The organism is Lysinibacillus sp. JNUCC-52, from assembly GCF_015999545.1.
GTDB lineage: Bacteria > Bacillota > Bacilli > Bacillales_A > Planococcaceae > Lysinibacillus.
Map to the genome: position 1 here is coordinate 1,494,297 of NZ_CP065546.1, position 57,671 is coordinate 1,551,967.

The 57,671-nt window shown below is 37.7% G+C and carries 50 protein-coding genes and 1 riboswitch (2 of these 51 cut by a window edge); of the genes, 5 read left to right on the top strand and 45 right to left on the bottom strand.

Going from position 1 to position 57,671, the window contains the following annotated elements; all coding sequences use genetic code 11:
• Positions 1 to 43 carry the 3' end of a CotD family spore coat protein gene (locus JNUCC52_RS07810; RefSeq protein ID WP_337981871.1) on the top strand. It extends 290 nt beyond the left edge of the window, so 43 of the gene's 333 nt are visible here — the last part of the coding sequence; its start codon lies off the left edge, out of view; the stop codon is at positions 41 to 43.
• A gap of 52 nt (positions 44 to 95) precedes the next feature.
• Here the strand turns inward: JNUCC52_RS07810 and JNUCC52_RS07815 are convergent, their stop codons facing one another.
• The 4 genes from JNUCC52_RS07815 to fabF form a co-directional block, all read right to left on the bottom strand.
• Positions 96 to 1,658, bottom strand: coding sequence for a sensor domain-containing diguanylate cyclase (locus tag JNUCC52_RS07815; RefSeq protein ID WP_337981872.1), 1,563 nt, complete (start codon positions 1,656 to 1,658; stop codon positions 96 to 98).
• Positions 1,659 to 2,273: 615 nt separating this feature from the next.
• Positions 2,274 to 2,813: a PadR family transcriptional regulator gene (locus JNUCC52_RS07820; protein ID WP_173478150.1), complete on the bottom strand. Its 540-nt coding sequence runs from the start codon at positions 2,811 to 2,813 to the stop codon at positions 2,274 to 2,276.
• 92 nt (positions 2,814 to 2,905) lie between these two features.
• Entirely contained in the window at positions 2,906 to 4,054 is a 1,149-nt protein-coding gene (locus JNUCC52_RS07825; protein WP_337981873.1) for a YhgE/Pip domain-containing protein, read from the bottom strand.
• A 408-nt stretch (positions 4,055 to 4,462) separates the two neighbouring features.
• Complete coding sequence (gene fabF, locus JNUCC52_RS07830) at positions 4,463 to 5,698, bottom strand: beta-ketoacyl-ACP synthase II (RefSeq protein ID WP_337981874.1); 1,236 nt, start codon at positions 5,696 to 5,698, stop codon at positions 4,463 to 4,465.
• Positions 5,699 to 5,817: 119 nt separating this feature from the next.
• Here fabF and JNUCC52_RS07835 point away from each other — a divergent pair, with 119 nt between their 5' ends.
• Together JNUCC52_RS07835 and JNUCC52_RS07840 are read left to right on the top strand one after the other, a co-directional pair.
• Complete coding sequence (locus JNUCC52_RS07835) at positions 5,818 to 6,669, top strand: helix-turn-helix transcriptional regulator (RefSeq protein WP_337981875.1); 852 nt, start codon at positions 5,818 to 5,820, stop codon at positions 6,667 to 6,669.
• A gap of 566 nt (positions 6,670 to 7,235) precedes the next feature.
• On the top strand, positions 7,236 to 7,439 hold the full coding sequence (locus tag JNUCC52_RS07840) for a hypothetical protein (protein WP_337981876.1): 204 nt from the start codon (positions 7,236 to 7,238) through the stop codon (positions 7,437 to 7,439).
• Positions 7,440 to 7,589: 150 nt separating this feature from the next.
• Here JNUCC52_RS07840 and JNUCC52_RS07845 read toward each other — a convergent pair whose 3' ends face one another.
• Both JNUCC52_RS07845 and JNUCC52_RS07850 read right to left on the bottom strand, forming a co-directional pair.
• The gene (locus JNUCC52_RS07845) at positions 7,590 to 8,063 is read right to left on the bottom strand and encodes an ASCH domain-containing protein (RefSeq protein WP_173478146.1); all 474 of its coding nucleotides are present in this window, start codon (positions 8,061 to 8,063) and stop codon (positions 7,590 to 7,592) included.
• A gap of 244 nt (positions 8,064 to 8,307) precedes the next feature.
• Positions 8,308 to 9,192 carry a LysR family transcriptional regulator gene (locus JNUCC52_RS07850; RefSeq protein WP_173478145.1) on the bottom strand — a complete coding sequence of 295 codons (885 nt, stop codon included), beginning with the start codon at positions 9,190 to 9,192 and terminating at the stop codon, positions 8,308 to 8,310.
• A 139-nt stretch (positions 9,193 to 9,331) separates the two neighbouring features.
• On the opposite strand from JNUCC52_RS07850, the gene JNUCC52_RS07855 reads away from it, so the two are divergent.
• Positions 9,332 to 9,871, top strand: a complete 540-nt coding sequence (locus tag JNUCC52_RS07855) for a flavodoxin family protein (RefSeq protein WP_173478144.1) — start codon at positions 9,332 to 9,334, stop codon at positions 9,869 to 9,871.
• Between the two features lie 442 nt (positions 9,872 to 10,313).
• Here JNUCC52_RS07855 and JNUCC52_RS07860 read toward each other — a convergent pair whose 3' ends face one another.
• The 7 genes from JNUCC52_RS07860 to JNUCC52_RS07890 all read right to left on the bottom strand — a co-directional run bounded on the left by JNUCC52_RS07860 (position 10,314) and on the right by JNUCC52_RS07890 (position 20,099).
• Complete coding sequence (locus JNUCC52_RS07860; protein ID WP_228134413.1) at positions 10,314 to 10,868, bottom strand: CPCC family cysteine-rich protein; 555 nt, start codon at positions 10,866 to 10,868, stop codon at positions 10,314 to 10,316.
• Between the two features lie 310 nt (positions 10,869 to 11,178).
• A complete protein-coding gene (locus JNUCC52_RS07865) occupies positions 11,179 to 11,511 on the bottom strand; it encodes a hypothetical protein (RefSeq protein ID WP_173478143.1) in 333 nt (110 codons plus the stop codon).
• Positions 11,512 to 11,770: 259 nt separating this feature from the next.
• Positions 11,771 to 12,292 (bottom strand): GNAT family N-acetyltransferase, encoded by a 522-nt coding sequence (locus JNUCC52_RS07870; RefSeq protein ID WP_337981877.1) that lies wholly within the window; start codon positions 12,290 to 12,292, stop codon positions 11,771 to 11,773.
• Positions 12,293 to 12,916: 624 nt separating this feature from the next.
• On the bottom strand, positions 12,917 to 15,988 hold the full coding sequence (locus tag JNUCC52_RS07875) for an S-layer homology domain-containing protein (protein ID WP_337981878.1): 3,072 nt from the start codon (positions 15,986 to 15,988) through the stop codon (positions 12,917 to 12,919).
• A 540-nt stretch (positions 15,989 to 16,528) separates the two neighbouring features.
• Positions 16,529 to 17,863: a type I glutamate--ammonia ligase gene (gene glnA / locus JNUCC52_RS07880; protein WP_228134411.1), complete on the bottom strand. Its 1,335-nt coding sequence runs from the start codon at positions 17,861 to 17,863 to the stop codon at positions 16,529 to 16,531.
• A gap of 81 nt (positions 17,864 to 17,944) precedes the next feature.
• Positions 17,945 to 18,319 carry a MerR family transcriptional regulator gene (locus JNUCC52_RS07885; RefSeq protein WP_228134410.1) on the bottom strand — a complete coding sequence of 125 codons (375 nt, stop codon included), beginning with the start codon at positions 18,317 to 18,319 and terminating at the stop codon, positions 17,945 to 17,947.
• Positions 18,320 to 18,848: 529 nt separating this feature from the next.
• Positions 18,849 to 20,099 carry a methionine gamma-lyase family protein gene (locus JNUCC52_RS07890; RefSeq protein ID WP_337981879.1) on the bottom strand — a complete coding sequence of 417 codons (1,251 nt, stop codon included), beginning with the start codon at positions 20,097 to 20,099 and terminating at the stop codon, positions 18,849 to 18,851.
• A gap of 147 nt (positions 20,100 to 20,246) precedes the next feature.
• Between JNUCC52_RS07890 and JNUCC52_RS07895 the strand changes: the two genes are divergently transcribed.
• Entirely contained in the window at positions 20,247 to 20,852 is a 606-nt protein-coding gene (locus JNUCC52_RS07895) for a trimeric intracellular cation channel family protein (protein ID WP_228134408.1), read from the top strand.
• Positions 20,853 to 21,313: 461 nt separating this feature from the next.
• Here the strand turns inward: JNUCC52_RS07895 and cobT are convergent, their stop codons facing one another.
• The 32 genes from cobT to JNUCC52_RS08055 all read right to left on the bottom strand — a co-directional run.
• Positions 21,314 to 22,372 (bottom strand): nicotinate-nucleotide--dimethylbenzimidazole phosphoribosyltransferase, encoded by a 1,059-nt coding sequence (gene cobT, locus JNUCC52_RS07900; protein ID WP_337982202.1) that lies wholly within the window; start codon positions 22,370 to 22,372, stop codon positions 21,314 to 21,316.
• Positions 22,373 to 22,477: 105 nt separating this feature from the next.
• Positions 22,478 to 22,654, bottom strand: a riboswitch (cobalamin riboswitch).
• Between the two features lie 143 nt (positions 22,655 to 22,797).
• Complete coding sequence (locus tag JNUCC52_RS07905) at positions 22,798 to 23,100, bottom strand: rhodanese-like domain-containing protein (protein ID WP_228134407.1); 303 nt, start codon at positions 23,098 to 23,100, stop codon at positions 22,798 to 22,800.
• 95 nt (positions 23,101 to 23,195) lie between these two features.
• Positions 23,196 to 23,426, bottom strand: coding sequence for an RNA chaperone Hfq (hfq, locus tag JNUCC52_RS07910; protein ID WP_228134406.1), 231 nt, complete (start codon positions 23,424 to 23,426; stop codon positions 23,196 to 23,198).
• 98 nt (positions 23,427 to 23,524) lie between these two features.
• Positions 23,525 to 24,418: a tRNA (adenosine(37)-N6)-dimethylallyltransferase MiaA gene (gene miaA, locus JNUCC52_RS07915; protein WP_337981880.1), complete on the bottom strand. Its 894-nt coding sequence runs from the start codon at positions 24,416 to 24,418 to the stop codon at positions 23,525 to 23,527.
• Entirely contained in the window at positions 24,405 to 25,325 is a 921-nt protein-coding gene (locus JNUCC52_RS07920; protein ID WP_337981881.1) for an alpha/beta fold hydrolase, read from the bottom strand. Before JNUCC52_RS07920 ends, miaA begins: the two co-directional genes overlap by 14 nt.
• A 1-nt stretch (position 25,326) precedes the next feature.
• The gene (locus JNUCC52_RS07925; RefSeq protein WP_337981882.1) at positions 25,327 to 26,973 is read right to left on the bottom strand and encodes a glycerol-3-phosphate dehydrogenase/oxidase; all 1,647 of its coding nucleotides are present in this window, start codon (positions 26,971 to 26,973) and stop codon (positions 25,327 to 25,329) included.
• A gap of 18 nt (positions 26,974 to 26,991) precedes the next feature.
• Positions 26,992 to 28,485: a glycerol kinase GlpK gene (glpK, locus tag JNUCC52_RS07930; RefSeq protein ID WP_228134403.1), complete on the bottom strand. Its 1,494-nt coding sequence runs from the start codon at positions 28,483 to 28,485 to the stop codon at positions 26,992 to 26,994.
• Positions 28,486 to 28,570: 85 nt separating this feature from the next.
• Positions 28,571 to 30,463, bottom strand: coding sequence for a DNA mismatch repair endonuclease MutL (gene mutL / locus JNUCC52_RS07935; RefSeq protein WP_228134402.1), 1,893 nt, complete (start codon positions 30,461 to 30,463; stop codon positions 28,571 to 28,573).
• A gap of 14 nt (positions 30,464 to 30,477) precedes the next feature.
• Positions 30,478 to 33,045: a DNA mismatch repair protein MutS gene (gene mutS, locus JNUCC52_RS07940; RefSeq protein ID WP_337981883.1), complete on the bottom strand. Its 2,568-nt coding sequence runs from the start codon at positions 33,043 to 33,045 to the stop codon at positions 30,478 to 30,480.
• A gap of 328 nt (positions 33,046 to 33,373) precedes the next feature.
• Positions 33,374 to 34,000, bottom strand: a complete 627-nt coding sequence (gene cotE / locus JNUCC52_RS07945) for an outer spore coat protein CotE (protein ID WP_337981884.1) — start codon at positions 33,998 to 34,000, stop codon at positions 33,374 to 33,376.
• A 183-nt stretch (positions 34,001 to 34,183) separates the two neighbouring features.
• Positions 34,184 to 34,621: a YlbF/YmcA family competence regulator gene (locus JNUCC52_RS07950; protein WP_228134399.1), complete on the bottom strand. Its 438-nt coding sequence runs from the start codon at positions 34,619 to 34,621 to the stop codon at positions 34,184 to 34,186.
• Entirely contained in the window at positions 34,622 to 36,166 is a 1,545-nt protein-coding gene (gene miaB / locus JNUCC52_RS07955; RefSeq protein WP_228134398.1) for a tRNA (N6-isopentenyl adenosine(37)-C2)-methylthiotransferase MiaB, read from the bottom strand. It lies immediately after the preceding gene.
• Between the two features lie 450 nt (positions 36,167 to 36,616).
• Positions 36,617 to 37,630, bottom strand: coding sequence for a histidinol phosphate phosphatase domain-containing protein (locus tag JNUCC52_RS07960; RefSeq protein WP_337981885.1), 1,014 nt, complete (start codon positions 37,628 to 37,630; stop codon positions 36,617 to 36,619).
• The gene (locus tag JNUCC52_RS07965; RefSeq protein WP_337981886.1) at positions 37,627 to 38,412 is read right to left on the bottom strand and encodes a DeoR/GlpR family DNA-binding transcription regulator; all 786 of its coding nucleotides are present in this window, start codon (positions 38,410 to 38,412) and stop codon (positions 37,627 to 37,629) included. Before JNUCC52_RS07965 ends, JNUCC52_RS07960 begins: the two co-directional genes overlap by 4 nt.
• Positions 38,409 to 39,410 (bottom strand): ABC transporter ATP-binding protein, encoded by a 1,002-nt coding sequence (locus JNUCC52_RS07970; RefSeq protein WP_337981887.1) that lies wholly within the window; start codon positions 39,408 to 39,410, stop codon positions 38,409 to 38,411. The genes JNUCC52_RS07965 and JNUCC52_RS07970 overlap by 4 nt, the downstream gene beginning before the upstream one ends.
• Positions 39,407 to 40,192, bottom strand: coding sequence for an ABC transporter permease (locus JNUCC52_RS07975; protein ID WP_337981888.1), 786 nt, complete (start codon positions 40,190 to 40,192; stop codon positions 39,407 to 39,409). Before JNUCC52_RS07975 ends, JNUCC52_RS07970 begins: the two co-directional genes overlap by 4 nt.
• A complete protein-coding gene (locus JNUCC52_RS07980) occupies positions 40,192 to 41,034 on the bottom strand; it encodes an ABC transporter permease (protein ID WP_228134393.1) in 843 nt (280 codons plus the stop codon). Before JNUCC52_RS07980 ends, JNUCC52_RS07975 begins: the two co-directional genes overlap by 1 nt.
• A 53-nt stretch (positions 41,035 to 41,087) precedes the next feature.
• Entirely contained in the window at positions 41,088 to 41,927 is an 840-nt protein-coding gene (locus JNUCC52_RS07985; protein WP_228134392.1) for an alkaline phosphatase family protein, read from the bottom strand.
• The gene (locus tag JNUCC52_RS07990) at positions 41,917 to 43,005 is read right to left on the bottom strand and encodes an ABC transporter substrate-binding protein (protein ID WP_337981889.1); all 1,089 of its coding nucleotides are present in this window, start codon (positions 43,003 to 43,005) and stop codon (positions 41,917 to 41,919) included. The genes JNUCC52_RS07985 and JNUCC52_RS07990 overlap by 11 nt, the downstream gene beginning before the upstream one ends.
• 255 nt (positions 43,006 to 43,260) lie before the next feature.
• Positions 43,261 to 43,635 (bottom strand): 2-oxoglutarate ferredoxin oxidoreductase subunit beta, encoded by a 375-nt coding sequence (locus tag JNUCC52_RS07995; protein WP_228134390.1) that lies wholly within the window; start codon positions 43,633 to 43,635, stop codon positions 43,261 to 43,263.
• Between the two features lie 365 nt (positions 43,636 to 44,000).
• The gene (locus JNUCC52_RS08000; protein WP_228134389.1) at positions 44,001 to 44,867 is read right to left on the bottom strand and encodes a 2-oxoacid:ferredoxin oxidoreductase subunit beta; all 867 of its coding nucleotides are present in this window, start codon (positions 44,865 to 44,867) and stop codon (positions 44,001 to 44,003) included.
• Positions 44,867 to 46,606 carry a 2-oxoacid:acceptor oxidoreductase subunit alpha gene (locus JNUCC52_RS08005; protein WP_228134388.1) on the bottom strand — a complete coding sequence of 580 codons (1,740 nt, stop codon included), beginning with the start codon at positions 46,604 to 46,606 and terminating at the stop codon, positions 44,867 to 44,869. The genes JNUCC52_RS08000 and JNUCC52_RS08005 overlap by 1 nt, the downstream gene beginning before the upstream one ends.
• Before the next feature lie 816 nt (positions 46,607 to 47,422).
• Positions 47,423 to 47,689: a stage V sporulation protein S gene (locus tag JNUCC52_RS08010; protein WP_010858535.1), complete on the bottom strand. Its 267-nt coding sequence runs from the start codon at positions 47,687 to 47,689 to the stop codon at positions 47,423 to 47,425.
• 267 nt (positions 47,690 to 47,956) lie between these two features.
• The gene (locus JNUCC52_RS08015; protein ID WP_173477681.1) at positions 47,957 to 48,754 is read right to left on the bottom strand and encodes a TIGR00282 family metallophosphoesterase; all 798 of its coding nucleotides are present in this window, start codon (positions 48,752 to 48,754) and stop codon (positions 47,957 to 47,959) included.
• 141 nt (positions 48,755 to 48,895) lie between these two features.
• Complete coding sequence (locus JNUCC52_RS08020; protein WP_173477682.1) at positions 48,896 to 50,014, bottom strand: acyltransferase family protein; 1,119 nt, start codon at positions 50,012 to 50,014, stop codon at positions 48,896 to 48,898.
• Between the two features lie 89 nt (positions 50,015 to 50,103).
• Positions 50,104 to 51,612 carry a lipopolysaccharide biosynthesis protein gene (locus JNUCC52_RS08025; RefSeq protein ID WP_337981890.1) on the bottom strand — a complete coding sequence of 503 codons (1,509 nt, stop codon included), beginning with the start codon at positions 51,610 to 51,612 and terminating at the stop codon, positions 50,104 to 50,106.
• Positions 51,609 to 52,646 carry a glycosyltransferase family 2 protein gene (locus JNUCC52_RS08030; RefSeq protein WP_337981891.1) on the bottom strand — a complete coding sequence of 346 codons (1,038 nt, stop codon included), beginning with the start codon at positions 52,644 to 52,646 and terminating at the stop codon, positions 51,609 to 51,611. Before JNUCC52_RS08030 ends, JNUCC52_RS08025 begins: the two co-directional genes overlap by 4 nt.
• Positions 52,647 to 52,650: 4 nt before the next feature.
• Positions 52,651 to 53,997, bottom strand: a complete 1,347-nt coding sequence (locus JNUCC52_RS08035) for a hypothetical protein (protein WP_337981892.1) — start codon at positions 53,995 to 53,997, stop codon at positions 52,651 to 52,653.
• A complete protein-coding gene (locus JNUCC52_RS08040; protein ID WP_337981893.1) occupies positions 53,994 to 55,175 on the bottom strand; it encodes a glycosyltransferase in 1,182 nt (393 codons plus the stop codon). Before JNUCC52_RS08040 ends, JNUCC52_RS08035 begins: the two co-directional genes overlap by 4 nt.
• Before the next feature lie 61 nt (positions 55,176 to 55,236).
• The gene (locus JNUCC52_RS08045) at positions 55,237 to 56,355 is read right to left on the bottom strand and encodes a glycosyltransferase family 4 protein (RefSeq protein WP_337981894.1); all 1,119 of its coding nucleotides are present in this window, start codon (positions 56,353 to 56,355) and stop codon (positions 55,237 to 55,239) included.
• 79 nt (positions 56,356 to 56,434) lie between these two features.
• Positions 56,435 to 57,190 (bottom strand): tyrosine-protein phosphatase, encoded by a 756-nt coding sequence (locus tag JNUCC52_RS08050; RefSeq protein ID WP_337982203.1) that lies wholly within the window; start codon positions 57,188 to 57,190, stop codon positions 56,435 to 56,437.
• A gap of 39 nt (positions 57,191 to 57,229) precedes the next feature.
• Positions 57,230 to 57,671: the 3' portion of a CpsD/CapB family tyrosine-protein kinase gene (locus tag JNUCC52_RS08055; RefSeq protein ID WP_337982204.1), read on the bottom strand. Its footprint extends 221 nt past the window's final position; the window shows 442 of its 663 coding nt (coding positions 222-663); its start codon lies beyond the right edge, outside the window; the stop codon is at positions 57,230 to 57,232.

A 57,671-nucleotide genomic window follows, 5' to 3' on the forward strand; every position in this document is an offset into this window, starting at 1 on the left:
TATGGGTCACCATAAACATATGGGCATGGGTATGGGGTATTAATTTTTTGTGCGATGAGACACTTTTTGTCTCATCGCTTTTCTCATACATTACTCTATTCTTTTCCCGCAATCTTCACTTGGTTTCGACCCGCTTGCTTAGCAAGATACAGTGCTCTATCTGCAGCTTCAATTAATGCTTCTGTTGTACTAGCCATTTTTGGATACTCCGCAACCCCAGCTGATAATGTGACTGGACGACCACATGGACTAACTGAGTTTGCTAATTGTTGTCTTAAATTTTCTGCTACAATAGCCGCTTCTTCAACAGTTGTATTAGGCAATAAGATAATAAATTCTTCACCACCATACCGACAACAAATATCGTGTTCACGGGCAACAGCTTTCATATTTTTTGCTAAAAATTGCAGTACTTTATCTCCTACTGCATGACCATACGTATCATTAACGCTCTTGAAGTGATCCAAATCAAGTAAAATAATCGAATGCATCATATGTTTTTTATGCCATTCAGATAACATAGCATCCATTGTTCGTCGGTTTGTTACACCAGTTAATGGATCTGTTGTTGATTGGTCTTTAAAATAGGAAACTTGCCCTTGTAAAAAGGACAAACTACGGATTAGTGCACTCTTTAAATAATACGCTTCAAAGTACCAACTGCGTACGGATTTTAACCCTTCTACATTTCTTGAATCTAAACTTTCTTCTGTTAATGTTGCTAATTGTTGCAATGGACGAGCAATCCTCGCCGCTGTCCATAGTAAAATGATGATAGATAAAAGCATAAGTGGGATAGCCTTAATTGCAACACTTTGTACACGATCGAATGAAGGCTCTAACGCTACATCTAACGGTCTTTGAGAAACGACTCCCCAACCTGCTAGTGGCACTGCACTATAGCCTGCCAGCATCTCTACCCCTTTTGTATTCGTAATTAGCTTCGCGCCATTTTTTCCAGAAACTACTTCTTGTACAGCTTTATTTTTTATTACAACATCATTAACGCGAGATGGGTCTTGATGGTAGATAATACGTCCGTCCGAATCCACCACAAAAACATATGAACCGTCGTGATAATAATGCTCTCCTAACAGCAAATTAAATACATTTTTTTCCTTCAAATAAATTGTGCCAGCTACCATTCCTAAGTATTCATTTTTCGCTGAAAATATAGGATATGAAATAAAGATAATTAGTCTTCCAGTAATACCTTCATACGGTTTGGATACAAGGGGTATTTTTTTAGATAATGCCTCTTTCCCACCTTCAGAGGTTAAATACTTTCCTTTAACATCAACAGAAGGCGGTGATACTGACAATACTAAACCTTCCACGTTGGACACAATAACTGAATTAAACATATTATTTTGCATTTTTAATCGGTCCGTTTCCCGATCTAAGGCAGCCTCATCATCCATTATTGATTCTATATTGCTCGCACTATAACCTAAAATTTGAAAGGCTTCTTCTAAGTATGCAGTTGCGGTAGTAGCCAATTTTTGTGCATATACACGATTGGTTTCAAGCGAATTTTCCTTTATCGAATCAACATTCATGCCATAGCCACTCCATAAGCTACCGATACTTGTCAGGAAAAATGCTGCCATAGCTAAACCCATTATTAAATGCTTTAGCCTTAATTGTGTTGATTTCATTGTTTTTTATTACTCCTATTTATGTATTTTGCCCATCTTATAACTTAAGTTTAAAGACTCACTTTCCACTATCTATTAAAACACAAATTTCATTTGATTTTACAAATTTCTTGTATATATTAAAAGTATTTGTAAAAGATGTGTTGTTAAAGACCTATACTTTATTTGTAAAACTAAACTTTTAATCTTTTTTCTGGTTTAAATATATAACTATAAACTTAATATTTTATAATTTTTAATATATTTCTCTAATTTAATGTATATATTTACGATTATTGATATCGCTTTTACAATTAAATACGTTATTTGGAACTCAACTATTCTATTATATAGCAACGGGAATTTATGTACGAGATGATTATTCCATTACATTGGAATGAAGGACGGGCGACTCCTGCTCAGAACAGCACAAAACGTAAGACGCGGGCATTCCGCGCGTTAGCGAGGGTTGCGGCTGACGTAGTGCCCGCGGAAAGCGACCGCCCGTAGCGGAAATCAACGGCAGTAGTCTTCACTTATATTAATTTTAAATAAAAAAGGACTATAGACAAACTCCAAAATCTTCGAGTTTGTCTATAGCCTGAGACTATTTATAAATTGCAAATAGTCTTTTTCTTATATTTCTTCTTTTCGAACATGCTCAATTAATCTTTCTAAATACTGGATAGAACCTTGTATTCTAAAATTCGCATAGTCACTAACAAAATCCGCCAGTACTTCTACGCCTGGTTTAACCAAATGTTTTCTTTCTGATTTAAAAAGCAAATCCCATTTAGAATGCATTCCGTTTAACTTTTTTTCTAAAATATGAACGATTTTATCACGATCAACATATTTCATATTTGCTAAACCGATTACCATATCACCTATTGTATTAGCACTTTCAAGGGATTTATAAATCTTTTTTGGTAAGGCTTCGCGCCCTTTTTCCGTGATGGAAAATACATGCTTATCTGGTCGATTATCTTCTTTAATAACTTCTTTCGTCTCAATTAAACCTTGCTTCGCTAATGATTCAATATGATAATATAGCTTACTTTCCGTCAAACCATTTATCGAATCGAGGGATTGTAATTCTGAGATCTGTTTTTTTAAATTATAAGGATAATTATCTCCGTCCATAAGCTTGCTAAGAATGAAAATTTGAATTGCCATTGTTTCAGCTCCTTAGGCAAATATTAGTTCTATTTTATCAAAACTAACGATTTACTTCATCAGAATTTTAAGCCTTTGATAAATTCTTCAAACTACTTCTCTACTGCAACTGGTAGTGGTTTATGAAGTACCCAAACAATAAGAACATTAATGACCATTGCTACAAAGCCCACTGTTGTTAATCCTAAAACGAACGGAGCCGCACTCACACTACCAAAAATACTGTTAAAGTATGCTTGAACAGAATAATACATTGGTGAAATATGACTCATCCATTTATACGGTAAATACATCATATCACGATTGATTGTTGCACCATTCGCGATTGTTTGGATTAATAGAATTGGAATATTTAAAATCATACCTGCTTCACCAATTAATAAAACGAAAACTGCAGTGAAGTTAAAGCATGCCCAATAGTTTAGAATTTGTTGACCCCAAATTTGGAAGAATGAATCTACTCCAGATAAATCATTGATGGCAAATGACATGACTGTCGATACTAAACCAGCTAACATACCGATAATAATCGCTGTGAATTGCATGTAGATAAATAAACGTGTTTTCGTTGCTTTCCCACGACTCGCTTTAAATGCACCTACTAATTGCATCGCACCAATCATAGCCCCAACATAAATTGCCATTGTTAAGAACATTGGCAGCATATTGTTGTGCATACCATCAGGCACATCATTCTTTATAACAATATTTCCTGCATAACTATTTTCAATTTGTGCCGCTAATTCAGCTGCTTGCTCTTTCGGAACATGTAAGTTCATTAAAATTCCTTGAGCTGTTTGTTGTGAAAATTGAGCGCTTAGTTGTGCATTAATTTGCATGACGATTTGTTGCATAGAAGATGACACTGCCGTTGCACTAGCTTCATTGATTGAGAAATCAATGCTTGATGATACATCTCCTTTTTGTAAATCCACTGAAAACGTCTCTGGAATGTGAACAACTAATGCTAAGTCGTTTTTTTCTAAATCTTTTATTGCTTCTTTATTTGAGATGTCTGTTTGAATATCCTCGAATGGTAGCTGATCTGTTAAACTATCCGCTATTTGAGCGCCATATTCCCCTTTATCATCATTAATAATGGCAATCGGTAATTGATCAATATTGCCCGGTATTGCTGTATACCCTGGTAAAAAGATACCCAACATACAGACGGCATATAAGATCCCCATAAAAATAGAGCCTTTTGCACCCTTCGTTTTCATAAACTCTTTAAACTTCATTAAATTAGTACTCCCCTTCTACAAACCTTTTTCCAAATTTATAATCTAAACAAAATAGTTTAATTTAAGTAGTTTAATTAAACCGTGAGTGTAATTCTACAAAAATACGATTTACTTTGCAATCAATACATATAGCCTACTAATATTAATTTTTATAATTTGTCCAAAGTGTGAAATAGAATCTCTTTGATAACGTTTACAAGTTCAGACCTAGAAAATTAGGTATTATTTGTAACAAATCAACATGAATTGGGCAAGTTACATTTTGTTTTTCAATCTGAAAGAATGTCCTGTAAATTTGCACAATAAAAAGCGTTGGCCATATAGCTCCAACGCTTTTTGTTTATTAGATTTATTCGATTCCTATCTCATTTTTAAAAAATAATTTTATTAATGCGTTATATACATTCACTCATATTGTTTTAAAACGATCGCTGCGTTATGACCGCCAAAGCCAAATGAGTTCGATAATCCTGTAGTAATATTCACATGACGAGCAACAGCTGGTACATAATCCAGATCGCATAATGGATCGGGATGCTCTAAGTTGATAGTAGGAGGAATGATTCCTTCCTTTAAGCTCATTGCTAATGCAATTGCCTCCGCTCCACCAGCCGCCCCCAGCATATGACCAAGCATTGATTTATTTGCTGTTATTGGGATTTGATAAGCATGTTTGCCAAATAACTGCTTAATAGCCATCGTTTCAGAGATGTCCCCTACTTTTGTACTTGTCGCATGTGCACTAATAACATCAATTTCTTCAGGTGATATATTGGCATTTTTTAATGCTGACTTCATTGCGTGATAGGCACCTTTACCTTCTGGATGTGTTGCGACGATATGATGTGCGTCTGAACTAGCACCATAGCCAATGACCTCTGCATAAATTTTTGCCCCTCGTTGTAACGCATGGGATAAAGACTCTAAAATTAAAATGCCTGCCCCTTCTGACATAACAAACCCATCTCGGCTATCATCAAATGGCCGACTAGCCAAAGCGGGTTCATCATTTCTCGTAGATAACGCTGTAGCATTCCCAAAGCTAGCTATCGATAAGTCTGTTATCGCAGCCTCTGTTCCCCCTGCAAACATAACATCAACTTCACCGTAACGAATTAATCTAAAGGCTTCTCCGATAGCTGTATTTCCAATAGCACAAGCTGAAACAGGTGACATGGATGGGCCCATTGCTTTCCACTTAATACTAATTTGTGCTGCTGCAGCATTAGCCATCATGGCAGGTACTAACGTTGGGCTAACTCTTCTGGGTCCTTTCTGTCTAAGCGCATCAATATTTTCAATGAAAGTTTCAATTCCACCAATACCTGAGCCGACGTATACGCCTAATCTTTCAGCATCTATTTGATTGAGGTCTAAATTGGCATCTTGCCATGCCTGTTCTGCCGCAACTAAGGCAAATTGAGCAAAACGATCTAAACTTCTTGCTTCTTTCTTACCTAACGCTTCCTCTGCATTGAAGTCTTTGATGAATCCCGCAATTTTTGTCTTTTGGTTTGTAGTATCAAATGTATCAATCGTTGAAATGCCAGATTGTCCATTCATTAAATTGTTCCAAAATGTTTGAACGTCGTTTCCTAGAGGCGAAACTACTCCCATTCCAGTAATCACTACTCTCTCCATTTTTCATTCCCCCAAATCAATATGATAGTTGTATTTTACATCGTTTATATCCTATTACAAGACACTGTTTATCCTGGTATAATAACTACTAGGTAAAATGAAATGAAGGGGTTTTTAATTTGAATGATAAAAATAGGCTTGAAGCGTTGTCGTCATTTTTAAAATCGAAACGTGCCCAAATAAAGCCCGAGTCTATTGGCTTGCCAGCTGGAACGCGTAGAAGGACACCAGGATTACGTAGAGAAGAAGTTGCCCAATTAGCAGGTGTAAGTACCACTTGGTATACATGGCTAGAGCAAGGAAGAGATATTAAAGTATCTGCCAGTGTGCTTGATTGTATTGCTACTGCTTTGCAATTAAGTAATGATGAAACAGACTACTTATACAACCTTGCATTAGATGTAAAATCTGAAATGACAACGATAAAAAAAGAATCATCAGAGCTTAGCCCTGCTTTAAAACGAATATTAGCTGAATTAACATATTGTCCAACCATTATTACGGATCGCCATTGTCATATTGTCGGTTGGAATGCTGCTGCTGCACATGTTTTTTTAGATTTTGAACAGGTGCCGTATAATGAAAGAAATTTGATTCGTTTAGTGTTCACTAGAAAAGAATTTAAAGCGTTAGCCGTCAATTGGGAGCATTTCGCAAAAGGTTTCCTTGCTATTTTCCGTACCTACTATGGTCACTATTTAGGGGATGAATGGTACAACCAATTTATTGAGGAAATGAGTCAATCCCATCAAGAATTCCGAGATTTGTGGCAAGAAAGTCAGGTGAGTAAGGCGCCAGAAATGATAATCGAGTTCAGACATGCCAAAGCAGGCAAAATGTTGTTTAATCTAACTTCACTTCAAGTTCAAGGAGATATGGATTTACGGTGCAGTATTTATACACCTGTAGAAGAAACAGAAACAGAGGATAAGTTAAGGCGGTTAATGAAGAAGATATCCGCTGAAAAATAAAACGTAAAGAGCTAATACAAATCTACCTTGCCACTTACTACGTATATCGCCAGTATTTTACTAATTTAGAGAAACAATTATTTTTCCTATATAATAAATAAGAGTTATTTTTTATAAGGTGGGTAATGTATTGAAGAAAAAATTAGTACTATTCATTACGTCAATAGTCTTACTTTCTATAATATTTTTTCCAAGAGGCTACTATAGGTAATGACAAATACAGCTGCAGAAGTACTTATTTCTAAATCTTTAGATTCTAGCGAAAGAATAAGTACACTTTGCGAGTCTGAAGATGTTTTTCTACAAGCATTTCATTAAAAATGGACTTCAAAATATATCCTCAAATAGTTCGAAAAAGACTTTATACTTAGGCTGCTGGCTGCAAAAGGCAGTCCTTTGATCACACAAAAATCCATTTTGTCTTTTATTAATTCTAAAAGAATGATGAATCATTTAAAATAATTAAGAACTGCACTGAATATTCGACGTAATTTAATGCTTCAGTTACTTTCACAACATATGCCTGTTGGCGTATCATGGGTTATTCCTGATGGGGGATTAAATCTATGGCTAAACTGCCTGCTTGGATGGACAGCAATTCTCTTCTATTAGAAGCAAAAAAACAGCAGGTAACCTTTTTGCCAGGTTCAGCCTGTTACTCTGTAGAGCAAGAAAATCATCATTTACGAGTTAGTTACTCTTATATGAATGAGGAATTAATTACTCAAAGAATTACAATATTAGGTGTAGGTAAAGTAAATGGGCGATAAAAAAAGCAGGATTAATCGTTAATAAATTGTTTCAATCAATACTCAAAGGAAAAGCCCAGAAATATTGTTTTCATAGCATTTTTGGGCTTAAAATTTCTTTCCAAACTTTGATGGGAACGTTTAGGTTTAGTTATGTATATGTTATAAATATTATAATCTATCTTTATAAATATCCATTACCTCAAACGTTTGACAAACTAGCAATAAGTCTGGAGTAAACGTAAGTCCATACTGGTTTAATTCCCAAGTGAAAAATTTAACATGTTCTCTATACCAAAAATCATAGCTTAAATCCCCTTCGCCCTCAGACCTTGCGAAATCACTTGTTACTTCATTCATTTTAATAACATCAATCTTTGTATATTTTATAATGGCTAATGGATTTTTGTCTCCATCCAATACAATATCGTACTGACCAACTTTTTGAATTTCTTCTCCTTCAAGCTCATAGACACAATGTGCAGCACATGTTCCAGTTTTGATCCCTTTAACAACTAAACTTCCTAAATCATCTCCCATTTCTTTGGAACCATCTCCAAACATCCATGCATCTGGAATACTCATGTTGCACTCATTTTCTCTAGTGTACATATGCCAATATTCCTCTATCTTATTAACTGACATTCACTTACCCCCTAATATGTTTTGAATATAATTATAACATATCTTAATTTTCACATATTTCACTTTTAATTCATGCTTATAAAACATTTCTTTCTCCGTTAGTTGAAACAGATAAATGCCCCCAAAGCATCGTTTGGGGAAATTTCTTTGCTTATCGTTGGTGAATCCGTAGCTAGACCTCTTTAATGAAAAAACATGCGCTGATTCTTGTTACAGAATCGCGACCGATTGTTGAAGACTTACTTTATACTGACTGAAACATCTTACGAGTTAAGCTTATAAATTCAGCTAAAGGTGGTGTTATCCATTTATCTTTATGCCAAGCAATTTGAGTATAAAGTGGAGGTACGGAAGATTTCCACGGCAATTCCTTCATTCGCCCCTCTTCAATATCTTTTTTAACTACCATTTCAGGCAGTAGTGCCACTCCTAATCCTGCAACTACACACTGTTTAATGGCCTCTATACTAGCAAATTCAATTTTATCTAATGAATAAATTCCAAGTAAATTTAGAGATTCTTCAAACATATTTCGATAAGAACATCCAGCTTCTGTAAGCAAAAGAGTTTCATGTTTCAGATCATCTATTGAAAAGTCTGATTTAGATTGGTTTGGTGAGGCAACTAATTTTAACTCTTCTTTGATAAGTCGCTCTACCTTTAACGATCCGTCAGGTTTGCTTTCATCCATAATAAAGGCAATATCTAATAAACCTTCCATTAGCTGCTTTCTCGCCATTTCATCAGAATGTGCAGGTTTAAATACTAGCTTTACTTTTGGGAAGGCAGTCTTGAACTCTTTAAGGATTAGTGGTAATCGATAAGTACACTGACTCTCCTGCGCCCCTATTGTTAACGTACCAGATAATTCTTCCTCTCCTTTTGCAGCTGTAATTGCTTCTTGGCTTAAATTAATCATTTTTTCTGCATAGCTTTTAAATTGATGTCCAGCTTCTGTTAAAATCAGTCGTTTACCTAAACGCTCAAATAAAGGTTTCCCAATCTCATCTTCAAGGGATTTGATTTGTGCAGTAACACTTGATTGAGCAAAATTCAATATTTTTGCTGTTTGGGTAAAATTCAGATTTTCAGCAGCATGTTTAAATGTAATCAACTGTTTAATTTCCATTTATATCAACCTCTTTTAAATCGGTTTTTCCGATTTATTTAATCGAAATAATCGTCTGTATCGATTTATCAACTTATTATAAGATATTAATATCAGAAGAACAATAATAGAAGATTTCGAGGAAAAGGAGTTAATTCACATGACAATAGCAGTTATTTACGGTGGAAACCGCCAAAACGGAAACACAGAAACGTTAACAAAGTTAGCCATCCAAGGTTTAGATGTAGAAGAAGTATATTTAAAGGATTATTTAATTAAACCTATAATTGATAAGCGACATGCGGAAGAAGGTTTTTCTGAAGTCAATGATGATTATAATTCCATTATTAATCGTATCCTTCCACATGATATTCTTATTTTTTCTACCCCAATTTATTGGTATAGCATGACAGGCACAATGAAGAACTTTATTGATCGTTGGTCACAGACTTTAAAAGATCCAAATTATCCTGATTTCAAGTCTATAATGGCTTCAAAAAAAGCATATGTCATTGCAGTGGGTGGAGATCAACCATATATCAAAGGCTTACCAATGATTCAACAGTTTCAACATATCTTTGACTTTGTAGGGACAACTTTCGAAGGATATATTATTGGGGAAGGAAACAGACCAGGTGAAATTTCACAGGACTTAAAAGCACTGTCTGCAACGGAACAGCTAAGAAAGGAAATACAATAATATTCCAATCCGCAAGCTATACAAGAAGGATGGGAGTTTATGAACCTACAGACATTGGCAAATATGTTATTGATAGTTATAAATGCTTTTTGGGGGCTATCATATGTTTTTATGAAATTAGGGCTTGGTTCACTCCAAGCCTTCAACAATGTGGGGCTTAGATTTTTACTTACTTTGTATTCACTTCTTCGGTCATATTTTCTCCTCCAACGCGTCAATTTGGCAGTTACTTCCCAGTATATTGAAAATAGCAGCAGCTCAAAAGTACTTATTCGCGAAACCCGTATCATATGCTTCACTTGATGCCACTTTTCATCAAAATATTCACACAATTCTTGGGGCTTTCCAATAAATTCAGAACGAATCATTGTACTGGTATCTCATTTGCTGCATAGCCCATCATATACTACTTTTGAAAAATCTCTTTTTTCAAAGCATCCTTTTATTCAGCCTTGTTATAGATTTCAAATCTGTTGGAAGCTACAAATGTAACTTCTTTTTCTGAACAAGCTCCGTACTTTTCAAAGTTTCCTCTACCTTCTGACAAGGTCATATGATTAGGGCCACTATATTGGCTTGGATTATCGCTACCATCATCCTCCCAGAAGCAAACTGGGCAAATATCATATTCCCCTCGCTGTACCAAGGTTTCATAATTACAGCAGGGACAAGGTACTAATTTTTCTACATAGCCTTCAACTACAATATTGCTCCCTACTATTTTCGAAACGAGTTTAGATAAATATTCGTTTGGAATTCCGTAGAAACTACCTTCTGCACCTATAAGCAATAATTTATTATAACGGAAGTCCATTACGTCATTTGTTGGTCCATCTGAAGTTAATAGTTCATGCTGCAACGACTTTGAGAAAAAATGAAATTCAGGATCAAGTTCATCCATTCCCCAAGAGTTCAATATCAATGCCTCACGTTCATCCCTAGTTAGTTTAGTAATATCATTTTCTAAGATAATTTTTATAGCTTCCTTCCTTAACACTATATCACTCCAATCCATATTCCCTTATAGTCCAATCGTATTAAAAGGCAAATTCCTTATTACAAAAACCCTTTTTTCTTATACATTCATTCAGGCTTTCTTAGTTAAAGTATAACCTTAAATAAAAGAATATTATTAAACAATATGGCCCTTTAATAAAAACTCTAACTTTAAGGGGTCACTACCGAATCGTACCCGAATGTTGAAGATCTAAATTCCAATTCCTTGTTGAACTATAGCTTCCGTTAGTTGAATAGTAATGTCTATTCATTACTCATTTTAAGAAATCCTCTGGATACAAATAGTTATCTTAAACATCTACATCTGAGTATCGAGTAAAAACTGACTCAAACTCATCATTTTCAATAAGGAAGTCAATAACTTCATAAATTCGTTCTCTACTTGCAATATCTATAAGAAACATATCGCTTGACCAAAGATATGCACCTTTCATACATTCGCCTGTATTTACATTCTTCTCTCTCAATGTCTGTATGTTTGTGTAGGTGAAAAAACTCGCAATCCATTTAGAACGGTCAGAGAAAGTTACGATGACATCAAGGTTAGCATCTTCAGCATTCCATTCACCTTCAGTCCATTCTTCAGCTTCTATCCATATGTGTTTATTGTTTGTTTCTTTCAAAAGAACACCACCTTAAATTAAATATATTATAGCTTTTTTCTCAATAGTTATTGAACTAAACTGTGCCGTTAGTTTAAATACTTCTCTTCACAATCACCACTTCAAATTTAATTCTTATATTTTATTCAATTAAATGGCCCTTTAATGAAAAATGCACTTTCCTTATTCAAGGAAAGCGCCCTTTAATGGAATAACTGTAAAGCTTATGAAGCTTTTTTAAAAGCTGCGTTATATAAAGTGAGATGATGTAATTCTATTACTACAAATCGGAGTATAACATTCCATATACAAAGCTATCTGTCCATTCATTTTTATTCCAATAATTTTGGATGAAATGGGCTTCCTTTCTCATACCTATTCGTTCACACAATTTTTGTGAAGCTGTATTCCTTGCATCAAGATTGGCTTGTATACGATGTACATTAAATTCACTAAATAATTTATTAACCAAAGTACTAACCGCCTCTGTTGCCAAACCTTTTCCAGCTACTTCATTAGAAAAACCATAACCAATCTCAACAGTGTCTTTCATATCTGTATACCATACGGATAGATCACCAACTACTTTAGTCTCGTATATAACTGCCAAACTTAGCTTTGATTCTTTAGAAAGTACACTGTTTGCTAGCTTCTTATTAAATCTTTCCTGCATATCTTCTTGAGTCCATTTATTATGTAATAGGAATTTACATGTATCCTCATCATTATAAATAGCAAATACATCCTGTAAATCAGTACTCTGAAAAGGTCTAATTGTTAATCTTTCTGTTGTGAATTCCAAGTTAATTCTCCTCCCTTATATTCATTCTACAAAACATTTTTTCTTTTAGTATGTAACCCCCCCTTCTTAGATTTTACTTGGATTACATATCATAGTAAATTCATATCCTTCTTCTTCTAAACTGCTTCGTTAGTTTAAGTACTTTTCTCTACAATCTCCACGTTCAATTAAATGGCCCTTTAATGAAAACGAGCGCTGATTCTTATTACAGAATCGCACCCGATTGTTGAATAACAAATTGAAATTTTAATTATCGACTAGAATATAAATGAAACTCAATAAGCTATAAAACTTTAAAGAATCTATTCATAAATGCGAAAAAACCTCTTGCCAATATTTCATTGACAAGAGGTTTTTTTATCAGTCTTTTTACGTTTTATTAATCTTTATTTTTTGATTAAAAATGCTCTAAAAAGGTTGGTTATATATATGAAACCCATGCGTTTAGAACACAATTGGATCAAAATAAGTGGGTTCGTTTTGTTTGAATGTCATTTTTATAAAAAAGATGGATTAAAACTTTTCGTTTTAGGAAAGCTGATTTTCCTGAGTTAGGCATTCTCCCAATAAAAAACTACACACGTTACGGGGCATCTGCCCAACCGTACATGTGTAGTTTCCTTTTTATTGTTTGACCATTCTTTCTGTTGCAGCTGCCTCGATTTCCCCAATAGCCCAATGAGTAGAAAGGACATCGCTAAATGTCGATGTTGTAATGTCTTCTAAAGCAGGACGTTCGAATAATTGGTTGAGCACTTTCACCGCCTGTGCGCGTGTTAAGGAACCGTTTGGATGAAAGGTCGTTTCACTATTCCCCGTCATAATCCCCCATGTACTCACTTGTTCAATTGCACGTGCAGCCCAGTGGGTTGGCGAAACGTCTGTAAATGATTTACCTTTGCCAGAGGCTTGACAGATTGTTTTTGAAGGATCTTGTGCACATACGGTTTCGATCCAATGAGCCACGACTTTTGCCATTTGTGCGCGTGTAATCGTGCCATTTGGATTGAATGTCGTTTCCGTTTGGCCATTAAATAAACCAGCTTGCTTCACCACTTCAATCGCATCTTTTGAAGGGTGATTTATTGTATCCTCAAATGAACTATTCGTCGTTGTTGGCATGTCACCATTTGTTAAGAAACGCGCTAACATCGTGGCCATTTGTGCCCGTGTTACCAGGGCATTTGGTTTAAATGTGCCATCTGGGTAACCTTGAATATATGGTGCTAATCGCTTCACTTCCATTTGTCCTTCCTCTTCTTGCACTTCAGAAGCATAAAGTAGACTGAATGTTGAGAAGTGGTCTACTTCAAACTGAAATCCTTTCACGCCTGGTTCAAATTCGACCATACGCCCTTGCTTTACTTCAGTTGTTGCGTCACTATGTTCGATGTAAACGACTAATGAAGCCATTTGTTCTTCTGTTAGTTCAGCCGAAATTGGTAACGTAATCGTTACAGGGCGATTTTGTAGATTTGTTTCAATCGTTACAGGTGTTCCTATTAGCGAAATAATCGCTCTTTTTGGCATACCTTGTTGGATTTGTTCATTTTTTAGCACTTTCGCCTGAAGCACTTCTTGTTGTTGTGCCTTTACTGGCACAACACGGAAGAATACATCTTCTGTCACGCCATTGAATGAAGTTGATGGCATCGTCAATTGGGCTAACGCTGTTTGCATGAAGAAATTCGTCTGTTGCCTATTTAAAAATAACCCTGCATTGCTTGAAAGACTCAAATGTGCCTCTGCCGTAGCTGTTTCCACTGGGTATACAAGGCGAATTGTTCGTGCCTCTTGATTCGATAGTTGTGGTACTAATGCTTGGACATGATTCAATAAAATGTCTGCTCGATACTTCACGATTTCTTGCTCTACCGTACGAATGATTTTTATCTCATTTGATGGCGTCGAATCTACTGGATAGACTGGCTCTGGTGTCGGATTTGGTACTATTGGTAGTGGATTTACTGTAATCGTAGCCGTATCAGACATATTACCATGGATACCCGTTACTGTTACAGTACCTGGCGCAATCGCTGTTAATTTATTATTTTGCATCGTAGCGATGGTTGGATCGCTTACCGTAAAGGTTGCATTAGCCGTTTGATCTCGGCTTGTCCCATCCGATAGATTTTCTACTAGCTGGAAGTTCTCTGTGCCTCCAACAATTAGTTGCCCTGTTTTAGGTGATAGGACTATGCCTGTTGTTATTACTGGTACTGCATTCACCGTAATCATGGCCGTATCAGACGTACTATCATAGGCTGCCGTTACGGTCACTGTTCCTGGTGCAATTGCTGTTAAGGTATTTCCTTGTATAGTAGCGATGGTTGGATCACTTACCGTAAAGGTTGCATTAGCCGTTTGATCTCGACTTGTCCCATCCGATAGATTTTCTACTAGCTGGAAGTTCTCTGTGCCTCCAACAATTAGTTGCCCTGTTTTAGGTGATAGGACTATGCCTGTTGTTATTACTGGTACTGCATTCACCGTAATCATGGCCGTATCAGACGTACTATCATAGGCTGCCGTTACGGTCACTGTTCCTGGTGCAATTGCTGTTAAAACATTCCCTTGCATCGTGGCAATGGAAGAATCACTTACCGTAAACGTTGTGTTTGCTGTTTGGTCTTGACTCGATCCATTTGAGAAGATCTCTGTCAGTTGGAAACTTTGCTTTCCTCCTACAATCAACTGCCCCGTTTTTGGTGAAAGATCAATACTTGTAGCGTTAATCGAGCCGTACCACCTGTTCAGGAAATGGCCATCGCCATCGAACTTTTGTACTTGATTATTTCCGACTTCCGTTACATAGACGCTACCGTTGTTGTCAATCGCTACACTATTTGGGAAGTCAAATTGTCCATCGCCGCTCCCCGTGCTGCCCCATTGACTCACATAATTCCCCTCCAAATCAAACTTTTGGATTCGGTTGTTCTGCGCATCAGGGACGTAGAGATGACCATTTCCATTGTCTACCGCAATACTAAAAGGATACCGAAACTGACCATTACCAGTCCCCTGAGTTCCCCATTTGCTTATGAAAGCACCATCGGCATCAAATTTTTGAACTCGATGCAATTCACTATCCGTTACATAAACGTGACCTTGTGTATCAATCGCAAGACCATAGGGGAGGTAAAACTGCCCGTCTCCATTGCCATATCTCCCCCATTCGCTTAGAAAGTTTCCTTTGAGATCGAAACGTTGGATTCGACGGTTATCACGATCTGCCACATACAAGATATCGTTATAAGCAATCGCGATACCTGAAGGATTGAGAAACTGTCCATCACCATTGCCCCTTGTCCCCCATTGCGCCAGATAGCTGCCATTCGCTTCGAATTTCTGGATTCGGTGGTTCCCTCTATCAACAACATATACATTGCCATGCGAATCGAAGGCGATCCCGCTTGGGTAGTTGAATTGTCCATCGGCGCTTCCCTGCCCGCCCCACTCAGCCACGTATCTCCCGACAGGATCCAACACGACTATTCGGTTGTTTGCGTAGTCCGCAACATAGATCATTCCTTGGTCATTAACGGCTACAGCTACAGGTCTATCAAACAAAGTAGAACCTTGGGCTATAGCCGAGCTAACGTTTGCCCTAGATATGGAATAAGTATTGAAGAATAGCATCATGGCGACTAATAAAATTAACCATATTTTTTTGTTGAATATCCTCTTTTGACGCATGTTACAATCTTCCTCCTTGCCTGATATTAATATAATCTTGGTTAACAGCCAGGCGCCACAGATAAAAGCCTAGGAATAGGTTAGATAGTTCTTTCATTATAGTAGTCTCTCTTTCTCTTTTTTTCTATGTAGTAGTAATCACCACTAAATGGGTAATTCAATTACACATCACTTAATTGTACTAGGGGTTAAAAGAAGACGATACTAACAAATGTTAACGATATGACAATTAACATTCAAAATGATTCCTACAGCGAATAAACAAAAGAACTATACACCCAAAGGATATATAGACCTAGATTTGGAATGGCTTTCTCTAGATGAAATAATTGTTGCTCGAGCAACAGAAAACAAAGCGTGAAAATTGGGACGGGTTCCAACTATGTTTACAGCGCTATATGTAATAAATCTTGAATCAGGAGAACAAAGGCAGATTAATACAATAAAAAAGGTACTACATTATTAAAATGTAATACCTTTTTCGTAGTTTGATTATAAATATTTCACCCTAAATAACCTTAAGCCCCAACACTTTTTTGATTAATACATTTTTAAATATTGGTCGCGTTCCCATTGGTGTACTGTTGTACGGTACATGTCGAACTCGATTTCTTTTGCTTCTTTGAAGTTTGCGTAAATGTGCTCACCTAAAGCAGCTTGAGCTACTTTATCTTGCGCAAGTAATGTTAACGCATCGTCAAGCGCTGGTGGTAAGTTAGCAATACCGTTTGCTTTGCGCTCTTCTTCTGTCATTACATAAATATTGCGGTTAATTGCCGCTGGTGGTGTTAATTGTTGGCGAATACCTTCTAGACCCGCTTCTAAAATAACAGCCATCGCTAAATATGGGTTAGCTGATGGGTCCACTGAACGTACTTCTACACGAGTTGAAAGTCCGCGTGCAGATGGGATACGAATAAGTGGTGAACGGTTTTGTGCAGACCATGCAACGTAACATGGCGCTTCATAACCAGGAACTAATCGTTTATAAGAGTTAACAGTTGGGTTTGTTACAGCTGTGAATCCTTGTACGTGTGCAAGAACACCTGCCATGAATTGCATTGCTGTTTCAGAAAGGCCTAACTCAGTAGATTCATCATAGAATGCATTTTCTTTCCCTTTAAATAATGACACGTTAAAGTGCATACCAGAGCCTGCTTCACCAAATAACGGTTTTGGCATGAATGTTGCATGTAGGCCGTGTTTACGTGCAATTGTTTTAACAACTAGCTTGAACGTTTGGATGTTGTCACATGCTGTAATGGCATCTGCATATTTAAAGTCAATTTCATGTTGACCAGGTGCTACTTCGTGGTGAGAAGCTTCGATTTCAAAGCCCATTTCTTCTAGCTCTAACACGATATCACGACGGCAGTTTTCACCTAAATCAGTTGGTGCTAAGTCGAAATAACCACCGTGGTCGTTTACTTCTAACGTAGGTTCACCTTTTGCATCTAATTTGAATAAGAAGAATTCTGGCTCAGGCCCTAAGTTGAAGCTTGTAAAGCCCATTTCTTCCATTTTTTTAAGGATGCGTTTTAAATTGTTACGTGGGTCACCAGCGAATGGTTCGCCTTTAGCAGTGTATACGTCACAGATGAAACGTGCTACTTTCCCTTTTTCTGAAGTCCAAGGGAACACTACGAAAGAATCTAAATCAGGATATAAATACATATCTGATTCTTCGATACGCACGAAGCCTTCAATTGATGAGCCATCGAACATCATTTTGTTTTCTAGTGCTTTATCTAGTTGACTAACAGGAATTTCAACGTTTTTAATTGTACCTAGAATATCTGTAAATTGTAAACGTATGAAACTTACATTTTTTTCCTCGATTAAACTCTTGATGTCCTCTTTTGTGTATTTACCCACAGTTTTCCACACTCCTATAAATTGTCTAGCTTATATCTTTACCCTACCCTATTAAATAATAACCATCTAATAGTAGTTATTTTAATAGAATCGGGATAAATCCCCACGTCGGATAGATGATTTTTGCATGCGCTGTGCTTGACGCATTTCTTCGCGCATAATTTGACGTAATTCTGTGTCAGTTAAATCAGGTTCTTCAGCTGCAGCAGGATCCAATTTTTTAGCAAATAATTTTTTAATTTTCGCCATATTCATACCCTGCTCCAAGTAATCTTTTATTTCAAGAAGCGTATCGACGTCATTTAATGAAAACATTCGACGATTACCTTCAGTTCGGTGTGGCTCAATTAAATGGTGTTCTTCATAATAACGAATTTGGCGTGCCGAAAGCTCGGTCAATTGCATCACGATACTCATAGATAATAACGGCATCGTTCGTCTAATTTCACGACTCATTTAAGTCCCCCCAATACCCGCTTATCATATAACGAAAAATTTTCACTGTCAACAAAGATGTAAGGTTTCCTAACATGTATTTTTAATTTTTTTTTGAATTGATGAAAAATTGTTAAAAACTATAAAAAGATAGTCCAAGCTTTAGCCAAACTCGAAATATTTTACAGTTCATCTTTAGTCTTCAATATAAGATTTCTGCGATTGGTTTCCGCCTCGGACGGACGCTTTTCTCGGGGCAAGAAAGTCGAAAACAGCATTTGACACTTTTTGTATACAATCTTTTTAGATTCAATCATATGAAAATATAGAATGCTGCATATGCTCCTTTTTAGCATGCGTAACTTCAACAGCTCTTTATGTATGTCACTACAATAAAATGGCGTTTCCACTCGTTCTGTTCCTGCTGACCTATTGAGATATTGCTTTAATTCACTAGCTTTAGTATGAAAGCAAAACAGCTAGCATTCATATTACGATAAAACCCCCACCACAAATCCGTGATGGGGGTTGTCTAACATCTATTTATAGCTTATTTTCGTAAGCTTTGGACCGCGCTACAAATGGCAAATTTCACGTGCTCGTATGTCAATCCACCTTGAATAAATGCTGTATATGGCGGACGAATTGGACCATCTGCTGTTAGTTCAATGCTTGAGCCTTGAATAAATGTACCCGCTGCCATGATGACATCATCTTCATAGCCAGGCATGTATGCAGGCTCAGGGGCATAATGCGCATTTATCGGTGAGTTTGCTTGAATTTCACGACAGAATGCAACCATTTGATCTGCTGTTTTAAACGATACTGATTGAATTAAATCTGTACGCTCAGCATGAAAGCTAGGGAATGTGTTCATGCCCGCTTCCTCTAGCATAGCTGCTGTGAAAATGGCGCCCTTTAACGCTTGACTAACCACATGCGGTGCTAGGAAAAACCCTTGATAGAAATCACCAAGTGTATTTAATGTTGCACCTGCTTCTGCTCCAATACCTGGTGATGTCATTCGATAAGCACATTTTTCAACTAAATCAGCTCTACCTGCAATATAGCCTCCTATTTTGGCTAAGCCACCACCTGGATTTTTAATAAGAGAACCTGCCATTAAGTCTGCACCTACTTCTGTAGGTTCCTGTGCCTCTACAAATTCACCGTAGCAGTTATCAACAAAAATAACGGCATGTGGGGCCAATTCTCGTACTTTCTCACACATTTCTGCAATTTGTGAGATCGTAAAGGATGGACGCGTTGCATAGCCCTTTGAACGTTGAATCGCTATCATTTTAGTATTAGGCGTTATAGCTGCAGCGACTGCCGTCCAATCAATCGTTTCGTTATCGATTAAATCTACATGGCGATAGCCAATTTTATAATCTTTCAGTGAACCTGTATCTTTGTCACCACCATCGACAATTGATTGTAGCGTGTCATATGGTTGACCTGAAATATAAAGTAATTCATCACCTGGTCGAAGCACACCGAATAGACTAAGCGTAATCGCATGTGTACCAGATATAATTTGCGGACGGACTATCGCTGCCTCTGCTCCGAAAACTTGTGCATATACACGCTCAAGATTGTCACGTCCCTCGTCATCATAGCCATAGCCATTAGAAGGGTGTAAATGATAATCACTTACTTGATGTGCTCTGAAGGCGGAAAGTACTTTTTGCTGATTGAAGAACGCCATATCCTCTACTTTCTTGTGATAAGGTCGCACCTTTTCTTCTATTTTTTCCGCTAATGTTAACGTCTCTGCTGTTAAATGGGTTGTAAATGTCATTGTTTTCGTCTCCGTTTCAAATTGTTCTTTCCTATCTTATCAATTTGTTTGCAACCCTGCAAAAATTGCTATTGTGTCTAGCTGTTAAATGCGCTAAGCTAAGGGGCGGACTTACTACAATTTATTCTCGTTTAAGGAGGGAAAGTGATGGCTTGGGAAGTTTTTAGCATCATTGGGACAATTGCCTTCGCTATTTCCGGAGCAATAATAGCAATGGAAGAAGAATACGATTTATTCGGTGTATATATACTTGGCATTGTAACTGCTTTTGGTGGTGGGGCCATTCGTAATTTATTGATTGGTCTACCTGTGACAACATTATGGGGGCAAGATATGATGTTCCAAATTGCGATTGCTGCTATTACTATATTTTTTATTTTTCCACATCATCTTATACAGCATTGGCACCGTTGGGGCAATTTCACAGATGCTATTGGTTTATCGGCTTTTGCGATACAAGGTGCATTGTACGCTGTCAAACTCAATATGCCTATTAGTGCCGTAATTGTTGCTGCTGTTTTAACTGGTTCAGGCGGTGGTATTGTTCGTGATTTATTGGCAGGACGTAAACCACTTGTTCTCCGCGATGAAATTTACGGTGTATGGGCAGCACTTGCTGGCCTACTTATTGGACTGGAGTTACTGCCAGGAGACATCTTCTTATATGCATTATTCGGAGTCATTACGATATTACGAGTTCTTTCTTATATGAAGAAATGGCGTTTGCCATTACGGAAATTAAATCGAGCATAAGCAATACCTTCTATTCATTCTTTTGCAGTATATAAAGAAGAAAATACGAGTTGATGGTAGCGAAGGCGGTGACTCCTGCAGGAACTGCACGCATAGTAAGACGCAACAAACGACGCGACAGCGACGGTTGCGGCTTACGATGTGCCCGCGGAAAGCACCCCCGCAGCGGACATCAACGGCACCGTAAAAAAGGGCTAGTTTCATTCTTTTGCAGTAAATAAAAAATTAGAAGAGAATACGAGTTGATGGGAGCGAAGGCGGTGACTCCTGCGGGAACAGCACGCTCAGTAAGACGCAACAAACGACGCGACAGCGACGGTTGCGGCTTACGGTGTGCCCGCGGAAAGCACCCCTGCAGCGGACATCAACGGCGCAGTAAAAAATTGCTAGATTGATTCCAGTCAATCTAACACTTTTTCTCTTTTGTCCTCGCTCGAAGCTTTGACCTCTCAAATGCCCCATCACTTCTCTTCAACTAGCGCCATCGTTTCTGCTAATGTAGCCATATTGCTCATCATCGAACAAGCTGCATCTAGAATTGGAAAGGCTAGTGCTGCACCAGAGCCCTCTCCCAATCGCATATTCATATGAAGCATCGGCTCAACTCCTAGCAATTCGGCTGCTATTTTGGCACCCGGCTCTTCAGAGGCATGTGAAGGTATAATATAGTCTTGTACTTTTGGTTCAAGTTCATATGCTATTAGTGCTGCTATTGTAGAAATAAAGCCATCAATCACAACTGGTTTCCGATTTGCAGCTGCAGCTAGGATACTACCCGCCATCGCACCTATTTCTAACCCTCCCACTTTTGCAAGTATATCCAGCGCATCATGACGATTAGGTTTATTTATTTCAATGGCCTTTTGAATAATCGCTACTTTATGTTCAATTCCTCCTGCCCCAAGCCCTGCACCGAATCCCGTCACTTCCTGTGGATGACAACCACGAAGTACTGATAATATAGCCGCACTCGGTGTTGTATTGCCGATGCCCATTTCACCTGTACCAAGAACATTTGCCCCTTTTGCTATTTCTGCTGTTGCAATTTCAATACCTACTTCAATTGACTGGATTGCCTCTTCCCTTGTCATTGCTGGACCTTTTGCCATATTGTCTGTACCATGCTTAATTTTTTTCATTAACACCTTAGCATCAAGCGGTATATCCTCTTTGACTCCAACATCTACCGTTACAATTTTTGCATTTGTTATTTTGGCAATTGCACAAACACCTGTTACCCCTTTAGGGAAATTTAATGTTTGTAAAAACGTGACATTTTGCGGATTTGATGTTACCCCCTCTTCACAAACACCATGATCAGCTGCACAAACAATGATTACTTTGTTATCAAGTTTTGGATATAGTTCTCCCGTAATACCAGCTAATTGTATAGCTAGCGACTCCAGTTTCCCTAAACTGCTTGGAGGCTTGCTAAGTGAATCAATACGTTCCTTAGCTTTTTCCTTCATTGTATTATTAGTAGGTTGAATGCGTTGAATCGTTTGTTGTAATAATTGCATCATCATCTCTCCTTTTTTTAGCCATTTACATATAGAATGAAAAAAAATAGAAAAGCCTGTAGTTTATTTCATAACAAATAAACTACAGACTTTTCCATCGTCTATATCATTCAAAGCAATTAGGCAGGTCTCCTGGCTCAATTTCAACATTTTATAGAACCTTCCCAGCATAACGCTAGTGGTATTTTCTATAAAACTCCATTTTACAGTGGTGGGACCGCTAAAGCATTTCACTTTATTCCCTATTCTCCCATAATGGGCACCTAATGCTTTTATGTAATTACTTTAAATTTACGATAAAGTTTTTTTCGTGTCAATATTGGATAAAGTTTGCGTGACAGCATTTTGTGCACTGCCAATGTTAAGTATAAACTAAATAAAATAAGGTATTTAACAACTGAATTGTTAAATACCTGTGACCTACATTATTTAAATTCTAATTCCCCATCATAAGCAAGCATGCCGCCTTCTAGGTTTGTTACATCAAAGCCTTGTGCTTCTAAATATGCACATGCATTTGCTGAGCGTCCGCCAGCTTTACAGACGATAATGTAAGGTTTAGATCTATCTATTTCTTCTAAGCGCTCAGGGATTGTTCCAAGTGCAATATGCTTAGCGCCTGGAATGACACCTTGTGCTACCTCGTCATCTTCTCGCACATCGATAATGTATAAGTCCTCGTTCGCATCTAGTTGTTCTAATAATTGCGTTGTATCCATCGATTTCATCTTTACAGTCCTCCAATATATCAATTTCCTATTACATTATAGCGTGAACGAAAAAAAACAGCTAGTGATGTAACACTAGCTGCCTAAAAATGACTCTATTCTTCTGTCTCTAAAAATTCGACTTGCTTTGCTGGAACGAAAGTAGAAATTGCGTGTTTGTAAATGAGATGCTGTTTACTTTCAGCATCGACTAGTAATACTGTAAAGTTATCATAGGATTTCACTGTTCCTTTTAGCTGGAACCCGTTTAACAGAAACACAGTTACAAAAACACTGTTTTTACGTAGATGGTTCAAAAACGTATCTTGCAAATTGATTGATTTCATAGAATGCGCCTCCCCTACTCTCTTTCTACCTCTTCATTCCTATAGTAGCATGTTATCCCAATTTATCAATTAGTAATTTTTAGAAATTATTAAAGTTTTTAGTCTTTTTCAATAAAATGAATATCCATCTTATTGCGGAAATAAGTAAGTTGTCTTTTCGCATAGCGACGAGAATTTTGTTTTAAATTTTCAATTGCTTCTTCTAAAGTGCATCGACCATCTAAGTAATCATATATTTCCTTATAGCCAATTGCCTGAATTGACTGTACGCCTCGAATATTTTGCTGCCACAACCCTTGTACTTCTTGCAACAGCCCTTTGTCCATCATCAAATCTACTCTGCGATTTATGCGATCATATAACGCATCGCGTGACATATTTTCACCTAACCCTATAATTAAATGGCGATAAAGGGGGATTTCTCCTCGATTGTGTTCTTCTGAGGCTTTTGAAACACCACTTAATTCAATCATTTCTAATGCTCGAATGACGCGTCGCGTATTGTTAGGGTGAATTGTTTCCGCCGTTTTCGGATCCAATGCTAATAGTTTTGCATGCATTGCTTCAGGACCTAACTTTTCTAGCTCCTCATAATAAGCCTTTCGTGCTACCTCATCTACTTGCTCCTCGGTAAATTGGAAATCATAGAGCACGGCTTGTACATATAACCCAGAGCCTCCAACAATAATTGGTAGCTTTCCTCGTGCTTGTATTTCACTAATTTTGGCACGTACCAATTTTTGATAATCTGCTACCGAAAAGGATTCTGTAGGCTCCTTGAAGCTTAATAAATGATGTGGGACACCTTGCATCTCTTCCGCAGTAATTTTCGCAGTACCAATATCTAGGCCTTTATAAATTTGCATGGAATCGCCGTTAATAATTTCACCATTAAACTTTTTTGCTAACTCAATGCTCAGTGCTGTTTTACCAGAGGCTGTTGGTCCTACGATTGCTACAACCTCTGCTTGCTGTATTTTATTTTGTATCATACTTTTCTAACCACCGTAATAAAACTTGATGAACCGCCTGATGATTGTCTTCATTTAAAATTTCATGTCGCTTATCTTCAAATAAATAGACTGTAACATCCTGTACACCTGCTGCTGCAAAGCGCTCTGCCACATTATACACACCGTGACCACCATCTCCAACAGGGTCCTTGCTACCACTTATCAAAAGGATCGGTAAGTTTTTATTTATTTTTTCAATCTCATTTTTTCGATTCAGTACCATAAGACCCGCCGTTAAATCAACAAAAAATTGATTGGTTGGTATAAAGCCACAATATGGATCATCAATATATTTTTGCACCTCGTGCTCTACAGAACATAACCAATCATATGCTGTTTTAGCATTTGGAACTTGCTTATTGAAGCTCCCAAAGCTCAATTTGTTTAGTAAAGGGCTCTCCATCTCTTTGCCTCGTTGCATTGCCAATACTTGTGCGACATAATGCCCAATCTTATGCAGTGTTGAGACATTACCTGTTCCACAAAGTATAACGTTATCCACGTCATTGCTGTAAAGTTGAATATACCTTCTAGCAATGAAAGAACCCATACTATGTCCGAACAAGATGAATGGCACATCTGCAAATTGAGCATGCATAGCTACAATCACTTCATGAGCATCTTCTACAACACGATCAAAACCATTTTTTTCAGCGAAAAAGCCTAATGTGCCGTTGTAAGATGCCGTTTCTCCATGCCCACGATGATCATGCATCGTCACTGCATAACCTGCTACACATAATTTTTGAGCAAATTTTATATAGCGACCACTATGCTCTGCCATGCCATGTAAAATATGAATATGACCTATGCATGGAATAGTCGGCGTTAATGTTCGCGTAAACACAAAATGTCCATCTGACATTTTCATATAACGCTCTTCCATATTACACCTCCACATCCGCAAAACTTGTCGCATCGATTATGGCTTGTTCTAATTGCGCAACATAGGTATTTCTTTGAGATTCTGAATAGTGAAAACGCTGTTGCATTACTTGAATTACTTGCTCCTTATATCGTTTCACTGCATCAATATCAAAGTATAATAATCCCGTGCGACGAATAAAGAAATCACAAGGTGTGTACACCATTTCCGCTTCTATACCATAGAGCAGCATCGCATGTAACACGAGAGGCATTGTACTGCCATGCTCATGTAAATACTTCACCTGATCAAATAAAGCGTCCACATTCGTTCCATACTTTTGCACAAGATGCTTCGCTTCATCATAGTTCAGGCCATACTGCACACCTTCTCTTGCTTTATACGCAGTGTAATCAGGGAAATTAATGGCATTAATGCCCTTTGCACCAGATAGAGATAGTTCACGTGTCATACATGGACTAGCATGCTTAAATTTATGAGTTTTGACGATTTTATCAACGATTGTTTCTGCCATTTGGCGGTAGCCTGTTAACTTGCCACCTGCAATCGTCATCAAACCACTTGATGCTGTCCAAATCTCATCTTTACGCGAAATTTCAGAAGGGTCTTTCCCCTTTTCGAAAATAAGTGGACGTACACCTGCCCAAGAAGATTCAATTGTTTCTCTTGTAATTTCGGCTGTAGGAAAAATATTTTTAGCAGCTTCAATTAAATAATCTACATCTTGTTGTGTTGCAGTTGGGTGTATAGGATTTCCTTCATAAACTGTATCCGTTGTCCCTATATAAGTTTTACCATCACGAGGAATAGCAAAAGCCATCCGACCATCTGGAATATCAAAATAGACGGCCTGTTGTAATGGGAAATGCTTTTGATTGAGGACGATATGGACACCTTTTGTCAGGCGTAATTGCTTTTTGTCCAACGCTTTATCCTTTTGTCGTACTTCATCTACCCAAGGGCCAGTAGCATTGACAATTTGCGCAGCATGAACTTCCACTACTTTTCCTGTTACATGATCTTTTACTTTTGCGCCAATTAGCTTTTTCTTGTTATATAAAAATCCTGTCATTTCCGCATAGTTTACACAAAGTGCGCCGTATTCAACCGCTTTTTTTAGCACTTCAATCGTTAACCGTGCATCATCTGTACGATATTCGACATAATAGCCACCTCCAACGAGCTCATCTCGCTTTAATAGAGGCTCAAGCGCTGCTGTTTCTTGTGCACTTAGCATTGTGCGGCGTTCTTTCTTTTTGACACCTGCTAATCGGTCATATACTTTTAATGCAATTGAAGTCGTTAAAGGACCAAGTGAACCATGCTTATATAAAGGCAACAGCATTTTTTCAGGTGTCGTTACATGAACAGCATTATCATAAACGATTTCGCGTTCACGTCCAACTTCAGCCACTACCCCCATATCAAATTGTTTTAAATATCGAAGTCCTCCGTGGATAAGCTTTGTCGAACGGCTTGATGTACCAGCAGCAAAGTCCTGCATCTCAATTAGTGCGACTGATAATCCTCTTGACGCGGCATCAAGTGCAATTCCAGCACCTGTAATACCACCCCCAATTACTAAAACGTCAAAGCTATATTGCTCTAAATAATCGATAATTTTAGGTCGATGCTCAAATGAAAACATACTTTCTCCCCCCATTAGCTATGATTTAAATATACGTGTAGCCTCCACAGCTCTTTGCCAGCCCGCATATAAATTTGCGCTTTGCTCTGTGGTCATTTTAGGTTGATAGGTTTGCCCATTTGCCCATAATGCAGCTAACGCCTCTTTATTTTCCCAAAATCCTGTTGCAAGTCCTGCTAAATAGGCTGCCCCGAGTGCAGTCGATTCATTAAGCTTTGCTAACTCCACCTCTAACTGTAAAATATCACTTTGAAATTGCATTAAGAAGCCGTTACTTACAGCTCCACCATCTACTCGCAATACTTCAATTGGCATGCTCGCAGCTTCCTTCATTGCATCCAGTACATCTTTCGTCTGGTAAGCCAATGATTCAAGCGTTGCGCGGATAAAATGCTCTTTAGAAGTCCCCCGCGTCAAACCAAAAATAGCGCCACGAGCATCCGTATCCCAGTATGGTGTTCCTAATCCTACAAATGCAGGTACTACGTATACACCATCTGTATCAGCTACCTTTGTTGCATATTTTTCAGATTCCTTAGCAGTGCGAATCATTCGAAGACCATCGCGCAACCATTGAATTGCTGAACCTGCCACAAAAACACTGCCCTCTAACGCATAAGTCACCGTGCCATCAATGCCCCAAGCAATCGTTGTAAGCAAGCCATTTTCAGAATGGATTGCCTGTTCGCCCGTGTTTAACAACATAAAACAGCCAGTGCCATACGTATTTTTAGCCATGCCTTTCGCAAAGCAAGTTTGACCAAAGAGTGCTGCCTGCTGGTCACCAGCAATGCCTGCAATTGGCGTTTCCTCACCAAAAAATATACTTGGTGCTGTTTTCGTATAAATCTCTGACGAATTTCTTACTTCTGGTAACATCGTCATTGGAATATTTAATAGTTCACAAAGCTCTTCGTCCCATTTTAGTTCATGGATGTTATAAAGTAATGTCCGCGCCGCATTTGAATAATCCGTAATATGTGCCTTCCCTTTTGATAATCGCCAAACAATCCAAGAATCAATCGTGCCAAATAGTAAATCGCCATTTTCTGCCTTATGACGTGCCCCTTCAACATTGTCTAAAATCCATTTAATTTTTGTTGCAGAGAAATAAGAATCGAGACGTAACCCTGTCTTTTGCTGAAACATTTTTTCATAGCCTTGTTCCTTTAGCTCTGAAACAATATCCTGCGTTTGTCTTGATTGCCAAACGATAGCATTGTAAACAGGCTGACCAGTATGTTTATCCCAAACTACCGTAGTTTCCCGCTGATTTGTAATGCCAATTGCATGGACCTCACTTGCTTCATGACCACTTTCAGTTAACACAGCTGCTATAACTGCGAGCACTGATCCCCAAATTTCATTGGCGTTATGCTCCACCCAGCCTGCCTTCGGAAAATACTGCTGAAATTCCTTTTGGGCAACATGGACAATTTCACCTTTATGATTGAATAAAATCGCTCTTGAGCTTGTCGTCCCTTGATCAATTGCTAAAATAAATTCACCCATTCATTCTCCCCCTTAGGTTTTCACACCAGGCTCTTGATCGCTGTAGCTTTTCTTTATTGACTGCGACCACATTGCTTAGCTATTACTACATTACCCGTTTGAACATTTTTTCCACTTCATAGGTTGTAAAATGAATTAGTACTGGCCGACCATGCGGACAAGTAAATGGATTATCTGCTTCACGTAAATCATCTAGCAATGCAACCATTTGCTCTTTCGTTAAATAATGATTAGCCTTAATAGACTTTTTACAGCTCATCATAATAGCTGCCGCCTCACGCATTTTTTTAACATCCGCTTTTTTTGTCGTCAACACTTGCTCAATTAAATCCTCAATAATGTCTTGCTCCTCGCCATTTGGGAACCAACTTGGGTGCTCACGAATCACAAATGATGACTGTCCAAAATCCTCTAAAAACACGCCAACTGCCTCTAGCTGCTGTTTATTTTCACGCAGTATAAGCGCCTCATCTGCTGCGTAATGGAAGGTCAAGGGAAGTAATAATGTCTGTCGTTCGTTCGGATTAACTTGCCCAACCTTTTCACGGAAAAATTCGTATTTAATACGCTCCTGTGCGGCATGTTGGTCGATTAAATAAAAGCCGTCCTCCATTTGCGCCACAATATATGTCCCATGAATTTGTCCTACAACCTCAAGAGCAGGGAATGGTTCTTTTTTAGGCTCTTCTATTTGAGTTTCTTCAATGTGAGGCTCCTCATTTAAAATTTCGCTATGCGCTATTGGTGCCTCTACTTCAACCTGATTAGTTTCTAATTGTTGCATTGGTTGCCAGCTCTCTTTTGTAACAGTAGCTGGGGCTAAAGGCTCCTCGTCGGGCAATATGCTAGATTCCTGAACAGTTTGCGCATCATAAAGCTTTTCAACGATAGCATTCATTTTTTCGACGTCCAGCTTCGGGGTAGGCTTCCATATATTTAACTGTTCTGTTGCGGGTTTCGGAATTTTTTCTTTCTTTTCCATTAGAGGTACACGCATCACTTCTCGAATTTTGCCACGAATCGTTTCTTCGATTAATTTTAGTAGCTCTGGTTCTTTACTTAAACGGATTTGATGTTTCGCTGGATGGACATTTACGTCTGTTAAATAAGGATCGCCTTCAATATAAAGTGCTACAATTGGAAAACGTTCAATGGGTAAATACGTATGATACGCATCGATAATTGCCTTTTGCACCAAATAATGCTTCACCCAACGACCATTGACAAACAGCGACATATAATTTTTAGAAGCACGTGTCACCTCTGGTAAAGATACAAAGCCCGACACCTTATAGTCATGGGATTCCCCTTGAAACGGCACCATTTTTTTCGCATTATGCACGCCATAAATTGCGGCCAGTACTTGCTGTACATCGCCTCGTCCATTTGTCTGTAATAACTGCTGACCATTATGTAGCAATCGAAACGCAATTTGGGGATTACCAAGCGCTAGACGGTTCATAAGATCAATTGTATGTCCAAGCTCTGTTTGTATCGTTTTCATATATTTTAAACGTGCAGGTGTATTGAAAAATAGCTGTGCCACTGTAATATCTGTTCCTTTACGTAAAGGCCCAGGCTTTTGCATTTTTACATGGCCTCCCTCTAATTCCACATACGTCCCTGATTCACCAGTTGAAGTTATCATCGTCATTTTAGATACCGATGCAATGGATGCTAATGCCTCCCCACGAAATCCTAATGTACGAATACGAAATAAATCATGCTCCTGATGAATCTTACTTGTTGCATGGCGTGAGAAAGAGATCAGTGCGTCTTCCTCATCCATCCCACTACCATTATCAATTACTTGAATTGAAGTGAGGCCCGCTTCTAGTAAAAAGACATCAATGGACGTACTACCAGCATCAATCGCATTTTCGACTAATTCTTTCACTACAGACGCTGGTCGTTCTACTACTTCCCCCGCGGCAATTCTATTGGATAGCCACGCGTCCATAATTTGAATTTTCCCCATGGCGCTTCACTCCTTTATTTTTTAGCGTTAACTAATTGCTGTTGTAATTCATATAAAATATTAATAGCCTGCATTGGTGAAGTGCCTAAAATATTCACCTTCTCCAAGCTTTTTAACACATCTGTCTCAGCTGAAGGCAACGCCGCTTCTTCTGTAAAGAGCGACATTTGTACTGGTTGCTCCACGACATGTTGAGAAACAGGCACTTCATTACCCGCCTCAAAGTTTTCGAGCAATATACGAGCTCTCTCTAAAATTTCCTCAGGTAATTGGGCTAGCTGCGCAACATGAATACCATACGATTTATCTGCCGCTCCCTTTTTCACCTTGTGTAAAAAGACGACTGTGCCATTTTTTTCAGTGGCAGATACATGCACATTTTGTAAGCGTGGCAGCTCTTTTTCCAATGCTGTCAATTCATGATAATGAGTTGAGAAAAGTGTATTTGCGCCTATTTTGTCATGAATATATTCCATCATAGATTGTGCAAGACTCATCCCATCATAGGTAGATGTTCCACGACCAATTTCATCAAACAGCATTAAGCTATTTTTAGTAGCATGCATAATCGCATGCTGTGATTCTAGCATTTCCACCATAAACGTGGATTGACCTGCCGCTAAATCATCTGCTGCACCAATTCGTGTAAAAATTTGATCCGTAATTGGTAATCTTGCCTTTTCCGCAGGCACATAGCATCCCATTTGTGCCATTACTACTATTAAGGCAACTTGGCGCATATACGTACTTTTACCGGACATATTGGGCCCTGTAATAAGCATCATATTGTGTTTTTCCTCAAGCACACAATCATTTGGTACATACATTTGCTTATTGAGCATTTTCTCCACAACTGGGTGACGTCCTTCAATAATTTCAAGCGCACGTCCCTCATGAAACTCTGGCTTCGTAAAACGATATTTTTCAGAAACGCTTGCAAAGCTAAGCAATACATCTAACTCACTAATACTTGCTGCTAATGCTTGTACACGTGGAATAAATGATTTTAATTGTTCACGTATTTCAACGAATAACTTGTACTCCAATGCCAAGCTTTCTTCTTCAGCATTCAAAATAAGCGACTCTTTCTCTTTCAGTTCTTGCGTTATATATCGTTCTGCATTTGCGAGCGTTTGCTTCCGTTCATAGCGTGTTAAATCTGCTAAATGAATATTAGATTTTGTAATTTCTATATAATAGCCAAAAATACGGTTATAACCTATTTTTAAGTTTTTAATACCCGTTTTCGTACGTTCTGCTTGTTCTAATTGGGCAATCCAGTCCTTGCCATTGCGTGACGCATAGCGTAGTTCATCTAATCGTTCATGATAGCCATCTCGGATAACATCACCTTCTTTAATCGTGATTGGTGGGTTATCTGTAATAGCACTTGCCAATAATGTCTCAACGTCAGCACATGTATCGAGTGCTGCACCTAACTTGTACAATGTTTCTTTATTTGCTCCAAGTAACTGCTGTTGGATAACGGGAACTTGTCGCAATGAATCACGAAGCTGCGCTAAATCACGCCCGCCTACATTACCAAATGCCACACGGCCAGCTAAACGTTCTAAATCATATACTTGTTTTAGCGAATTTTGTAATTCTGATCTTACAAAATATTCTTCTAACAAATCACTAACCATTGCAAGTCTATCTTCAATAGCTGCGCGTGATGCTAACGGTTGATGGAGCCACTGCTTCAGCTTACGTCCACCCATCGCTGTAACGGTGTCATCTAATAGCCATAACAATGTACCTTTTTGGTCGCCGCCACGAATTGATTGGATAAGTTCTAAATTACGCTTGGAGCTCGAATCGATACGTAAATAGTTTTTCATTTCATTGAAGGTAAACGCTTGGATATGAGAAAGTGAACGCATTTGTGTCTTATCAATATAATGAAGTAAACGAAGGCAAGCTACCTGTATAGTCACTGGCACCGCTTCTAAATAATTCTCCGCTTTGTCCATTGCCATTTCATCTTCTTCAACAGATAGAACAATACCAACATTCATTGCATGTTCTGCTAATAAAAGCTGTAAACTTTCTGTCACGATTAATTCACGAATACCATAAGCTTGCATCTGCATCAGTAGTGCCTTGCCGTCCCCTTCAATTGTTGACGCAATAGCCTCACCTGTAGATAAATCCAAGTAGGCATAGCCAAATGTCATGGCATCCAACTGTTCTGCTGCCCCTATAAAATGATTGGTTTTACCATCTAGCGCCTTACCTTCCATAATAGTACCTGGCGTAATAAGTTGGACTACTTCACGTTTGACTACACCTTTTGCTTGCTTTGGATCCTCCGTTTGCTCACAAATTGCAACCTTATAGCCTTTTTGCACAAGTGTTTCAATATAATTTTTTGCTGAGTGATGCGGTACGCCGCACATCGGAATACGCTCCTTAGCACCTGCATCTCGGCTTGTTAATGTAATTTCTAAAATTTGTGATGCATTAACCGCATCTTCAAAAAACATTTCGTAAAAATCACCTAATCTAAAAAATAAAAAGGCATCCTTATAATCTTCTTTTACTTGCAAATATTGTTGCATCATTGGTGTATAAGTTGTCATTTAAAAATTCCCTCGCTCTTGCCATTTAAATCAAATACGCATAGTATATTTGCGTTTAGATATTTTATATTTTGTGCTTAAATATGCAATTTGTAGTTACACGTTAACAATTGCACTAGATACATACAGCTTGTAAAGGCTGCAATATCCATTATGTGTGCTTTGTTTTCATTCAACCAAAATGCTAACCTACTATTATTTTTTGCTACATAAGTCTTCATCCATTGATCGTTATATTTATTATAACAAAAGATACATGCGAAACGCTTATTTCACCTTTGTAAAGATGCTAGCATTTCGCATGTATCAAAAAATATTATCTTGGTTTTTATCTAGGACGTTCATCAGGAAACGACGAGGACTCTAAAACAAATCTTCCTTCACTGCTTGAGCTGCTAGAAGAACTGGAGCTTGAACTAGAACTTGATGAGGAAGATGAAGATGAGCTTTCATCATTAAAATTCCATTCCTCTTCGAAATCTAGCGGATGTACACTAATACAAATTGTCATTTCACCCATTACTTCAACAACAGTCTCGCGTTCTACTACAATTTCAAATTTTGTTCCACATGGAGAAATTACCGCTTCCATGCAATTTGGTTCTTGTATTACACGCACACGCACATCATCGCCAACTGTAACTTCGCCATCTCTAAAATTAAGTTTTACCTTGTCTTTATAGTGAACCGTTTCTGAAAACACTGCTGTTTTCGAATGATTACTATAAGCATACCATACATTCACATCAAACTTTCCTGACACTTCTACAAATTTACCGACTTTTTTTGCTGAACAAGTATGGTTGATTACCCAGCAACCGAGAATACTCGTCGGTTTATTTGTTGGACATAACGTTACACGTTCTTCCGTTCTCTTCTTCCCTTTGGCAACTACTGCTTTCGTCACGATTTGTCGTAAACGTTTCAGCGCAATTCCTCCTTCGACTCTTTTCACTCCATCATATGCAGGGGGCGCCCATTGGGTGAACGTATTTCATAGAATCGAATCGACTTCCTTTCTACATCTTTTCATTCAACAGCTTTCATATAGGCTTTTTTTATGTATAAATCCTTACCTAAAGTTCGGCATAAAAATAGCCCGAATGCAGTTATTCGGGCTATTTCTTCTATTATTTAATTATGAACAGCTACCTGGTTGAGAATTTTGTACAGAAGATCCAGTTTCACCGCGCAATACATCGCCACCTGTTGAACGCACAATTTCATTTGTAACGTTATTGGCAATTGTATTCGACACTAATTGTAATAAGTCATTTACATCACCTTGTGATTCTTTAAATTGCTGCACAACAGGAATAGCATTAATTTCTTCTTCAATTTTTTCAATTTTGTCTTCGATCATTTTTAATGCTTTTTCTTTACCTAAGTGTTGAAAGTTAACTGCTTGTTTTTGTAAGCTTTTTAAGCTAGCAATACGTTCACGAACAAGTTGGTTTTCATTAATTTGTGCTTCAGCTTTTTTAAAAAAATCGACTTCTGGTGTATTCGCAATCATATGCGCAATTTCATGGGATTTTTTAATTAAATCTTCTTTTGTATACAATACTTGTGTCATTTACGCTTCCACCTTTTCATTTTTTACTACTTCCACAAATTCTCCAGTTAATGAATAAGAAGTAGCTTCCGTTATTTTCACTTTCACTAACTGTCCAATCAACTCTGTTGGCGCTTTGAAATTCACTAGGCGATTTTTACGTGTATAGCCCGCAAGCACATCATCACGACGTTTACTTGTGCCCTCCACTAATACTTCCACAATTTCGCCTTTCAAGCCTTCTAACGCTTTTCTAGAATACTCTTGTACGACCGCATTTAAACGATGTAAACGCTCTTTTTTAACCTCTTCTGGTACATTATCGACCATCTTCGCAGCTGGCGTACCTTCTCGAGGAGAGTAAATATACGTAAAGGCCATTTCAAAGCCTACTTCACGGTATAACGAAATAGTCTCTTCGAATTGCTCCTCTGTTTCGTTTGGATAACCAACAATAATATCAGTTGTTAACGTTACACCTGGGATTGCTGCTTTAATCTTATCTACTAAGCTTAGGAAATGCTCACGACTATATTTGCGTGCCATAATTTTCAACACTTCATTTGAGCCTGATTGTACTGGTAAATGAATGTGTTCAACCAAGTTGCCACCTTTTGCTAGTACTTCAATTAAATAATCATCAAAATCACGTGGGTGACTCGTTGTAAAGCGAATACGCGGAATATCGATTTTTCGCAATTCATCCATTAAATCACCTAAACGGTAATCAAGGTCCTCAAAGTCTTTGCCGTAAGCGTTGACATTTTGACCGAGGAGCATTATCTCTTTATAGCCCGCCGCAGCTAGCTCACGAACTTCAGCAATAATTTCCTCTGGACGTCGACTGCGTTCTTTTCCTCGCGTATATGGCACGATACAATACGTACAAAACTTGTCACAGCCGTACATAATATTGACCCAGGCTTTAATGGAACCTAAACGTTTCTTCGGCAAGTTTTCAATAACGTCGCCCTCTTTAGACCAAACTTCTACAACCATTTCCTTCGACATGTAAGCTTCTTTTAAAATATTTGGCAATCGATGAATATTGTGCGTTCCAAATACCATATCGACATGTGGGTATGTTTTTAATATTTTATTTACTACAGATTCTTCTTGTGACATACAGCCACATACACCAATTAACATTTCTGGATTTTTACGTTTATATTTTAGCAGGAAACCAAGCTCTCCAAATACTTTGTTTTCTGCATTTTCACGGATTGCACATGTATTCAGTAACACCACATCTGCTTCCTCGATAATCTCTGTTGAAGTATAGCCAAGCTGCATAAAGATCCCAGCCATCACTTCCGTATCATGCTCATTCATTTGGCAACCATATGTACGGATATAGAATGTCCGTCCCTCACCCATGCCAGCAAATTGTTCTGCAATTTGGAAGTCTTTATGGTATTTCACTTCTTCTTTGCCACGTTTTTTTGCATCTTTTAATGAAGGTGCTGTAAAGACCTTCTCAAAATATTTACTATAATCCTTTTCAGGCTTGTCTTCTTTTTTTGGTTGATTGACTTGTTGACTAGTTAATCGTTGTTCCTCATTCATTGCAGGTCAGGTAACTCCTTTCAAACGAAATCCGTGCATTCGAATTCCCATTTTACTATTATACTGAATGATTACTACTTCCTACAAGGTTTGTGTACTAAATGTCGTGGTTTCGACTTAAATACACTTCTTATTAAAAATATTCCGTCGTTCTTGTCTATTGCTTCATAATAAACAAGGAGTCTGGGACAAAAGAGAAAAAGTGTTAGATTGACAGTAATCAAACTAACACTTTTTGGCAATGTCGTTTGTCCACTACGGCGGTGCTTTCCGCGGGCACACACGTAAGCCGCAACCCCCGCTATCGCGTGGTCTGTTGCGTCTTACGCTGGGTGCATTAAAGGAGTCACCGCCTTCGCTACCAACAACAAGTATAACTGTTTAAATGCATGACACTTAGCATTGATACCTAGAAAAAATCACCGATGACATTATCAACGGTGATTTTTGTTATAACGCTATATATTTTTTTGTACGTTGATTGAATCCTACAAGATGTTGAACACCTAAGCTTTTTAGTAAATCGGCATTATCAAATGTATATTTCCCTAAATCATCAGGGAAGTGGGCGTCCGAAGAAACGGTAAACTCTACACCATGTTGCACTAAAACTTGCAAAAACAATGGCCCAGGGCACATTTCTTGGACGGGATAGCGATAATATAATCCTGCATTAATTTCTGTAGCTGTTTGTGTATGGACGAGCGCTTGTGCAATTTGTTCATACCATTGTAGATTAAATGCCTCATCCTCAACATAATAATTAAAGACTTTAAAGTTATCCAGGTGAGCTACGAAATCAAACATATTAGACTGTATCATTTGCAAGACCGTTGTAAAAAACTGCGCATAGTTCATCTGCAGTGTTGTGGGCGCCATATTAGCAAACAGATGCTCCGTTTGTGGATTATCAAAGCCCCAGCCATCTACAAAATGAACAGAACCAATTACATAATCCCAATGTTGTCCTTGTAGTAGTGACGTCAATTCTTTCTCGCCACCTACAAAGTAATCCGCTTCAATACCTAGCTTTAACTCGACACCATGCTGACGCCATCTTTTTTTTGCTTTTGCTATCGCTAATACGAAATCGTCCATATTTTCAGTCATCACACTATCTAGCCAGTATCGTTGCAGTTGACCGATTTCTTGTGAATCATCTAATTGCATATATCGTTCAAAATAGGCACGTGCTTCCTGAAAACGATACAAATGATCGACAATCCCAACCTCTTGTAAACCAAGTTGTTTTGCCTTTTGTAAATACAGATCGAGCCAGTCTTCACTATAACAGCCATTGTGTAATCGACTAGCCAACGCTGACACTTGCCATTCGACCAGCGCTTTTGAACCTTTAGCAGCACTGTTAGCCTCATGAAAGTGCGATATCGCACGTGTAGTTCGCTCCAGCCAACGGAAAGAATATGGCCCCTCCTCTAAATGTACATGGTAATCAATTGTCATCCACTTTTCCCTCCACTACATACAGTCCATTGTTCTTCATATTCGTGCCAGTCTTCTGGGCAAGCAATATCACACATGATTTCCGTACATTGAGCTAAATGACAGATTTGATAAAATGATTGACCATTAATTTTTGATGCATCAGCTAAAAGTATTGATTTCTTACTTTGCTGTAGCATCTTTTTGGAAATCAGTGATTCATCTAAATCATAATCATATACAATGCCATTCTTCATGCCGCCGCAAGATAAAAATGCTTTGTCAAAATTCATATTGCCTAACCATTCTAATGTCATTGCACCAGCAACCGAAGCTTGTCTAGGGTTTGTTGTTCCACCCAGTAATATAACTTTCCCTGTCATCCGTCTTTCTTCAATGGCAAGATTAAATTGTGCAGCAGCTGCTATTGAATGCGTAACAACAGTAATATCATCAATTGCCATTAAGTAATCTGCTATGTGAACTGTTGTTGTTCCTGTATCAACTGCTATCGTATCGCCATCACATATTCGCATCGCTGCCTGCCGAGCAATTGTACACTTTGCCTCTTTTTGCATTTGCAATTTCCGAAAAAATGCAGGTTCTGTTCGCACATTTGTATACTTAATTGCTCCTCCATGCACTCTCGTCAATAGATGCTGCTGCTCCAGCTCATCCAAATCCCGCCGAACCGTTTCAGGTGCGACGAACAGTGCTTCTGCGATATTTGTGACAATAATTTTTCCATCAAGCTCTAATTGTTTTAAAATAAATTCGAAGCGTTCAATTTTTGCATACGTCATGATAGTGCAATCACATCTTCCTTCGCCACGTAACACGCATAGTTTCTACCGAGTTCAAGCATTTGTCCTCGTTGATGTAATTGCTCCATTGTAAATACACAGTTACCTTCCAAAGTTGTACGAACGATATTGCCACTCATTAACGACTGTGTCGCAACACCTAAAAGACAAAGGTCTCCATCTTTCTTCTCGACATGAATAGCTTCAGGTCGAATGGCAAACTTCCCACTATCTCCAGGCAATTTTAATCCAACCATCGTCTCTAACACTTGGCGTGGAAAGACATTATAATGACCAATAAAATTCGCGATAAACTCACTTTTGGGATTCATATAAATTTCTGTCGGTGTGCCACTTTGTGCAATTTCGCCATTACTCATAACAAATATTTTGTCTGATACTGCCATCGCCTCATCCTGATCATGAGTTACTAAAATCATTGTCATCCCAAGCTGTCGTTGGATTGCTCGTAAATCACTCTGTAATTTTTTCCGTATTTGCGCATCAAGCGCACTTAGTGGTTCATCTAAAAGTAACACTTTAGGTCGTACAACGAGCGCACGTGCAAGCGCTACACGTTGCTGTTGACCCCCAGACAATTCCTTTGGAAATGCATTCGCCTTTTCTGTCAAATGTACGATCGCTAGAATTTCCTGCACACGGTGCTCCACTTCAGCATTATTTATTTTGTGCATTCGTAAGCCAAAGGCAATATTTTCTTTGACGGTCATGTTCGGAAATAATGCATAGGATTGAAATACCATTCCAACCTGGCGCTCTTTCGGTTGGATGCCGCCCATATTTTTTCCTTCAATTTGTATTTTTCCTGCTGTAGCATCCGTTAAGCCCGCAATAATTCGCAAAATAGTACTTTTCCCACAACCACTTGGCCCTAAAAGCGTAATAAATTGACCTTTTTCAATCGTCATATCGATATTTGATAAGACAGTTGTTTTTTCATATTTTTTATGAAGTCCTTCAATAACAATATAGCTCATACATTTGTCGCACCTTTCGAACGTTTCGTTAATATCGCAATCGCGAACGTTAATAAGCCCATAAGTACGATATAAATAAAGACGACCGCACTAGCAATATGACCACTCGTACTTAGCTTTTTCATTAAATAAATTTGTACAGTTTCAAAGCGCGAGCCTACTACTAAATTAATAAGTACAAATTCGCCAAATAGCACTGAAAATGATAATAGTGCGCCAACGAACAAGCCTGGATAAACGGTAGGTAACAGTATTTTCGTAAATGCCTGCATTTTCGTTGCACCTAATAATTGTGCGGCGTCCAACAGTTGCCTTGCATCTACATTACGCAAGCTATTGCGAGTCCCTTGATAAATATAAGGCAAAATACCAATTACGTAGGCACCCAATACGACCACTATCATCGGTACGCCTACTGTTGAATACACGTGGATTAATCCAACGGCTAATATAATGCCTGGAAATGAATACACCATAACGACTGCCACTTGAATCCATTTCTCATACTTTGGAAAATATAAAACTATGACAAATATCGCAGGGACAATAACGAATAATGCAATGGCGACCGCACTTCCTGCAAGGAAGACAGAACGTCCAAATGCCTGCATAAATGCTGCATCCTGAAATAGTGTAGCAAGCCACTTGAATGTCAGTCCCTCTGGGAAAATCGTTTTATGCCATTTTGATGAAAAGGCATAAAGTATTGTCGCTACAATTGGTAATAGCAAATACAACATTAAAAGGAGGAAGACGATATTAGCAAAGCCTCTTTTTTTCATCACAATTTCCCCCTTGTTTTCTTTATGCTCCATTCACTTATTAGCATTGCGGTCACCATCGTTACCGCCAGTAAGACGGCAATAGCACTTGCTAACTCGGGTTGTGCAAAAATATCTCCCTTAATCAGTGCACCAATACGGATAGCAACTAAATTATAATTACTACTAGTTAGAGCGTATGCAGATGCATAGGCTCCCATTGCATTGGCAAATAACACGCTAAAGGTTCCCACAATACCTGGTAACATAACGGGTATTCCTATTTTCATCCAAAACTGAAAAGTCGAAGCACCTAAAAGCGCAGCCGCTTCCTTCCATTGCTGCTGTATGCCATCATAAATCGGATACAGTAGCATTAGTGCTAACGGCAGTTGGAAATAAATATAAATGAGCAATAAACCACTCCAGCTATAAAGGGAAAAGGACGATAAAGCGCCTATTTCCCATTTTTCAAATAGCAATGTAAATAGCCCACTATTGCCAAGCAAGACAATAAACGCAAAAGCTAAAGGAATACCTGAAAAATTCGAAGTTAAATTTGTTACTATTAATATTTTCTCGCGTACTGGCTGTGAAAAGTTGGTCATCGCAAAAACTGCAAACAACGTAACTACTAGCGCTACTACAGCAGAAATGACCGATAACGTCACACTATTTTTAAACCCTTGTAAAATATAATTATTTGTTAATACAGATTTATATTGCGCCAACGTAAAACCTTCGTTATTACTAAAGCTCGTTACAAGCATGTACAGTAATGGCACTAGGAAAAATAACAATACAAGTAACAGGAAAGGTGTAAGCCAGGCAAAAGATTGCCGCTTGGATATCAAAACTATCACTTCTTTCTAACTTATAAATATATAAACTTTAATGCTAAAGGGCATGAATTCAACTAATTCGTTTGTTTTAATGTCTGTACACCTTCTAATAATAGAGGGACCATCTCTTCAGAAGGCTCTATATTCATTAAATGACAACAGAGGGGTGCGACTTGCAGCTGAGACACCACGCCATCCTTCACACCTGCTTTTACAGCTTGGGAAATGACAAACATTGGTACATGTCGATCCTCAATCGTCGACCCGCCATGATTGCCATCACTTGTCATCCCATGATCTGCCGTCACAATTACTTCGTACCCCTGTGCCATACATTTTGGTATAAACAGCGACAATAGTGCATCTACAGCCAATACGCGATTACGATATGGCGCTGAGTCCGCTGTAAACTTATGCCCATCATCATCTACATTCATCGGGTGAATATATAAGAAATCGGGTTGCTTTTGATCCATTAACCACGCTGCCTCTGCAAACAAATGACTATCTGGGTAATGGTCTTCAAAATAGAACAAGCCATTTTCAATCGGGAGCTTTGTATCGAACTGTAAACGGTCCTCCATATGCTGGAATGGCGCTCGATTGTATAGCTCACTTACCCAATAGTAAGCAGCTGCTGCTGTAGATAAACCATTGGACTTCGCCAAATGAAATAAACTAGTTTGTGTCGATAAGCGCACCGATATATTACTTGTTACACCATGAACGATTGGTGGAGTTCCCGTTAAAATCGTTTCATATAATGGTCTCGATAAAGACGGTACTTCAGAACGAACCTCGAAACGTGAAGCCAAATTACGTTCTACTAAATGTTGCATAAATCCCATATGTGTACATGCTGTATCAAATCGAAGGGCATCAATGACAATGAGAGCGACTTTTTTATTTGGCATGAATTAATACCTGCTCTTGATACATTTGTGGAATTTGTTTTGTCGTTTCTTCCCACTGCTTTTGATCATTAACTGGTTGTGCATTTTTATACATTTCTGCAGGTAGTAATAAATCCTGTACTTGCTGTGATAACTTCACATTCTCACGAATTGGTCGTGCGTAACCTTTTGCTAAATTTTCTTGTCCAGCATCCGATAAAATATATTCTCGTGTTAACATGGCCGCATAAGGGTTTTTCGCATACTTATTTATTATCGTGGCATAGCCTGATGTTACAGAGCCTTCTGAAGGAATTACTACATCAAAGCGTTTTTCATCAATTTGATGACGATAGCCTAATGCATTAAAGTCCCATAAGATTGCTACATCAATTTCGCCTTTTTCTAAATTAGCGACTGATGGATCTCCCTGCAAACGCCCTTGTTGCGCTAATTCCGCAAAGAAATCAATACCTGGTTGAATATTCGATTCATCGCCTCCGAAAGCCATTGCTGCGGCTAAAATCGCAAATTGTGCTTGGTTTGCTGTTAAAGCATCCCCTATGCTGACATGATAATCTCCATTTTTAAGATCCTCCCAAGAGGTTGGTGCATTTTTCACATTGTTTATGTCTGTTAAAAATGAAATTGTGCCTGTATAGCCAACAATCCAATGGCCTTCATCATCTTTCGCCCATTCAGGAATATCATCCCAATACGATGTTTTGTATGGCAATGTTAAGCCTTTATCTTTGGCAATTGGTCCAAAGGCAATCCCTACATCCCCAATATCAGCAGTAGCATCATCTTTTTCAGCTTCAAATTTTGCTAGTTCTTCCGCACTCGACATATCTGTATCCTGATGCTTGATGGCATATTCACTATCAAGCTCTTGCCAAGTCTCTACCCAGTTTGCCCATGTATCTGGCATTCCGACTGAATGAACAGTTCCTTCTTGTTTCGCTTGTTCCGTAATTTCTTCAAGTGTTGCATCACTATTTACCTCATTTGAAGTAGAAGAACTGTCTGAGCAAGCCGCCAACATTGAAATTGCTAATGCACCGATAAAGCCTTTCTTCCATAACTTTTGAATTGTCATGAGTTGGACCCTCCATTTGTTTGTGTTTATTTTTATTTGCTTACAACAGTAATCTTATAAAACAAACATTAAGCAAGTATGGATGGCTTAAAAATATTTCGTAAACATTATTGAGAGATTATAAATATATGTGAAGTTTTTGAAGTATTAGAGGAATTGTAAAGATGATTGTATTCTTTTGATGTAAAAAGAGGAATCCAGTTGTGTATGCGCACGTTTGTTTAGTCTTTCAGACGTGCACACACCCCAGATAAATCAAGATAGTCCTAGAAAATCTGCATATGTATGCGGTTCATTTTCCTTTAAAATCGTTAAAAATGTAAAAGCAAGCTGAACAACCGACCACCATTTCATGTTGTAGGCTATTTCAAAACGGCTTGGTTCTAATGAAAAAACGTCCTGAAAGATATGAAGCGGCTCTATTTGTTCATCTTTTAAAATTGATAAGAAACCTAAAAAAAGTGTATGATCTTTCACTTCAATTACTTTACCATCAACAAGAGCGTCTATGTTTTCTGGCTGATGAAATTTACATTGAGTCGCAACATAACGTTCTAAATCTTGTGCACGCTGCCGTTCTTCACGTTCCTTTTTCTTCGCAATAAAATCAATGATATTATTCACGAACATCGCCTCTTTTTTTTCTTTTATTGTATCATTTTTCCCTTTAATTTTACCCGCGTACGCTCCCTATTAATCATTGATGAATTTTCACTATTAAAAATGTAAGTTGATTTCCGCCGCGTGTGACGCTTTCCGCGGGCACGACGTAAGCCGCAACCGTCGCTGTCGCGCCGCCTGTTCTGTCTACCATTACATGCGTTCCCGCAGGAGTCTGCGCGGATTTTTACTTAGTTAGTAATAGAATGCAAATCTAGAAATTGTTTTTGTACCTGACACAACATAAGGCATCAAGAGTGAAAAACTCTTCTTGATGCCTTTTATTTACATACTAAAAGCCACAATATTAAAATTGTGGCTTTAAGCAATCTTATTTACATAAATTCTTGCACAAGTGCATCGAATTGATTTTCACTCATTTTAATATCAATATCCGTTAGTGGTAACTCAGCGTAACCAGGAACTTTTTCTTGATAAGAAGTTGTTTCTTTATCTTGATAAATAATACCTGTTACTAAGCCTTCATGCTCCATTACTGTGCGCATTGCCATGCCACGGTCAGCATTATCATAACCTTCAATATCAGCAAGCTTTGTTAAGTTTTCTTTAAACCAATCATACGTATTCACTTTGTTGTATGTGACACATGGTGAAAATACGTTGATAAATGAAAAGCCTTTATGATTAATGCCCGCTTCTATTAAAGCTGTTAATTCTTTAATATCCGTTGAGAAACCTTGTGCCACAAATGTAGCGCCGCTTGTTAATGCGACTTCTAACGGTTTTAACGATGGCTCAATTGCACCACCTGGCGTAGATTTTGTAATAAATCCAGCGGCCGAGCGTGGAGATGTTTGACCTTTTGTTAAACCGTAAATTTGGTTATCCATAACAACATATGTGATGTCGATATTACGACGAATGGCATGAATTGTATGCCCCATACCAATCGCAAAACCATCTCCGTCACCACCAGAAGCGATAACATTTAGATCACGGTTCGCCATTTTTAATCCTTGTGCAATCGGTAATGCACGACCATGAATGCCATGGAAACCATATGAATTAATATAGCCCGAAATACGACCTGAACAACCAATACCAGAAATAACGGCTAGTTCGTTCGGCTCTATTCCTACATTTGCTGCTGCACGTTGAATGGCAGCCTGTACAGAGAAGTCGCCACAACCTGGGCACCAGTTTGGTTTCACTGTATTACGAAAATCCTTAAATGTTGCCATTAGCGAGTCAACTCCTTCACTCTATTTTCTAATTCACCTGGTAAAAACGGTGTTCCGTTATATTTTGTAATCATCTCAATCTTACCGTGACCACCAATATTCATTTTCATGATATTCGCTAATTGACCTGTGTAGTTGTTTTCTACAACGATTACTTTTTTCGCGTTCGCCACAAGAGGTGCCATATCAGCAGATGGGAATGGGTGAATTAAGCGAATATGTGCATGGTTCACCTTCATACCTTGAGCGTTTAAGCGCTCTTGTACTTCTTCAATAGCGCCACGTGTTGAGTTAAAGCCTACTAATAAAACATCTGCTTCTTCATGTGGTGCATTTTTATAAACAGGTGTATCGAATTTCAATGCTTCGAGCTTACGGAAGCGTTTGTCCATTTGTGTACGACGATTGCCAGTAGCTTCAGATGGCTTCCCTGTTTCATCATGCTCAACGCCTGTTACATGGTGGATACCGTTTAAATGACCTGGTAGTACGCGTGGCGAAATACCGTCTTCTGTATCTTCATAACGTTTGAAGTAAGCTTTATCTGCTGATGCTTCAAGATCGTCTGTAACAATTTTCCCACGACGAATTTCAATTTTGTTGTAATCGAATGGTTCAACCGTTTGTTTACCAAGTGATAACTGTAAGTCAGTCATTAAAATAACAGGCAATTGTAATTCCTCTGCAATATTAAACGCTTGGATTGTGTCAAAGAACGCTTCTTCCATCGTTGAAGGTGCAATGACAACTTTCGGAATTTCACCATGCGTACCGTAAAGCATTGCCATTAAATCTGATTGTTCTTGTTTCGTTGGTAAACCAGTAGATGGACCGCCACGTTGTGTGTCCACAACAACTAGTGGTTGCTCTGTCATACCAGAAAGCCCGATTGCTTCCATCATAAGAGAAAGACCAGGACCTGCTGACGCTGTAAATGAACGTACACCACCAAAATTTGCACCAATTGCCATAGTCGCTGCAGCAATCTCATCTTCTGTTTGAATAACCGCGCCACCAAATTTAGGTAATTTTTTAATTAAGTATTCCATAATTTCTGACGCAGGAGTAATCGGATATGCCGCCATAAAGCGTGTCCCGGCAGCTAATGCACCAAGCGCTACTGCATCATTCCCAATCATAAACATACGGCGTTTACCATCAGCTGGAGCTAATGCCCACTCACCAATACGATCGCCTAATAGTTCATTCATCATTTCATGACCGCGCGCGATTGCTTCCATGTTTTTCTGAACAACTTCTTCCCCTTTTTTGCCGAAGATGTCATCTACAACATTTTGGAACACAGCATCTTCTAGGTTTAGAAGAGATGCAGTCGCCCCGATAGCTACCATGTTTTTCATTAACGTAGTACCGAGCTCTGCCGCCACCTCTGTAAAAGGTACTGCAAATAATGGTGCTTTTGAATCCTCTGGTTTTACAGGTTCAAATTTTGCATCGGCTAAAATAATGCCCTTTTCTGTTAATTCTTTATAATTGACGTCGATTGTTTCTTGATCGAACGCCACTAAAATATCTAAATCATCCGCAATGGAACGTACTTCTGTTGGACGAACTGTAATTTTATTATTAGTGTGGCCACCTTTTATACGAGAAGAGAAGTGACGATAACCGTAAAGGAAATAACCTAAACGATTCATTGCCATCGAGAAAATCTCACCTGTACTCTCAATCCCTTCACCTTGCTGCCCACCGACTTTCCACGAAAGCTGATGTAACATCTCAACAACTCCTTAAATCCAATGTATACTATTATTTTTTTCCTTCATAAGTTTAACACGAAGAAACGGTCTACACTATTGTTATTCAATGAATTGGGCGAAATTCAGACCTTTGACTGAAAATGTTGTTCAAAATGTTGTAATTTTCAAACCAATAAAGTCTAAAAAATTAACTTGCTGATTTCAAGTGCATTAATGGACATTTATTTTTGGATTCAGGCAATGCTAATTGCATAATAACGGCTTCTTATAGCGTAAAAATCCACTCCGCTTTCCGCGGGCACGATGTAAGCCGCAACCGTCGCTAGCGCGCCGTCTGTTGCGTCTTACATTACGTGCGTTCCCGCAGGAGTCTGCGTGGATTTTTACTTAGATAGTTTGAATTGGCAAAGTGAAAATTGTTTGCGTGCCTGGCACTTTGGCTTAAATTGTTTATGTGCTTGTCACTATACCGTGGGCAACTGGCATATGCTCTGCTCCTATTTCGTAAAAATCCACTCTGCTTTCCGCGGGCACGACTTAAGCCGTAGCCGTCGCTGTCCCACCGTCTGTTCCCTCTTACATTGCGTGCGTTCCCGCAGGAGTCTGCGTGGATTTTTACTTAGTTAACACTACTGGCTTTGTCATGAAATTTCAGAATTGTTTCGGTGCCTGACACTAAGATAGGAACAAAGAAGCCCTATCACATTAACTCCTAGAAGAAAGAAGTAGTGATAGGGCTTGTACTTTTTAACATTCTTTATAGTGGAATAAAAATCACCACTGTCTAACTAATAATCGGTGGGGTCACCCCCCACCGATTAAAGTTCTACTTTATTATCGAACACGTTTTTCTACTAGCAGCTTTAAGGCTGTACGTTCTTCACCAGCAATTAAAATATCGGCAAACGCCGGTGCGCAAATTAAATCTGTGCCACTTGGCGCTACAAATCCGCGTGCGATGGCCACTGCTTTCACGGCTTGGTTAAGTGCACCTGCCCCAACTGCCTGCATTTCTGCTTGCCCTTTTTCTCTGATTACCGCGACTAATGCACCTGCAACTGAATTTGGATTAGAGCGTGATGATACTTTTAATGAATCCACAATTATTCCTCCCCGTTTCGCGAATAGTGTTTACGCTCAATAACTCGTGTCCCCCTTTTTGAACCTCAAGTTATTGTCCGTAGGTCATTTTATGCTCAGCAAAATGAAAATAGACTATTTTCATTTCTGATATATTGTAAACTAATGAAATACTTGATGTTTTTATTCGTTTAAATACATTTTGAATACTAATAAACTCATATTTAAAGCGGAGTAAACAGCAAATAAAAAAAAATACTGTGCATGAATTATGCACAGTATTTTTCATTACGCTTGGAACGGATAGTCCTCATTAATATATATTCTTTCACAATGAACAGCTTTCCCTGTCTTGTCATCAATATCAACATAAAAGCCACTTAACACATCGCGACCCTTTTTTGGTACTTCAAAACGAGATGGCATATTAGTTTGGAATTTGTAAATAACACTTTCCTTTGTCATCCCTAAGATTTCATCATACGGTCCTGTCATGCCGACGTCCGTAATATAAGCAGTACCATTCGGATAAATACGTGCATCAGCTGTTTGCACATGCGTATGTGTGCCAACAACTGCCGATGCCTTGCCATCTAAGTGCCAACCAAGTGCGATTTTTTCACTTGTCGCTTCTGCGTGGAAATCCACGAATACTAGTGGTGACGTTTTATGCGCTTCTTCGATTAATTTCTCTGCCATTGCAAACGGATCTTCATGCGGTGGTAAAAATACACGACCGTGTAAATTAATAACCGATAACGTTACACCATTTTTCGAAATTTGTACCATACCCTTACCTGGTGCCTCTGTTGAAAAGTTTGCTGGTCGAATTAAGTAATCTGCATCATCAATAAAATCAAAAATATCTTTATTATCCCAAGTGTGGTTACCCATTGTAATAACGTCTACACCCATTTGTAACAAATCATTATAAATATTGCGTGTAATCCCACGACCTGCTGCAGCGTTTTCACCATTTGCAATAACTACATTTGGATTATATTTCCTTTTCAATCGTGGTAAATATTTTTCTACCGCATCTCGGCCAATTGATCCGACGATGTCTCCAATAAATAGTACTTTCATTTTTACAAAACCACTCTTTCTATCAATAACACTCATTAGAGTTTACCATTTTTTCTTCGACAATCGCAAAAATAACAAGAAAAATTCGTTTCAAGGTTTATGTTCTATTTATTTGTTTTTAACAACAAAGCTAATACGTCCTTAACGATGATTGACCAAATGCTTTGTTTGGCTCAGTTTCATTTTATTATCTGATTTTTCTTTTGCATACACTTGACCAACTAAATAAGGACCGAATTTCCATTTATTGAGCAAAAATACGACACAAATGGAGCTTATCGTGCTGAGTAAAAATGTGCTGACGATAACAGTAAAAGGATTTAATATATCGATATATTTCACAAAAAAACCTTTTAACATGATGTTAAAAATGGGGTGTAGTAAATAAATGCCGAAAGAGTAACGACTAATGAAAATAATTAATTTAGGCATTGTTTTTATTTTACTGGCAATGAAAAACAATAGAAAAGCTACACTCAATGTGTAAAAAATAACATCAATCCTCTTTGAGTGAACTTCTGTAATTAAGCCAGACCATTGGCTAGTAAGTAACATAGCTAGCATGAGTAAACAAACAGTTGGTAATACATAACGCAGTCGATGGAGTAACGAAAGAAACTGTTCATAATTTTTCCCACAGTAATAAGCAACGACAAAATAGGCGATCCAAGCAGGAAATGGCATCTTATTCAATACAGTCCATTCCACTTCTATATAAGGTAGAAAATACAAATACTTAAATGGGTCAAAAAAATTGAAAACAGCAAGGTAAATAAAATTAATGAGACATGCTGTGACGATAACTTGGAAGGCTGAATATTTCGCAACAATAAATTTTACAAATAACGGATGCAAAAAATAAAACTGGAAAATGATGATAATAAAATAGCCGTGAAAATCCCCTTCAAAAAAATTTAATAACAGCTTTTTTTCAAAATCAACACTATTTATATGAATGGAATGAAGGGCCGCATCTACAATGCCAATAAAAATAAAAGGAAGAAAAATATAAGAAAAACGTTTTTTATAAAATCTTTTTGGCAATTCATCAGAATAGGAATACGCCATTACAAATTCTGAAATAAATATAAAGACAGGTGTCCCAAACATTAAAGCTAATTGAAGGGATGTCAGTACAAAAAATAAAGTATTTTCTTCTATATCGTATATGTCCAATACTAAAGTGACACTATGCATTAAAACAATTCCCAAACAGGCTACAAACCTTAGTAAAAATATTTCCTTAACTACTGGCTTCATTTTCCCACCTGCCATTTCTAAGCAATTCAACTTATTTTCTATTTGGTAATTTAGCTTATCTCACTTACTTAAAAACGAAGGAAAAGCTTTTAGTCGTTGGAAATGACACGCTTTACGTGCAGCAAAATTTCTCGCATCGTTGTAGGTTGGAAAATAAAATTTCCAACAAAAACAACAGTTATTGTCCAGATAGCAATACATATAGCTGCTAAAAACCATGTACTGATACTGACGATAGGTAGTTTGATAAAAAATAGAAATGGGGATGCTGCGATGAATGCCAAAACACTATTAAGTAAAATCTTTTTAACGGAAACGTATACTGAAGTTTTTAATATTTCTTTAGACGTATACAGCAGTAAGTCGCATGTACGATAGGCATAAGAACAAAGTGCACCAATTAAAATGCCTTCAACACCGATAAATTGTACTAGAACGAAAGAGACACTAAAGTTTATGGTCGCTTCAATAATGGCACGAATTTTCGTCTCTTTAAAATGCCCCGCCGAATTGACTAATGTATTTGCAGGAATTCGAATAGCATTGGCAATGCCTACAACTACAAAGAGTGCTGCTAACCATGGTCTTATATAGTTTGCATCCTCAATCCCCGCTGTATAAATTGTTATAAATGGCAAAATTAGAATAGCTGTACACGTATAGCCGAATGCAACGACTGCAAAAAAAACGTATTCGAAATGATGAAAATGTTTTTGCAATGTATCTCGATCTTCTTTTACAAGTATGTCTCCAAAGGCTGCTAACATCGCACCTGAAAAAGCTGAAATAAACAATGTAACAGCATTAAATACCATATTGTACACCGTAAATACACTAACTTCTGCAAGACCAAGAAAAATAGTAATTAATATAAACGGCGTATTAAATACAACTAATGAAGCAATTTGATGGATTAACGCATCCCACTTTTTTTTAATTGCTGGTGTATTTGGCTTTACGTTACTATTGAAATACGGATATTTTTTTTGGACATATACTTTTAAAAAAAGAATATCTAGTAGTAACAGCATGCTGGAACTACCAACCACAACAACAATGGAAAAACCGAGCGTTAATAAAACTAAAGATAAAATTGTACTAGCGATTAATAAGCATGTTTGTATACGAAAAATAATATAGCTTTTTTGATCTGCAGTTAATAGTACTAAATATTTTCCGATTAAAAAATACTCCCATACACCACTAATTCCTAAAATGAGTACCAAATAAAACGCTGTAAGTGGACTCACTTCTTTGCCAACAATTAATGGATAGAAAATAGCTAATAAGGCTACTAAAACTACAAATATAATACCTGACCGTCTGTAAAAATAATGGGTTGCTGATAGAATGCCATTTATTTGTTCTTTTTCCTTCATCGCCAAAGGTTTGTACAGCGCTGCAATGGAGGCACTACCTACTCCCGCTTCTACAATTTTTAAATAACTTAAAAATTGCTTAATAGACGTCACAAGCCCATTCGTCGCGGATCCATACGTTGACATAAATAATCGAGGCAAAATAAAATTAATGACCGCTGAAACGATTTGCAACATAACATTAGAAAATAAATTTAACATGATTTTCTTTGTTCTCATTCGCCACTTCTACTTCGTTTCATCTCAATCAATGTATAGAGTAATAAAATGTGTTGCTTCTTCAGTAACCAAATATAACATTTCACTTTGTATGGTAAATCATTTATACGAATTGTCTGTAATACCTCGTTAATATCTTTTTGTTTCATCATTTTTTTAATAAAGGCCCTTTTCTCACGCAAGCTCTTCTCATTTTTCGGATTAAATTCATTATTGACTCCAGCTATAACTAAATAGGTAAAATAATACTGTAGTTGATATGCAAAATTGGGGGCTGTTTTTTCATTACTACGTGTAAAATGTTTTAAATGTCCATATAATATGAGGATTTTTTCAAAAAAATTCTGATCATAGCTTGCTGTCATAGAAGAGGGATTTTGGCGATAATGATACAAATATTGTTTGTCTAATATATAAATACTGTTCGCATCAAGTAAGCTAGGATATGTACAAGCTACATCTTCGCCCATGCGAATTGTCTCATCCACATTCAATTGAAATTTTTGGATAAGCGTTTTTTTGAAAATTTTATTCGAGACAGAAGGAAATAATCCAAACTGATAATATTCACCTGCATATAGCATAATCGGATAGACTTCTTGTTCCATCCCGTTTTTCTCATACAACCCAGGTGCAACCATTTGTGTGCGTCTTACTTCTTGATTTGGATAATTTTCTACAATATCACAAATAACGATGTCTACATCATATTTATGTGCTGCGCCACATAATGATTGGTACATATCCGCTTCAATCCAATCATCACTATCCACGTAGCCAATATACTTGCCATGTGCGACCTTTAGACCCGCTTTTCGCGCACTGACAAGCCCTCCATTTTCTTTATGAATAACAACAATTCTTGGATCGTATTTGGCATAGTCGTCACATATTTTGGCACTATTATCCGTTGAACCATCATTCACCAATATGAGCTCAAAATCTTCATATTTTTGATTCAAAATGCTATCTAGACATTCTTTTAAATAGTGCTCGACATTATAAATTGGCACAATAATGCTTAAAAATGGCATTGCCTCACCCCCCAACCTTACTTAGCTCCTGATTTTTCTGAAGCGTTAACGCAAACATTATTAACATAATATGAAAAGGGAAATAATCCATTATGAAAGAGTCAAGTACTGTATTGGCAATTAGCATGATATAGAGCGGAATAGCGTTGACCGTTAATATTTGCAAATGTGTTTTTCCACTGTTACTAATGTTTTGGCGGAGAACTTTATGTAAGCTTAGAATATAAAGTAGTGCAAGAACAATTCCTACTAAGCCAAGATAATAAGGCGTTGATAAATACATCGTATGGGCCATTTTCGCATTGGAAAAACTTGTGCCAAACCCTGCCCCTATAACAAATATTTTCGTACTTTGCAAAATTTCCGCCGCAAACATATTCCAGCTACTTAATCGCCCCGTCGTAATAGCATCCGTTGATGTTCCTGCTCCAAAAAATCGAATCCAATAAATTTCGAATAACTTCTCGTAAAAAAAAAATAGGAGAACACTACAAATCGCTAGCATAAACGAAGCGAACTTGAATGCTGTTTTTATATTGGTTTTAACAAACATGATAAACGTCAATAAAATGAATGCAATAAAAGTGATAATAAACATTTTGGAATAAGTAAATACCCCAAATACCGCTAATACAATGATGAACATAATCGGCTTAACTTCCATTTTTTTATCGTAATAACAAAGTACTAATAAACAAGCAATTGCTATAAGAATTTGCAAACTGAAATAATTCGGATCTAAATCTAAACCAGTAAATCTTGTATTAATGGCACTTGTCGTCTTCACGGTATTGACAATTGTCATGGACTCAATAAAGCTATCAATCGCTGGAACAGAAAAACTAATCCAGCGAACGATTGCAGCAGTTAATAAGCCTAACGCATAAACATACGTATACCTTCTAAAATAAGTATTGTCATCGATGAACAAAACTGCAAAAAGGATAACGCTATAATTTAATACAAAGCCCAACACTTCGATTACATTGCCGCTATTAAGTAGCGTTCCAATGACAGCAAAGCATACAAAAAGCACATAGGTGATGACAAGCTGTGTTGACATACCTTTATTTTGCATAAAAAGCGTTAGGACACTTAACACAATATAAACAAAACTTAGCACAACAAAAAGGGAATAACTTGTTAAATCAAACTTAATGACGTACACCCATGAAATAAAAAACAATAAATAATCAATTCGATGTTGTTGTTTATCTAACAACATCGCCATAATTACTAGACTACTAAAGATCACAAGAAATAGATTACTACCTGTATACATTTTTAATACGACAAAAATACTGGAAATAATACAGATCAACATACTGAAATTTTTGTTTGTTAATTTCATATACGATCAAACTCCAATACTAATTGCTCTTGTGCTTTACGATTTGTATAGCGATTTTCTTCAATATATTTTTTCATCTGCTGGAGGCAATCCGCATTATTGATTACATTGGCAATGGCTACATACATATCTTCTACTTCTCCACTCGTTATCAAACCGTTGCAACCATCGTGTATTTGTTCATTCGCTGCCGCAAAATTCGTAGTAACAACAGGCGTCTCTAGTATTAATGCCTCCCCTACTACCATCGGATATCCTTCATATGCTGAGGTTACGATGAGTACATCGCTCTGTTTCATAAACGGATACGGATTATTACATTCACCGATAAATTCAACTACATCTTCTACACCTAATTCAAGCGCTAATCGTTTATTATGAAGTAAATCTGGCCCATCGCCAATAATTCGCCAATGAAAAGAATTAAATGATGACTCCTTTAACAGTTTACATATGTGCAAAATGAGATCGAACCTTTTAGTTGCATTATCCATTCGTCCAACAGATATTAAGTCCATTGGTCCTTTTTCAAATGGTATGTATTGCATTGCTAGTTCGGTTATTTCGGCTAGTGGAAAGAAATTATAGACTACTTGCATTTTTTGTTGATATTGTGGGAGAAATGTAAGCAAATTTTGCTTACATGCTTCAGAAACACATATTAATCTATCGAAATTTTGATAGGTTTTAACACATACTTCATAATTAAAGTTTGCTCTTAATGGATCTGTATGTATCCATGCAAATTTTTTATCCGCTCTTACAAATTTATCTACAAATAAATTTGTGCCTTGGTTAAAGTAACTAGTTGGTGCATCATTAAAATAAGAAATGGCTATATCATATTGTTTTGGATGGGAATGAATTTTAAAAAGTAATGTATAAAAGTTCGTTGATCCTATTAATCGTACAATCAACATACAAAATATTCGTAAGATGATATGCCACAAATTTTTACTTTGTCTTACAACATAAAATGGAGTAGCAATGAGCTGTAATAATAAGCCTCCAACATTGACATGTACATTAGGGGGGATGTCCGTAAAGAGTTCACCTTTACCGAACGTAAAAACATCTATTTCATATTGCTTATCCACACTAATTTCTTTCAACGTATTAATTAATGCTTTTTGAATACCACCCATTTGAAAATTTTGTGCAACAAATAATATCTTCATCTCTTTCAAGCCCCCCATAGAAATCCAATATTACTGTAAAATTTTCAAAAAGCTTCTCCAGCTATAAATGGCTGTACAATGTCACAATCCGATTTTCCATCTCATTCCAACTATAATGTGTGTCATATAATAACTTCATTTTTCTAGAAATTTCTGGCCATTCTTTTTTACGCTCTATTAGCTTTTCAATACCTTTTTGTAGGCTCTCTTGATTAAAATCAATTAGCTCCCCCAGGTCATGCTCTGCCACTACTTCCGACATACCTGTGTCTTTCACCATAATTAAAGGCTTTCCTAGCATAAGTGCCTCATAAAATTTATTGGGCGCAGCGTAATAATGGTTGGACACTTCAGGATCATAAATGGCAGTCATAATATCACAACTCTTTTCTAATGCTAAAGTTTTTTCATAAGGGATTTTTCCGTAAAAAAGTATGTTGTCATATTGCTGTGCTATTTGTGCCAATTCGTCTGCATACTCCCCAAACCCGCCAATATGCAATTCGTAAAGAGGATTATGTTTGACGATATCTACCAGTTCCTTAATAAGCCTTTCAGGTGCAAGTATACCGACATAGACGATTTTTACTTTATCTCGATTCAACTTTAAATCACTATTTAAATCAACATGTAGTGGTGTATTATAAATAACTTCAATTTTTTTAGGTGAGGCTTTAGCTATTTGCCCTCTTCGCTTTTCTGTACAAATAATGACCGCATCCACATTATTCAATAGTGCTATATCTACTTTTTCGACTATCTTCCCTATAATGGCGGGGCCATGGAAGGGCGCCGTAACGGAATCAAACATATCGTAAATGACTTTTTTACGAAGTATTTTCGCACAGACTGTACCTACAAACGCTGTATCAAAATCACAAGCATGAATAATATCATACGAATTTTTATGTTGAAGTAGCCATTTGAATAGCTTTAGCTGAAACCGTAGTAATGGAAAGAAATTTTTTTTAAATCCTCCACCAAATGTAGCAGGGATGCCAAACCTTGTAATTTTAATAGTGTGAGCTCGCTTTAGAAATTCCACTTTTGCTTTATATTTACTATCTCTATCCCATGCTAAAATTTGAACATCCCAGTTGTTTTTTCTTAGGCTGTCCACTTCTTTTTCAACTCTCGGATCTGGAGAAATTGGATTACTTCTCATAAAAACGACTCTCATCCCAAACTGTCCCCTTATATGTTTAATACCTACTGTCGTTATAGCATCTTTCCTACTACTTGCACGCTTGACGTCACAATTAAAATAACTTCCACCGTTTTTTTGTGAAGTTATTTTCTGGCTCATATATGATGAAAGGCTGATTATTAATGATTCGTTTATTATTTTCTAAAAAGGTATCTATCGCATGTAATTCTTTTTGCTTTTCTAAAAAACTAAGCCCTTTTTCAAATAGGAATGGTCGAGCTTGTAAATTATGCACATCCGAACCATATGTATGGACAAGGTTCGATCGAACTAACTTTAAAGAAAGCTGTTGAATGTCCTTGCCAAACAAACCAGCTAAACTTCCCGCTGTTATTTGTGCAAGTGCACCGTCACGTATGAGCTTCTCTAAGTGGCTTGGATTTGCTGCTATCGCTTTATTTCGTTCGGGATGCGCAATAATTGGCGTTATACCAGCTGTTAATAAGTTGTAAATAATTGTTTGTGTATAGGTAGGAATAAAACCAGAGGGAAGCTCTAGTAACAAGTAATTTGAATGTGCTAATGTAAGAAGCTGACCTTTTTGATAAAGCTCTAAAATATTCCCCGCTAAACGTACCTCTTGTCCTGGATATAGTGTTAGCGGCATGTTACGGTTGTCAATTTCTTGCTGCAATTGTGCAATTTGTTCATGTATCACTTGTGTATGGACATTATATTGAGGATGTAGCGCATGTGAAGTAGAAATAATTGCTGTAATCCCTTCCCTAACAGCTTGTTCAAATAACTGGAATGTCTCTTCTACTGTTTCGGGACCATCGTCTGCATTTACTAAAATATGACTATGCATATCTATCACAATGTTTCACTTCCCTATCTACGCCAATCATTATCGGTAATATTGATCATAATATTCGCCAAGTGGTAATTTATAATTATTCAAAACGACTCCTAAAATATTCGCCTTTGATGCTTCAAGGCTTACTTTCGCTTTAAGTACACTTGCATTTTCTACTACACCACTATTCACAATGAGTAGTGTTCCTTGGCATTTATTTGATAAAACTTGCGCATCAGTTACAGATAACAATGGTGGTGCGTCAAAAATTATGATGTCAAAGTCTGCTATCAGTTGCATCATCACACTATCCATTGTTTTAGAAGAAAGCAATTCCGCTGGGTTAGGTGGAATGGGCCCACTCGTCAGAACAAAAAGATTAGGAATATCTGTACTATTTAAAACCTCTGACATCTCATATTGTCTTGTCAGTAAATTTGATAGACCCTTTATATTTTGTAATCGAAAGGTATAATGCATTGTTGGCTTACGT

Excerpts from the sequence above, each read along its gene's own strand:
- JNUCC52_RS08020 (WP_173477682.1), bottom strand. The coding sequence starts at position 50,014 with ATGAAGCCAGTAGTTAAGGAAATATTTTTACTAAGGTTTGTAGCCTGT.
- JNUCC52_RS08030 (WP_337981891.1), bottom strand. The coding sequence starts at position 52,646 with ATGCCATTTTTAAGCATTATTGTGCCAATTTATAATGTCGAGCACTAT.
- JNUCC52_RS07965 (WP_337981886.1), bottom strand. The coding sequence starts at position 38,412 with ATGACGTATGCAAAAATTGAACGCTTCGAATTTATTTTAAAACAATTA.
- JNUCC52_RS07920 (WP_337981881.1), bottom strand. The coding sequence starts at position 25,325 with ATGGAAGAGCGTTATATGAAAATGTCAGATGGACATTTTGTGTTTACG.
- JNUCC52_RS08000 (WP_228134389.1), bottom strand. The coding sequence starts at position 44,867 with ATGGCAACATTTAAGGATTTTCGTAATACAGTGAAACCAAACTGGTGC.
- JNUCC52_RS07845 (WP_173478146.1), bottom strand. The coding sequence starts at position 8,063 with ATGTCAGTTAATAAGATAGAGGAATATTGGCATATGTACACTAGAGAA.
- JNUCC52_RS07985 (WP_228134392.1), bottom strand. The coding sequence starts at position 41,927 with ATGCCAAATAAAAAAGTCGCTCTCATTGTCATTGATGCCCTTCGATTT.
- fabF (WP_337981874.1), bottom strand. The coding sequence starts at position 5,698 with ATGGAGAGAGTAGTGATTACTGGAATGGGAGTAGTTTCGCCTCTAGGA.
- JNUCC52_RS07925 (WP_337981882.1), bottom strand. The coding sequence starts at position 26,973 with ATGTTTTCATTTGAGCATCGACCTAAAATTATCGATTATTTAGAGCAA.
- mutS (WP_337981883.1), bottom strand. The coding sequence starts at position 33,045 with ATGACAACTTATACACCAATGATGCAACAATATTTGCAAGTAAAAGAA.
- JNUCC52_RS07820 (WP_173478150.1), bottom strand. The coding sequence starts at position 2,813 with ATGGCAATTCAAATTTTCATTCTTAGCAAGCTTATGGACGGAGATAAT.
- JNUCC52_RS07890 (WP_337981879.1), bottom strand. The coding sequence starts at position 20,099 with ATGACATTTACAACCCATTTAACAGCAGAGACGTTAACATTAGCGGAA.
- JNUCC52_RS08040 (WP_337981893.1), bottom strand. The coding sequence starts at position 55,175 with ATGAAGATATTATTTGTTGCACAAAATTTTCAAATGGGTGGTATTCAA.
- JNUCC52_RS07990 (WP_337981889.1), bottom strand. The coding sequence starts at position 43,005 with ATGACAATTCAAAAGTTATGGAAGAAAGGCTTTATCGGTGCATTAGCA.
- JNUCC52_RS08050 (WP_337982203.1), bottom strand. The coding sequence starts at position 57,190 with ATGCATAGTCATATTTTAGTAAATGCAGACGATGGTCCCGAAACAGTA.
- JNUCC52_RS07885 (WP_228134410.1), bottom strand. The coding sequence starts at position 18,319 with ATGAGTCGTGAAATTAGACGAACGATGCCGTTATTATCTATGAGTATC.
- miaB (WP_228134398.1), bottom strand. The coding sequence starts at position 36,166 with ATGAATGAGGAACAACGATTAACTAGTCAACAAGTCAATCAACCAAAA.
- glpK (WP_228134403.1), bottom strand. The coding sequence starts at position 28,485 with ATGGGTGAATTTATTTTAGCAATTGATCAAGGGACGACAAGCTCAAGA.
- JNUCC52_RS07995 (WP_228134390.1), bottom strand. The coding sequence starts at position 43,635 with ATGTTCGTGAATAATATCATTGATTTTATTGCGAAGAAAAAGGAACGT.
- JNUCC52_RS07815 (WP_337981872.1), bottom strand. The coding sequence starts at position 1,658 with ATGAAATCAACACAATTAAGGCTAAAGCATTTAATAATGGGTTTAGCT.
- JNUCC52_RS07905 (WP_228134407.1), bottom strand. The coding sequence starts at position 23,100 with ATGAAATCGATGGATACAACGCAATTATTAGAACAACTAGATGCGAAC.
- JNUCC52_RS07970 (WP_337981887.1), bottom strand. The coding sequence starts at position 39,410 with ATGAGCTATATTGTTATTGAAGGACTTCATAAAAAATATGAAAAAACA.
- JNUCC52_RS08015 (WP_173477681.1), bottom strand. The coding sequence starts at position 48,754 with ATGAAAGTACTATTTATTGGAGACATCGTCGGATCAATTGGCCGAGAT.
- JNUCC52_RS07840 (WP_337981876.1), top strand. The coding sequence starts at position 7,236 with ATGGCTAAACTGCCTGCTTGGATGGACAGCAATTCTCTTCTATTAGAA.
- JNUCC52_RS07855 (WP_173478144.1), top strand. The coding sequence starts at position 9,332 with ATGACAATAGCAGTTATTTACGGTGGAAACCGCCAAAACGGAAACACA.
- mutL (WP_228134402.1), bottom strand. The coding sequence starts at position 30,463 with ATGGGGAAAATTCAAATTATGGACGCGTGGCTATCCAATAGAATTGCC.
- miaA (WP_337981880.1), bottom strand. The coding sequence starts at position 24,418 with ATGATACAAAATAAAATACAGCAAGCAGAGGTTGTAGCAATCGTAGGA.
- JNUCC52_RS07875 (WP_337981878.1), bottom strand. The coding sequence starts at position 15,988 with ATGCGTCAAAAGAGGATATTCAACAAAAAAATATGGTTAATTTTATTA.
- hfq (WP_228134406.1), bottom strand. The coding sequence starts at position 23,426 with ATGAAATCAATCAATTTGCAAGATACGTTTTTGAACCATCTACGTAAA.
- JNUCC52_RS08005 (WP_228134388.1), bottom strand. The coding sequence starts at position 46,606 with ATGTTACATCAGCTTTCGTGGAAAGTCGGTGGGCAGCAAGGTGAAGGG.
- JNUCC52_RS08035 (WP_337981892.1), bottom strand. The coding sequence starts at position 53,997 with ATGAAATTAACAAACAAAAATTTCAGTATGTTGATCTGTATTATTTCC.
- JNUCC52_RS07950 (WP_228134399.1), bottom strand. The coding sequence starts at position 34,621 with ATGACACAAGTATTGTATACAAAAGAAGATTTAATTAAAAAATCCCAT.
- JNUCC52_RS07960 (WP_337981885.1), bottom strand. The coding sequence starts at position 37,630 with ATGACAATTGATTACCATGTACATTTAGAGGAGGGGCCATATTCTTTC.
- JNUCC52_RS07825 (WP_337981873.1), bottom strand. The coding sequence starts at position 4,054 with ATGAAGTTTAAAGAGTTTATGAAAACGAAGGGTGCAAAAGGCTCTATT.
- JNUCC52_RS07975 (WP_337981888.1), bottom strand. The coding sequence starts at position 40,192 with ATGAAAAAAAGAGGCTTTGCTAATATCGTCTTCCTCCTTTTAATGTTG.
- JNUCC52_RS08025 (WP_337981890.1), bottom strand. The coding sequence starts at position 51,612 with ATGAGAACAAAGAAAATCATGTTAAATTTATTTTCTAATGTTATGTTG.
- JNUCC52_RS07850 (WP_173478145.1), bottom strand. The coding sequence starts at position 9,192 with ATGGAAATTAAACAGTTGATTACATTTAAACATGCTGCTGAAAATCTG.
- JNUCC52_RS07895 (WP_228134408.1), top strand. The coding sequence starts at position 20,247 with ATGGCTTGGGAAGTTTTTAGCATCATTGGGACAATTGCCTTCGCTATT.
- cobT (WP_337982202.1), bottom strand. The coding sequence starts at position 22,372 with ATGCAATTATTACAACAAACGATTCAACGCATTCAACCTACTAATAAT.
- JNUCC52_RS08045 (WP_337981894.1), bottom strand. The coding sequence starts at position 56,355 with ATGAGAGTCGTTTTTATGAGAAGTAATCCAATTTCTCCAGATCCGAGA.